Origin of the sequence: Agromyces sp. NPDC058136 (assembly GCF_042884375.1) — a bacterium.
Lineage (GTDB): Bacteria > Actinomycetota > Actinomycetes > Actinomycetales > Microbacteriaceae > Agromyces.
The window spans coordinates 169,812-225,681 of sequence record NZ_JBHVUA010000005.1; the positions used below are offsets into that span (position 1 = coordinate 169,812).

Consider the following 55,870-nt stretch of genomic DNA (forward strand, 5'->3'; position numbering starts at 1 on the left):
CCGCGCAGGAACAGCCGCTGGAACACCAGGAACAGGGCCACAGGGATGAGCGTCGAGATCGCGAGCGCCGCGAGGAACACGTCGAGCTCGGTCTGCGACTGCACGGCAGGCAGGCGCACCGAGAGCGGCTGCACCGCGGGGTCGGGCAGTACGAGCAGCGGCCAGAGGAAGTCCTTCCAGGCGGCGATCACGGCGAACACCGAGACGACGCCGAGGATGGGCTTCGACATCGGCAGCACGATCGACCAGAACACCCGGAAGGGCCCTGCGCCGTCGGTGCGGGCGGCCTCGAACACCTCGCGCGGCAGCCCGTCGAAGAACCGCTTCACGAGCAGGATGTTGAACGCGTTCGCCGCCGCCGGCAGCCACACCGCCCAGTAGGTGTTGAGGAGCGAGGTGTCGATGAGCGGCGGGTGCAGGATCGTGAGGTAGAGCGGCACGAGCAGCACGACCGCCGGGATGAACAGCGTCGCGAGCACGAGGGCGTTCAGCACGGGCGCGTACTTCGGCCGCAGGATCGACAGCGCGTACCCGGCAGTCGTCGCGATCAGCAGCTGGAAGAACCACGAGCCGGCCGCGACCCAGATCGTGTTCAGGAAGTACTGGTCGATGTGGATGTCGTTCCACGCCTGCTCGAGGTTCGCCCAGTCGATGCCGTTCGGCCAGAGCGCGAACGGCTGGGAGAGCGTGTCCTGCGTCGGCGTGACCGCCGCCTTGGCGAGCCACAGGAGCGGCCCGAGTCCCGCGACGACGAGCCCGACGAAGAGGAACACGTGGATCGCACCCATCGAGGCACGGACTCCGCCGCCCTTCCGATCGTGGTCGGAGACGATGCCCCGGTCGTTGCCGTCATCGGGGGCGCCCGGCGTGCGCCGCGTCATCCGCGACAGCCGTGCGCGCAGCGTGATGGAGTCCGCCGTCGTGGCGGGGGCGGTGCCCTGCGCGGTGGTCAATTCGTGCTCCAACGGTCGGTCAGCTTGAAGTAGAGCCAGCTCAGGAGGCCCAGGAAGATCGCGAGCATGAGACTCAGCGCGGTCGCCTCGCCGTAGTCGCCGCCGAGGCTGTTCTGGAACGCGTAGCGGTAGATCAGCAGCAGCACGGTGAGGGTCGAGTTGTTCGGCCCGCCGCCGGTGAAGAGGTACGGCTCGAGGAAGACCTGCGCGGTGCCGATGACCTGCAGGATCAGCATGATGAAGAGGATGCCGCGCAGCTGCGGCAGCGTGACGTGCCAGATCTTGCGCCAGATGCCGGCGCCGTCGACCTCGGCGGCGTCGTAGAGCTCGGGCGGCACCGCGATGAGCGCCGCGAGGTAGATGATGATCGACCCGCCGGCGGCGGCCCACGTCGCCTCGATGACGAGCGACGGCATCGCCGTCGCCGACGACTGCAGCCACGGTTGCGGCGGGATCCCGACCCAGCCGAGCACGGTGTTGAAGACGCCGTCGGGGCTCGCGTTGTAGAACACCTTCCAAAGCAGCACCGCGACGACGGGCGGCACGACGACCGGCAGGTAGGCCAGTGCGCTGTAGAGGCCCTTGCCGCGGCGGACCTCGCTCATCAGCACCGCCATGAGGATCGGCAGCGGGAACCCGAACACGAGCGCGAGGCCCGCGAAGTACAGGGTGTTGAGCACCGCGGTGCCGAGGTTCGGGTCGCTCAGCACGCGGGCGAAGTTGTCGAGCCCGACCCAGACGGGCGGCGTGATCAGGTTCGTCTTCTGGAAGCTCATGACGACCGCCTGCGCGATCGGCCCCCAGCTGAAGACCCCGAACACGATGAGCATGGGCGCGAGGAACACGAGGTTCCAGAGCCCGCCGCCGCGCACCCAGGTCACGGGGCTTCGGCGACGCCGGCGGTCCGCCGTCGGTGCGGGCGGCGAGGGATGCCGCGGGGCGACGTCGGTCGCGGCATCCGGGTCGATGGTGGTGGTCATGATGGCCCTTCAGGTGGTCCGCTGGTTGAGGAGCGACCGACGAAGGAGGACGCGTCTCGAAACCGGGGGCGGGTTTCGAGACGGTCGCTTCGCTCCCTCCTCAACCAGCGAGAGTGGGACTACTCGTCGAGCAGGGCCTGCGCGTCGACGTCGATCTGCTTCAGCAGCGCGTCGATGTCGGCGTTCTCATCGGTCAGCACGGCCTGCACGAGGTTGTCCATGAGGGCGTAGATCGGCTGCGTCTGCCCCTTGAACTCGCCCACCGGCGTCTGCTCGAAGATGCCCTCGGTGAAACCCGCCATCTGATCGAGCGGCACGTTGACGTAGGGGGCGATCCACTCCTGCGACTCGAGGTAGGTCTCCTTGTCGAGCACCGGCAGCACGGGGGTGCCGACGGCCTGGTCGGAGGCGGCGAGGGCCTTCGCGTCGGCGACGGCGGCGTCCTCGTTCAGGAGCTTCTGCATGTAGTACCAGTCGATCCACTTCACCGCGGCCGCCTTGGTGTCGTCGTCGAGCGTCGGCGGCATGACCGCGATGTCGCCGCCGCCGAGCACGCCGCCGCCGTCCTCCGTCGGGATGACTGTGAGGCCGTAGATGTCGGGGCTCATGCCGAAGTCGCGCACGAGCGCGGTGTAGACGTCGGAGCCCGAGGTGTACATGCCGAGGTTGCCCGCGGCGAACTCCTGGTTGATGCTGCCCCAGTCGAGGTCGAAGGTCGCCCCCATCGAGTCGTCCTCCCAGCGGAGGTCGTGCAGGTACTCGAGCGTCGCCTTCGTCGCGTCGTTGTCGATCGTCGAGGTGTAGCTGCCGTCGTCGTTCGCCTGCTGCAGCGACGCCCCGCGCGAGTCGGCCTGCACCGAGAGCTGCCAGCCGCCGGTGTTGCCGGCCGCCATCGTCGCGTACCCGGCCTTGCCGGTCTTCTCGGCGATGGTCTTCGCGGCCGCGCGCACCTCGTCCCACGTGGCCGGCGGCGTGTCGGGGTCGAGGCCGGCCTGCTCGAACAGGTCGCGGTTGTAGTGCAGGCCGTTCGCGTACGCCTGCCGCGGGAAGCCGTAGACCTGGCCGTCGCTGCCCGTGACCTCGTCGAGGATGATCGGGTTGAACTTGTCGGAGTATCCGAGCTCCTTCAGCTCGTCGGTCACGTCCATCAGCTGACCGTTCTCGAGCAGCGTCTTCGTGTCGGTGAACGGCACCGTGAAGACGTCGGGCAGGCTGCCGCCGGCCAGCTGGGCGGCGAACGTCGGCGCCGTCCATTCGTACTCGAGACCGACGACGTCGATGTCGGGGTTGGCCTTCTCGAACTGCTTCTCCTGCTCGGCGAAGGCGTCGTAGGCGGCCTGGTCGGCGCCGGGCGGGAAGGTCGCGACGCGCAGTTCGAGCTTGCCGTCGGCGCCGCCCGAGTCGGCGCTGCAGGCGGCGAGCGAGCCGGCGACCACGAGCGCGGTGAGCCCCGCGATCGCGATGCTGCGTGATGACTTCATTGTCCTGTTCCTTTCGGTGCTGTGCTGGGTGGTGCGGTTGGTGCGGTTCAGGGATGCCTCGGCGCCGGCGCGATGCGCAGCCAGGCCGTCGCATCGCTCGGGAGCAGGCCGGCCTCGAGCGGGGCGCTCGCGAGCAGGATGCTCTCGTGCTCGGGCAGGGCGATCGGCGCCCCTCCGAGGTTCGTGATCGAGACGAGGTCGTCGCCGCGGCGGAAGCAGAGCACGTCGGCGCCGGCGTCGATCCAGCTCATGGGCCCGTCGCCGAGGGCGGCCTCGCGCCTGCGCAGGCGCAGGGCCTGTCGGTACAGCCAGAGCATCGACGAGGGGTCGGCCTGCTGGGCCTGCACGGTGAGCGCCGCCCACTCGGCGGGCTGCGGCAGCCACGGGGGCGTGGCGTCGGGGCCGAACCCGAACGGGGCAGTGGTGCCCCGCCACGGCAGCGGCACCCGGCAGCCGTCACGGCCGGGGTCGACGCCGCCCGAACGGAAGTGCATCGGGTCCTCGAGCACCTCGCGCGGCAGCTCGACCTCGGGCAGGCCGAGCTCGTCGCCCTGGTAGAGGTAGAGCGAGCCGGGCAGGGCGGCGGTGAGCAGCGCCGCCGCGCGGGCCCGCCGGCCGCCGAGTGCGAGGTCGCTCGGCGTGCCGAAGCGCTTCTTCGCGAACGCGAACGACGAGTCGTCGCGGCCGTAGCGGGTGACCGGCCTCGTGACGTCGTGGTTCGACAGCACCCAGGTGCTCGGCGCCCCGACGGGCGCATGCGCGGCGAGCATGAGGTCGATCGAGGCGCGGAGCTCGTCGGCCCGCCAGGGTCGCGACATGAAGTCGAAGTTGAACGCGGTGTGCATCTCGTCGGGGCGCAGGTAGGCCGCGAAGCGGGAGGCATCCGGCACCCAGACCTCGCCGACCAGCACGCGCGTGCCGTCGTACGAGTCGGCGATGCGCCGCCATGCGCGGTAGACCTCGTGCACCTCGTCGCGGTCCTCGGTGGGGTGCTGCCCCGGCGCGACCGTCGTCGGCACCTCGCCGAACTCCGGATCCTTGATGAGCAGGCCGGCCGAGTCGATGCGCACACCCGCGACGCCGCGGTCGAACCAGAACCGCAGGATGTCCTCGTGCTCGGCGCGCACCTCGGGGTGGTTCCAGTTGAGGTCGGGCTGCTCGGGCGTGAAGAGGTGCAGGTACCACTCCCCCGGCGTGCCGTCGGGGTTCACCGTGCGGGTCCACGTGTCGCCCTGGAAGTTCGACACCCAGTGCGTCGGCATCTCGTCGCCGTTCGGCCCCTTGCCCGGGTGGAACCAGAAGCGCTCGCGCTCGGGACTGCCGGGGCCTGCGGCGAGCGCCTCGCGGAACCACGGGTGCTCGGAGCTGACATGGTTCGGGACGATGTCGATGATGGTGCGGATGCCACGCGCCGCCGCCTCGGCGATGAGCTCCTCGGCGTCGGCGAGGGTGCCGAAGGCCGGGTGGATTTCGCGGTAGTCGGCGACGTCGTACCCGCCGTCGGCGAGCGGGGAGGGGTACCAGGGGTTGAACCAGAGCGCGTCGACGCCCAGGTCGGCGAGGTAGTCGAGGCGGCTCCGCACACCACGCAGGTCGCCCGTGCCGTCGCCGTCGGAGTCGGCGAAGCTGCGCACGTACACCTGGTAGATCACGGCGCTGCGCCACCAGAGCGGGTCGCGGGTGAACGCGGCCGGCGCGGCGGCGGGGGTGTCGGTGAGCGGCATGGTCACGCGGTCGCTTCTCCTCGAGTCGGGCGGGCTTCGCGCCGGTCCGTTCGAGACACCGGCGTCGATGCGGCTCAACGTAATGAGAGCAACAGAATGATGCAACTATTCAACAATCCGACACAGATTTGCGACACCTTGCGTCGGTTTGCGGCAGCCGCTTGCGGAAACCCGTCTGCTGGTTGAGGAGCGCGCGACGGAGGAGCACGCGTCTCGAAACCCGGTGGCCGGGTCTCGAGAACGGCTCACCGGGCTTCGAGACGCGTCGCCGCTCCGCGTCGGCGCTCCTCAACCAGCGGAGACGTCGTCAGCGCACCGCCGGGGCCGTCGACCCTCGCACGACGAGCTCGGGTGCGAAGAACACCTCGTCGCCGATCGCGCGCTCGCTCGACATCTGGCGCATGAGCAGTTCGATGATCATCTTGCCCATCGACTCGATCGGCTGCCGGACCGTCGTGAGCGGAGGTTCGGTGCAGTTCATGAGGGCGGAGTCGTCGAAGCCGATCACCGACACGTCCTCAGGCACGCGGAGCCCTGCCCGCCGGGCCGCGCGCACGGCACCGAGCGCCATCGGGTCGCTCGCGCAGACGATGCCGGTGACGCCCGCGGCCAGGAGCTTCGACGCCGCGGTCTGCCCCGACTCGAGCGAGTAGAACGAGTGCACGACGCGCTCGTCGGGGAGCTCGAGCCCGAGCCGCGCCGCCATGGCGATCGCGGCCGCGTGCTTGCGCCGCGACGGGACGTGGTCGCTCGGCCCGAGCAGGATCCCGATCCGCTCGTGCCCGAGCTGCAGGAGGTGCCCGAGCGACTGCTCCATCGACATGGCGTCGTCGCAGGAGACGGTCGCGAAGTCGAGGCCGTCGATGGGCGCATTGACGAGCACGGTCGGCAGCTTCAGCTCACGGAGGCGCTCGTAGTGATCGTGGTTGACGTCGGCCTGCGCGTACGCCCCGCCGGCGAAGATCACTCCCGAGACCTGCTGGTGCAGCAGGAGCTCGACGTAGTCGGACTCCGAGATCCCGCCCGCGGTCTGGATGCAGAGCACCGGCGTGAAGCCGTTCTGGGCGAGGCCGCCGCCGATGACCTCGGCGAGCGCGGGGAAGATCGGGTTCTGCAGCTCTGGCATCACGAGCCCCACGAGGCGGGCCCGCTCACCGCGGAGCTTCGTCGGCCGCTCGTAGCCGAGCACGTCGAGCGCGGTCAGCACGGCGTCGCGGGTCGAGGCCGAGACCCCTGGCTTGCCGTTGAGCACCCGACTGACGGTCGCTTCGCTCACTCCGACCTTGCGCGCGACATCCGCCAGCCTTCTCGACATGGCCGCAATCGTACGCGAGGCCACGCAAGAACTCGACAATCGCCCGATCATCCTGGTGCGACGTCGAGACCGTGCCTCCCGCCCGCCTCGCGATCGAGGTGAGCCCGGCATCCCCGCGGTCTAGAGTGCAGTCATGGGGAAACTGATCTACAACTCCTCGACGCGGGAGCTCGACATCGATGACCGTGTCCTCGCCCACCTGCGGGTCGCGATCCTCAACAAGCTCCGCCGGTCCGAGAGCTTCGCGCTGACGTGGGAGCACGGCGTCGCGAACGGCAGCGGGCGCACCACGCTCTGGCTCAACGAGTCGATTCCGCTGCAGTTCGTGTTCAGCGGCAATCGCCCGCCCACGCTCAACCGGCTCTGGATCGAGCAGCTGCTCCTCACCGCGAACAGCACGAGCGGTCTGCACTACGTGCCCGAGCCGGCCGAGACCGAGGAGTTCGAGAGCGACTGAGCGCCTGCGCACGCCTCAGTCGACGGGTTCGATCTGCGTGAGCACGAAGCGGCGTTCGTCGAGCGAGAGCAGGTCGGGTGCGTGCGCGCCCGAGATGCGTTCGATCTCGGCGGCGACCTCGGCATGGATCGGCGCCTCGAGGTCTTCGAGCATGCGGTGTTTCGAGCGGATCGAGAGTCTCGGCCACCAGTCCTCGATCGACGGCGCGGTCGCCTTCGCATCAGCGTCCACCGGTCATCACCTCCCCGAACCGGGGAGCCCCTGCGCTCCCCACTCCCGTCTCTCAGTCGCGGCGGCCGGCAAGACCCGGCTCAGGCCGACTTCGCGTCGTCTGCCGCCTTCGTCTTGGCCTCTTCGACCTCCTGCACGTCGACGCCAACCTGCACTGGCTGCTCCTCGAGCGTCGGGATCGGGTCGGTGTCGAGCTGCTCGGGCACGAGCTGCACACCCCCGGTGCTGTTGGCCGACCGCATGAGGTCCTCGATCCACTTCCGGCTGAGCTCGGGCGTCTCGGGTTCGTCGAAGACGAAGCGCAGCGGAATCGACTGGTGCACCCAGAGGGTGCTGCGCCCGCGCGCCTGATCGTCGGTATGCCGCCACGAGAGGGTGAAGCTCTCGCCGCGACGCAGCTTCGTGATGATCGCCACCTTGAGGTGGGCGAGGGCACGGTCCTCGATCCCGATCGGCGTGCCGGAGTCACCGTAGTAGAGGGTTCCCACGTTCAGAGCCTATGCCCCTCCGGCGCACGCGGCGCCTCGGTCGGGACATGCGGTACCCCACGCGCGCCGGACGGTCGACGCACCGCGCACGAGCGGGAGACCCGGGTGGGCCCCCCGCTCGGCGCAGGCGTGCTCGCGGGTCTCATACCGTGCGGTTCCCGCCGATGTAGCGCACCAGGAACACGATGACGGCGATCACGGCGAGCGCGAGCCCGACCCAGAGCAGGAAGTTCAGTGTGGGCACGATCCCGCCCGTGATGAGCAGCGCGACGGCGGCGATGGCGATGATGACAACGAGGATGTTCATGATTCCTCCTTCCCCTCCGACGTTACGGTCGCACCACCCCGGGTGCGAGGGGTTGACCCGGTGCCGCCCCGTGTGCAATCCGGGCGCAGGGTGCCACGGGACTCCGCCCGGCGGCCCTGTCAATCCCCTGCCGGGCCGGGCGGCCGCCGCGTACCGTGGCTCGCGATCGAGGGGGCGAGATGTTCAACGAGCGACTGATCGATCCGACCACGAAGCACACCACCGACCGGTTTCCGCGCCAGGAACAGGCGCCGCCCGGTCTCACCGAGGCGATGTCGCCCCTGCCCGACCACGGCGAGCAGAGCTACCGCGGCAGTGGGCGACTCGAGGGCCTGCGCACCCTCATCACCGGCGGCGACTCGGGGATCGGCCGTGCCGTGTCGATCGCGTTCGCCCGTGAGGGCGCCCGGGTCGCGATCTCGTACCTGCCCGAGGAGCAGCCCGACGCCGACGAGACCGCCGGCTGGATCCGCGACGCGGGCGACGAGCCGCTGCTGCTGCCGGGCGACCTGCGCGACGAAGCGCACTGCACGGCCCTCGTCGGACGCACCGAAGGGGAGTTCGGCGGCCTCGACGTGCTCGTGCTGAACGCGGCGCACCAGCGCGACCGCGGCGGCATCGAGCACGTGCCGAGCGACGACTTCGAGTCGGTGATGCGGGTGAACCTCTTCGCGCCCGTGTTCCTCGCCCGTGCGGCGGTGCCGCTCATGGAGCCCGGTTCGAGCATCATCACCACGGCATCGATCCAGGCGTCGGCGCCCTCGCCGGCGCTCGTCGACTACGCCATGACCAAGGCCGCCCTCGTCGCCTTCACCAAGGCGCTCGCCGAAGAACTCGGGCCCCGTGGCATCCGGGTCAACGCCGTCGCCCCCGGCCCCATCTGGACCCCGCTCATCCCCGCGACGGGCTGGCCCGACAAGATCACCGACTTCGGCAAGGACACACCGCTCGGGCGGGCCGGCCAACCGGCCGAGGTCGCACCGGCCTACGTCTACCTCGCCTCCGACGACGCCTCCTACGTGTCGGGGGCGGTGCTGCCGGTCACCGGCGGCCGGCCGTTCTGAGCGCCGCGGCACCGACCGAGAACCGAAGAAGCGGAGGAGCACACCATGCCCGGACGAAGGAACGCCTCGCTGAAGGACCCCGAGCTCTACGAGGAGCTGCGCGCCGACGGCGCCTCGAAGGAGAAGGCGGCGCGCATCTCGAACGCGGCCGCGAAGGAGGGACGCGCCACGATCGGCCGCCGGGGCGGCGAGCACGGCGACTACGAGGGGTGGACCGTCGACGAGCTCAGGCACCGCGCGAAGGAGCTGGGCCTCCACGGCTACAGCGGCAAGCGCAAGGCCGAGCTGATCTCGGCGCTGCGCCACCACTGAGCCGGCACAGGGACGCGCCCGATGCGGTTGAAACGGGTCGTGCCCTACGTCTCGCCCGGATACACCCGGGTGCGGCGGGGCCGCGGCTTCGGGTACGTGCACCGCGACGGCGGCACGGCCGGGCGGGCGGAGCGCGCTCGCATCGACGGGCTCGCCGTGCCGCCCGCCTGGCAGGAGGTCTGGATCTCGGACGCACCCAACGCCCACCTGCTCGCGGTGGGCGTCGATGCCGCCGGGCGGCGCCAGTACGTCTACCACCCCGTCTGGCGGGAACGGCAGGACGCCGAGAAGTTCCAGCGGATGGCGGAGCTCGCGCAGGCGCTCCCAGCGGCGAGGCGAAGCGCTCGCCGCGACCTCGGGCTCGACGGGATGCCGCGTGCCCGCGTGCTGGCGGCCGCCTTCGCGACGCTCGACCTCGCCGCGATCCGGATCGGTTCGGAGGAGTCGCTCGCCGGCTTCCGCAACCGCGGGCTGACGACCCTGCTCGTGCGCAATGCGAGCCTCGAGGACCGCGAGACCGTGCGCTTCCGGTTCCGCGCGAAGGGCGGCGTCACCCAGGAGCTGCGCATCGCGGACACCGGCTTGGTCGGTTACGTCGAGGGCGCGGCCGAACGGTCGCGAGCCGCCCGGCTCTACGCCTGGGCCGATGGCCGGGGCTTCCGCGCCGCGGCCCCCGTCGACGTCAACGACGACATCCGCGAGCGCACGGGCGGCGAGTTCACCGCGAAGGACTTCCGCACCCTCCGGGGCACGCTCGTCGCCGCCGAGCACCTGGCGCTGATCGGCCCCTCGGGAACGGCGCGGGCCCGAGCGGCAGCGGTGCGCGAGGCGGTCGAGGCGACCGCCCAGGCGCTCGGCAACACCCCCGCAGTCGCCAGGGGCAGCTACATTGACCCCCGGGTGGTCGCGGCGTACGAGCGGGGCGTCGTCGTGGCATCCGGTGCCGACCGCGAAGGCCGCCTGCTCGAACTGCTCGCGTCCGACGAGGCGTGAGCACGGGCCTCACCCGCCGAAGCCGCCCGCGATCGTCTGCACGAGGCCGATCACGCTCGCGATGCTCATCACGGCGGCCGCGATCCACCCGAACGTCATTGCGGCCGCACCGACACGATGGCGACCCATCAGCGAGCGGTTCCGCGCGATGATCATCACGATGACGAGGAACGGCGCCGCGACGATGCCGTTGATGAGCGCACTGAAGACAAGCAGTGCGACCGCATCCGTCGAGACCGTCGCGAGCACCACCCCGCCGATCGTGCCGATGCCGACGAGGGTGTAGAAGAACGGGTCGCGGCGCGGGCTCGCCGCGAGGCTCCAGTCCTTGCCGAGTGCCGCGGCGAGCGCGGCCGAGCCGGCGACGATGAGCACGGGCACCGCGAGCAGCCCCGAGCCGATGAAGCCGAGCGCGAACAGCACGGATGCCGCGGGGCCGGCGATGGGCTCGAGTGCCGCCGCCGCGTCGGCCGCGCTCTGCACCGGCTTGCCCTCCGCCCCGAGCGTCGCCGCGGTCGCGACGATGATCGCGAACATGACGAGCACCGAGAACACCATGCCGACGACGACGTCGACGCGGGTGTCGACCAGCTGCCGCTTCGCGGCCTGGCGCCGCCGGCGCTCGAGCGGCACCGGCTGGTCTCCCCCCTCGGGCGCCTGGCGCAGCTCCTCGAGGCGATCCTCGCTCTGCCAGAAGAACAGGTACGGCGAGAGGCTCGTGCCGAGGATGGCGACGATCATGCCGAGATACGCGGGCGACAGGCTGAACCCGAATCCCGCGAGCCCGCGCAGCACGGCCGCCCAGTCGACCTGGGCCACGACGAGCACGCCGACGTAGGCGAAGAGGGTGAGGCACAGCCAGCGGATGATCCTCGCCACCATCGCGAACGACCCGAAGAAGAGCACGACGCCGATCGCGAGCCCGGCGACGGCGCTCCAGAGTTGCGCGGGGCCCGCGTGCAGCAGCTCTATGCCCTCGCCGACGGCGAGCAGGTCGGCCGCGACGTTCAGCCCGTTCGCGGCGAACAGCGCGACGAGGAGGATGAGCACGACGAACCGCGAGGCGCCCGTGAACCGGCTGCGGGCGAGCGCACCGAGGCTCTTGCCCGTCGCGGAAGCGGTGCGGTCGCAGATCTCCTGCACGGCGATCATGAGCGGCAGCACGAACGGCACGGTCCAGAGCGTGCCGAAGCCGAAGGTCGCGCCGGCCTGCGCGTACGTCGCGATGCCCGAGGGATCGTCGTCGGAGGCGCCCGTGACGAGACCCGGGCCGAGTGCGCGGAGGAACCGCTTCGGCCCGTGCGGCTGCGGGTCCTGGGCACCGTCGTCGCGCTTCGCGGGCGCGTCGGGCCCCGAGGCATCCTCGTCGTGCGTGCGCGTGCCCACCGCTCCTCCCGTCGCCGGCTCGCTGCCCACGCTAGGTCGGGCCGCCGGGCCGCTTCAACGGGTTGACGCGGCCGCTTCACCGGTCTCAGCGCGCCCGGACGTGCGCTCGAGTCGCCGGCGTCACTCCTCGCGGCGCAGTTCGTCGGGCGACTTGTCGGGCCGCAGGCCCCGCCAGCGCGGGTGGCGCGCCGCACCCGTGGCCGTCCATTCGCCGAACTCGATCTCACCGACGAGCTCGGGGCGCACCCACACCGCGTCGGACGCATCGGCCTCGGGCACCCCGACGAACGGCGGGTCTGGCTGCACCATCGCGTCCAGGCGTTCGCGCAGCCGTTCGAGCTCGCGTTCGCCGAACCCGGAGCCCACGCGCCCCGCGTACTCGAGCCCCGCTTCGATCCCCGCCTCGCCCGGCACTCCGACGAGCAGCGAGCGGATGCGCCCCGTGCGGCTCCCGACCCCGCGCCGGTAGCCGCCGATCACGACCTCCTGCGTGCGGGTGAGCTTGAGCTTCAGCCAGTCGTCGGAGCGCATCCCCGAGCGGTACGGCGAGGCCGCACGCTTCGCGACGAGCCCCTCGAGGCCGAGCAGCCGGCTCTCCTCGAGCGCCGCCTCGGGGTCGCCCGAGGCGGCCGCGGGCACTTCGACGGGCACCCCGCGCCGCGGGCGCACGAGCGCCGCGAGGCGCGCCCGCCGCACCCGGTACGGTTCGTCGACGAGGGCCTCGCCGCCCGCCTCGAGCACGTCGAAGAGCAGCAGGCGCACCGGCACGGATGCCGCGACGGCGGCGATCTCGCGCGGCTTCGTCAGTGACATCCGCTGCTGGAGCACGCCGAAGCTCGGGCGCCCCGCCTCGTCGAGCGCGACGATCTCGCCGTCGAGCACGGCGTCGCCGTCGACGAGCTCGGGCAGCCGATGCAGTTCGGGGTAGCGCTCGGTGACGTCGATGCCGTTGCGGGAGCGCAGCGTCACCCGGCCGCCCTCGACGCGTGCGAGGGCGCGGATGCCGTCCCATTTCCACTCGAGGTCCCAGTCGCCGTCACGCAGCAGACCGATCGTGCCGGGCGTCGCGAGCATCGGCGCGTACGCGTCCCCTCCCGCTGGTCGAGGAGCGAGCGACGAAGGAGCACGCGTCTCGAGACCAGGCCTCGCGACCCCCTGCTCCTTCATGCGGTGCAGCAGCCACTGGCTCTTCTCGCCGCGGCCGTTCGTGCGGATGAGCGCGAGCCGCACCCGCCCGCCGGGGCCCCCCGGCTGTCCGTCGAGGGTGAAGATCACCTCGTCGTCGCGCCACTTCTCGAGCTCGTAGACCCCCGTGTCCCACACGGTCATCGACCCGGCACCGTACTCCCCCGCCGGGATCGTTCCCGCGAAGTCGAGGTACTCGAGCGGGTGGTCCTCGGTCTGCACGGCGAGATGGTTGGTGCCGGTCGACTCGGGCACCCCCTTCGGGACCGCCCAGCTCTTCAGCACCCCGTCCCGTTCGAGCCGCAGATCGAAATGCAGACGGCGGGCATGGTGCTCCTGGATGACGAAGCGGGCCTCCGGCGGTCGAGGAGCGAGCGACGAAGGAGCACGCGTCTCGAGACCTGGTGACGAGGTCTCGAGACGCTCCTCCGTCACTCCTCGACCGGCGGTGGCGGGCATCGGCTCAGGCGTGCGCCCTGCCCGTCGCATCGACCGGTACGTCGCGAGCGGGTCGGGCCCCGCGGCCTCCGCGAGCCCGACGCCGGGGTCGTCGCCCGCGCCGACCCGCGCGAGCACCTCATGCGCCTCCAGCTGCGCGAGCCCCGGGTCGTCGAGCTCGGCCCAGCTGCGCGGGGCGGCGACCGTCGGCCGCGCCCGCCCGCGCAGCGAGTACGGCGCGATCGTGGTCTTCTTGCCGTTGTTCTGGCTCCAGTCGATGAGCACCCGCCCGGTGCGGAGCGTCTTGCGCATGCTCGACACGATGAGCTCGGGGTGGTCGGCCTCGAGCGCCCGGGCGAGTTCGTGCGCGACCGCCGACACCTGCTCCGAGCTCTGCCGCCCGTCGAGCGCGACGTAGAGGTGCAGCCCCTTGCTGCCGCTCGTGACGGGCATCGCGTCGAGCCCCATGCCGGCGAGGAGGTCGCGCACGAGCCGGGCGACCTCGGCGCACTCGACGAGGCCCGTGCCCTCGCCCGGGTCGAGGTCGAACACCATGCGGTCGGGATGCTGCGGGGTGCCGTCGGGCGCGAAGCGCCACTGCGGCACGTGCAGCTCGAGGGCCGCCTGCTGGGCGAGCCACACGAGCGTCGCCCGGTCGCCCGCGATCGGGTACGTCTTCGGCCCGTCGGAGTGCTCGATCACGCCGCGCCTGATCCACTCGGGGGCGTGGTCGGCGAGCTGCTTCTCGAAGAAGGGGGCCTCAGGGGCATCCGCCGTGCCGACCCCGTGCACCCACCGCTTGCGCGTGACCGGCCGCCCGATGACGTGGGGCAGCATGGCGTCGGCGATCTCGGCGTAGTACGAGATCACCTCGCCCTTCGTCATTCCCGTCTCGGGATACATGACCTTGTCGAGGTTCGTCAGCCGGAGCCGCCGGCCGTCGACCTCCACGAGTTGCCGCTCCCCATCGGCCATGTCCCCATCCTGCCGGATGCCGCGGGCTTCCGTCCGAGGCATCCGCGGGTGTCTACTGGGGGTATGCGAGCCGTCTGGAAGGGGGCGGTCACATTCGGCCTCGTCAATGTGCCCGTCAAGCTGTACAGCGCCACCGAAGACCACGACGTGTCCCTGCACCAGGTGCACGACGAGGACGGTGGGCGCATCAGGTACCAGCGCAAGTGCGAGGTGTGCGGCAAGGTCGTCGCCTACCAGAACATCGACAAGGCCTACGATGACGGCGAACGAACCGTCGTCATCACCGACGAGGACCTCAAGGCGCTGCCCGCCGAGCGCAGCCGAGAGATCGAGGTGCTCGAGTTCGTGCCGAGCGAGCAGATCGACCCGATCATGCTCGACAAGAGCTACTACCTCGAACCCGACTCCGCCTCGAACAAGGCGTACGTGCTGCTGCGCGAGACCCTCGAGTCGACCGACCGAACCGCGATCGTGCAGATGGCGCTACGGCAGAAGACCCGGCTCGCGGCGCTGCGCGTGCACGGCGACGTGCTCGTCGCGCAGACCCTGCTCTGGAGCGACGAGGTGCGCGACGCCGCGTTCCCCTCGCTCGACGAGCCCGTGAAGATCTCGGAGAAGGAGCTCGCCCTCTCGAAGCAGCTCGTCGAGAGCCTCGTCGCCGACTTCGAGCCCGAGCAGTACGTCGACGAGTACCAGCAGGAGCTCCGCACCCTCATCGAGGCGAAGCTCGAGCAGGGCGACGCCCTCGACACCGCCGCGACCTTCGGCGAAGAGCCAGAGGAGGAGACCGGCGGCGAGGTCATCGACCTCATGGAGGCCCTGCGGCAGTCGCTCGCCGCCAAGCGCGGGGGCGGAGGGAAGACGGCGAAGCCCGCGAAGGCGGCATCGAAGCCGGATGCCGCGCCGAAGGCGAAGTCCTCCACGAAGGGGAAGCCGGCGAAATCGGCCGACGCCGACAAGGCGAAGCGGTCGAAGACCGCCTGAGCGGCATCGGTCCCCGCCGAGACGAGAGCGCGCGGCATCCGATGACCGGATGCCGCGCGCTCGCGTGCTGGGGGTGCCCCGACTACTTGGCCGCGCACACCTCGGTGACGGTGACCGCAGCGGCCTGGATGTCGCCGGTCGCCGTGGCCTGCGCGTCGGCGTCGGCCTCGAAGTCCTCGGTCTCGGTGGTGGGCAGGGTCGCCGCGTACGTCTCGGCGGCCTCGATCTTCGCCTGCAGCCCGTCGAGCGCCTCGGCGAGCTTCGAGTCGTCTGCAGCCTGCTCGTCGAGCTCGTCGACGCGCTCCTCGTAGGCGTCGAGACGCTCGAGGAGGGCGGCCTGCTCGGTCGCGGTGAGGATGGCGTTCTGCGCGCCGTTCGCGATGTCGCGCACGGCGACGCGAACGACCTCGCAGCTGTCGCCGCCCTGGGCCGCAGTGGTGTCGTCGGTGCTCGAGGCGCAGCCGGTGAACAGCAGTGCGCCGGCGAAGACGAGCGCGGTGGACGTGATGATTCGTTGCATGGTGCAATTCCCCCTGAATTCGGTAACCACAAGAGCTTAGTCGCGGGCGCTGTCGGCTGCCCGAAACCCCGGTGCTACCCCTCGCGACGGCGGCTGCGCAGCTCGCGGATACGCCGCCCCAGCAGCTGCGCGAAGACGAACACGAGGAAGATCGAGAACACCACGTTCGACCAGAACGGGTCGATGCCCGTCGCGATCAGCACGCCCACCGGTGACATCACGCTCGCCGCGACGCCCACGATCGCCGCCGTGCGCAGGTCGACGTTCTTGCGGCGCCAGTTGGCGAGCGTGCCCGAGATCGATCCAGGGATCATCATCGTGAGCGAGGTGCCCTTCGCGACGAGGTCACTCGCACCGAAGAAGAACATCAGCACGGGCACGACGATGATGCCGCCCCCGACCCCGAGCACCCCCGAGAGCACGCCCGTCACGAATCCGGTGACCACGAGGAGCGGGCCGGAGATCCACGTCATGCCGATCTCGCTGTCGCGCTGCGGCACGACGAACCACAGGCTCACGATGACGACGAGCACGAACACGAGGAAGATCCAGTGCAGGGTCCGGATCGGGAGCTTCGCGAGCAGTGCGCTGCCGAGCTGCGACCCCACGATGATGCCCGCCGCGAGCAACAGCGCGGCCACCCAGTCGACCTGCCCCTGCACGGCGTAGCTCACCGCGCCGACGACGGCCGCCGGCAGGATCGCCGCGACCGAGGTGCCCGCTGCGAGCCGCTGCGGCATGCCGAGGATGAGCACGAGTGCGGGCACGATGACGAGCCCGCCGCCGACGCCGAAGAGTCCGGAGAGGAGCCCCGCGAAGATGCCGATGAGCACGAGCGGGAGGGCGGCGGGGCGTTGTTCAGTCATCGATGCGCATTTCTCCGTGATCGTCGTGGCGGACGTGCGACGCCATCGTACGACGCCGTGAAACGGGAAAAGCCCCCGCGAATCGCGGGGGCTTCTCAAGTCAGTGCGGAGACGAGGGGATTTGAACCCCTGGTCCCCTTACGGGGACTCCACCTTAGCAGGGTGGTGCACTCGACCGGACTATGCGACGTCTCCTTGCGGTGCGCACGCGCACACGCGACTGTCATCATAACCCGACGACCGGCAGAATGACGATTCGAGCCGGAACGGTCGGGTTGCGAGACCCCGCTACTGGTCGTCGAGCGTACGACCGGCCGAGCATCGCGTCTCGGCGGCGGTCTGCCCCGTCACGTCGCTCGGCAGCGCACCCGTCGTCGGTGCGGGCACCTCCTCGGCGGGCACCTCTTCAGCGGGCACCTCTTCTGAGGGCACCGCCTCGACCGTCACCGTGTTCGGGTCGCCGGCCGACGCGAACGAGGCGTCGTCGGCGGTCGGGTCGAAGACGACCGGGGTGTCGTTCTGGAGGGCGAGGTTCACGATCTCGGCCGAGTCGCTCGGCTTGACGCCGCCCTCGGTCGTGCCCGTCGGGTACTGGATGAAGGCGATCTTGTCGAGGTCGACGTCCTTCATCGCCTTCGCGATCGAGACCATCGTCGTCGGGTTCGCGAGCGAGTCGGAGAGCTCCATGTTCGCGAGCGCGGCCTTGGCGATCGAGTAGAGCGCGACCGGGTCGCCGAGCGTGCCGCTGTCCTGCAGCTTCCGGGCGAGGGACGACATGAACACCTGCTGGTTCGAGATGCGCCCGAGGTCGGACCCGTCGCCGACGCCGTGCCTCGTGCGGAGGAACTGCAGAGCCGGCATTCCGGAGAGCTCGTGCATGCCGGCCTCGAGGAACAGGCCGGTGTACTCGTCTTCGATGGGCTCGGCCACGCAGACCTCGACACCGCCGACGGCCTCGCTCATCGCGGCGACGCCATTGAACTGCACCGTGCCGGCGAACGGGATCGTCACGCCGGTGAGCTCTTCGACCGTCTTCACGACGCAGCCGAGTCCGCCGTGGCTGAGCACCGAGTTGATCTTGACGCCGTACAGCTCGTCCAACGGATCACCCGCAGGATCTTCGGGGTCGGTGCACGCCGGCACGTCGATGAACATGTCACGGGGGAAGCTGATGACCTCGACGTGCGAATGGTCCTGCGAGATGTGCATGAGCATCGTGACGTCGTTGAGCACGGCGGTCTCTTCTTCGGGGTCGCCGAAGGCCATCCCCTGCCCCTGGCGGCTGTCGCTGCCGACGAGCAGGAGGTTCACGCCGCCTTCCATCGCACCGACGTCGGGCACTCCCTCGAGCACCTTCTCGTTGCCGAGCGAGACGGTCGGCTTCACGGTGCTCGCGAGATCCCACGCCGCATACGCCGCGACGGCGCCGCCCGAGACGAGCGCGACGGACAGGCCGATGCCGAGCACCTTCGCGAGGGTGCGGCCGATCGACCGCTTGCGGAGCTTGCCGTGATGCGCCACCGCGGGGTTCTTCGCGGCGCGCCGCGAACTGGGTCGCAACGCTTCGTTCACCGGGATCCTCTCGAGTGTGGTGGTCGCGCGGAGGGCGTGGGATTCGAACCCACGAGACATTTCTGCCCACTGGTTTTCAAGACCAGCTCCATCGGCCGCTCGGACAGCCCTCCTCGCCTGCGCGTCGCCCGTCGAGCGGGTCATGTCGTGCAGGCAGGCCCCGATTCTAGCCGAATCGCTTTCGGTTCAGCCTGCCAGCCGCTCCTGAGAGAGCCCTGAAGCGAAGGCGGATGCCTCGTTCAGCCCTCGTTGGCGGTGGTGCAGCGCACCTCGTCGCCCGCGAGGCCGGTGACGTCGCCCGGCAATTGCCCTGCGGGCGGCGGCGGCACCGTGGCATCCGGTGCCGGTTCGGCGGCGGGCGCCTCGGCGGCCTGCTCGGCGGGGTCGCCCGGCGCGGTGCCGAACGCTGCGTTCGCGTTCGCGTTCGGATCGATCACGACCGGCACGTCCTGCTGGAGGGCGAGGTTCACCGCCTCGGCCGAGTCGGCTGGCTCGACGTGCTGGCCGTCGCCGTACTCGACGGTCGGGTACTGGACGAACACGATCTTCGACAGGTCGACGTCCTGGATGGTGCGCGCGATCGACATCAGCATGGTCGGGCTCTGCAGCTTGCTCGAGAGCTCCATGTTCGAGAGCACCGCCTTGGCGATGGAGTAGAGCTTCACCGGGTCGCTCAGCGTGCCGCTCGACTGCAGGGTGCGCGCGAGCGAGGCCATGAACGCCTGCTGGTTCGAGATGCGGCCGAGATCGCTGCCGTCGCCGACCGCCTTGCGCGTCCGCAGGAACGCGAGCGCGTCGTACCCTTCGACCGTGCTCATGCCTGCCGGCAGGTTCAACCCCGAGGAGGGGTCGACGATCGGATCGGCGAGGCAGACCTCGACTCCGCCGACTGCGGAGGAGAGCGCCGCGACGCCGTCGAACTTGACGATCCCGCCGACGGGGATCGTGATGCCCGTCAGCTGTTCGATCGTCATCGCGACGCAGCCGAGGCCGCCGTGGTGCAGCACGCTGTTGAGCGGCACACCCGACATCGCCGAGAGCGGGCCGCTCTCGGGGTCGACGGGGTCGGGGCACTCGGGCACGGGCACGATCATGTCGCGCGGGAAGCTCACGACCTCGACGTGCGAGTGGTCCTGCGAGATGTGCAGCAGCATGTTGACGTCGTTGAGGACGCCCGACTCCTCTTCGGGGTCGCCGAACGCACCGCTCGGAGGGCGCTCGTCGCTGCCGACGAGCAGGAAGTTGAGCCCGCCGTCCATCGCGCCGATGTCGGGAACGCCCTCGAGGATCTCCTCACCGGCGAGCGTCACGCCACCACCGTCACCGCCGCCACCGACCGAGCCGACGAGGTCGACGGCGGCGTAGGCGACCACGGCGGTCGCGCTCACGAGCAGCACGGCGAGGGCGGATGCGGCGAGTTTCACCGCGGTGCGCGGCCCCGAGTGGCGGGGCAGGCGCCCGTGACGGGTGGGCACGACCGCCCCCTCGGGCGTCTCGTGATCCCCCTGCTCGGGTACGAGCTCCGCGTTCTGCGTCATGCGACCCCTCCCGTCGGCACGATTCTATGCAGGCCGCGCCCGTGCCGCTGCTGTGAGGTGCTACGGGAGCGAGTCGAGGGCGGCGGCGAGACCGGCCTCGCCGACCGAGCCGGTGACCTCGCCCGCCGCGGCCCGCACCTCGTCGGGCGCCTGGCCCATCGCGACGGCGCGGCCTGCGGCCCCCGCCCACGCGAACATCTCGAGGTCGTTGCGGCCGTCGCCCGCGGCGAACACCCGTGCCGCATCGAGGTCGAGCCACCCGCGCACCCGCTCGAGCGCGGTCGCCTTGTTCACCCCGTCGGGGGCGATGTCGAGCCACGCCGTCCAGCCGATGGCGTAGCTCACGTGGTGCAGGCCCATCTGGTCGACGATCGCGAAGAACTCGTCGAGCCCGTGGTCGAGGCTCGTGACGACGACACGCGTGGCGCGGTGGTCGAGCAACTCCTCGAAGACGACCTCGCGGGCGTTCTCGAGGTTCCACTCCGTCATGCCCGCGGTGTAGAGGCGGTACCCGTCGGGCAGTTCGACCATGAACTTGCCCGAGGGCAGGAAGCTGCGGATGCGTTCGAGCACCGCCGTCGGGTCGAAGGTCTCGACGTGCTCGCGCACGTAGCCGTCGGGCGAGGTGTCGTCGCGACGCATCGTGATCGCGCCGTTCGCGCACACCACATATTCGGGGGTGAGGCCGAGCTCCTCGATGACGGGGCGCGTCGTCGACCAGGAGCGGCCGGTCGCGAGGGTCACGAGGTGGCCGCGTTCGACGGCCGCCGCCACGGCGCGGGAGACCTCGGCGTCGATCGTGCCGTCTTCGTGCATGACCGTGCCGTCGACGTCGAGCGCGACGAACCAGCGACCGTCGACGCTCATCGGGCGACGGGTTCGAGCTTCTCGAGCCCGCCGAGGTAGCCGCGCAGCGCCTCGGGCACCACGACCGAGCCGTCGGCCTGCTGGTGCGTCTCGAGGATGGCGACGAGCCAGCGGGTCGTCGCGAGCGTGCCGTTGAGCGTCGCGACGGGCGCCGTCTTGCCGCTCTCGGTTCGGTGGCGGATGTCGAGTCGACGGGCCTGGAACGTCGTGCAGTTCGAGGTGGAGGTGAGCTCGCGGTACGCGCCCTGCGTCGGCACCCACGCCTCGACGTCGTACTTGCGGGCCGCGCTCGACCCGAGGTCGCCTGCCGCGGTGTCGATGACCCGGTACGTCAGCCCCAGGTCCTGCAGCATGCCCTCCTGCCAGGCGAGCAGACGCGCGTGCTCGGCCTCGGCGTCGGCCGGGTCGATGTAGGTGAACATCTCGAGCTTGTTGAACTGGTGCACGCGGATGATGCCGCGCGTGTCCTTGCCGTGCGAGCCGGCCTCGCTGCGGTAGCAGGTCGACCAGCCGGCGTAGCGGATCGGCCCGTTCGACACGTCGATGATCTCGTCGGCGTGGTAGCCGGCGAGCGCGACCTCGCTCGTGCCGGTGAGGTACAGCTCCTGTTCGGGCAGGTAGTAGACCTCGTCGGAGTGCGCGCCGAGGAACCCGGTGCCGTTCATGATCTCGGGGCGCACGAGCGTCGGCGTGATGAGCGGGGTGAAGCCCGCCGCGATCGCCCGGTCGAGACCCATGTTCATGAGTGCGAGCTCGAGGCGGGCGCCGACGCCCTTGAGGTAGTGGAAACGGGCTCCGGACACCTTCGCGCCGCGCTGCATGTCGATCGCGTCGAGCATCTCGCCGATCTCGAGGTGGTCGCGCGGCTCGAACGGGAAGCTCGGGATCTCGCCGACCTCGCGCAACACGATGTAGTCGTCTTCGCCACCGGCGGGCACGCCGTCGATGACGATGTTGCCGAGCTTCTGCACGGCGAGCGTGAACTCGGCCTCGGCGTCGCCGACGGCCTGGTTCGCGGCCTTGACCTTGCCCGCCAGTTCTTGCGCTTGCGCGACGAGGGCCGCCTTCGCCTCCTTCGGCGCCTGGGCGACCTGCTTGCCGAACGCGTTCTGCTCGGCGCGGAGCGCCTCGAACACGGTGATCGCGGTGCGGCGCGCGGAATCGGCGGCCACGGCCTCGTCGACGAGCTCCGAGGGCTCGCCGCGGAGCTCCTGCGAACGCTTGATCAGGTCGGGGTTCTCGCGGAGAAGTACGGGATCGATCACCCGAGCAAGTCTAGCCCGCGGATTCCCGCGGTTCTCGGGGTCGCGACGCGCCTTCCCGCTCGGTTCCCGGGTGGATGCAATACGGTGGCACCGTGTCGAGCGATCGGAACGAAGGGCAGGCGGATGCCGCGCACCCGCGCCTGCGCGCGGCCGTGATCTTCAACCCGAGCAAGCAGGGCGTCGACGCCCTACGTGCAGCAGTGGGGCGCGCAGAGGCCCGGCAGTCGTTCGCGCCGACGCTCTGGCTCGAGACCACCGAGGCCGACCCCGGCAAGGGCGGTGCCCACGAGGCGGTCGACGCGGGCGTCGACCTCGTGATCGCCGCGGGCGGCGACGGCACCGTGCGCTCGGTCGCCGCAGGTCTCCGCGGATCGGGCATGCCGATGGGCATCGTGCCGCTCGGCACCGGCAACCTCTTCGCCCGGAACCTCGACATCCCGGTGAACGACATCGACGACGCCGTCGTGCTCGCGTTCTCGGGGGCCGACCGCGTCGTCGACGTCATCGTCGCCGAAGTCACCCGCCCGAACGGCGACGACGAGGCGCACCTGTCGCTCGTGATGGCCGGCATCGGCATCGACGCCGAGATGATCCAGAACACGAACCCCGAACTGAAGAAGCGGGTCGGGTGGCTCGCGTACGTCGACGCCGGCCTGCGGGCGCTGCCCGCCTCCAAGCCGTTCCCGGCCCAGTACCGCCTCGAGAACCGGCGCCACCACCGCGCACGGGTGGCGAGCATCCTCGTCGCGAACCTCGGCTACCTGCCGGGCAACATCGAGCTCATCCCCGACGCCGAGATCGACGACGGGCACCTCGACGTCGTCGTCCTGCAGCCGCGGAACCTCCTCGGCTGGCTGTTCATCTGGCGCACCGTCTTCTGGGAGAACCGCGTGCTCCGGAAGTCGGCCCTCGGTCGGCAGTTCATCGACCTCACGAGCGGCAACCGCCGCCAGCAGATCGTGTACCGGCGCGGCCGCTCGGTCGAGCTCGAGTTCGAAGGCGGCCCCCAGGAGTTCGAGATCGACGGCGACGAGTTCGGCAGCGTGGTGTCGGCGAGGTTCAGGGTCGACCCTGCGGCGCTCGTGGTGCGCGTCCCGCGCTGACCCCCGGCGGTCGAGGAGCGAAGCGTCTCGAGACCCGTCAGCCGAGCATGGTCCCCTCGGCGGCCTCCGACGGCTTCGGATCGGGCAGTCGCCGCATCCGCACGGCGTTCAAGACCCCGAGCAGTCCCGCGAGGATCGGGACGAGCAGCGCGACCTGGAGGGCGATGAACCGGGAGTCGGTGTTGATGCGCAGGACCTCCTCCTGCACCTCCGGCGTCTCATCGGCGAGGAGCTCCTCGAGGCCGGTGTTCGTCATGATCTGGGCGTCCTCTTCGAGCACGGTCGCCACCTGCTCCTGCTGGTCGGTGCTCAGCACGGTGCTCGACGAGGCGCTCGCCGTGAAGGTGAAGGCGAGCGTGGCGAGCATGATCGCCCCGGCGAAGGCCAGACCGAACGAGAGGCCGAACGACCCGGCGGCCGAGTTGACGCCCGCCGCTTCGCTGACCCGCTCGTCGGAGATGGGCGAGAGCGTGTAGTTGTTGAGCTGCGAGACGAGGAGGCCGAGACCGCAGCCCGCGACGATGAGCGGCAGCGTGAGGTACCACCCCGAGTCGGCGATCGGCACGATCGGCACGAGCACCCCGACGCCGATCACGACGAGGGCGAAGCCCCACAGGATGATCGTGGCCGGCCGCCGTTTCAGCCCGCGGCCGGCGAGCAGTGCGACGACGAACATGCTGAGCGACAGCGGCGCGATCGAGAGGCCGGCCTGGAGGGCGTTGTACTCGAACACCATCTGCAGATAGATCGGGAGCACGATCATCGTGCCGCCGAGGGCGATCTGCTGCAGCAGCTGCCCGCTCGCCCCGGTGCGGAACATCTTCGACTCGAAGAGCGCCGGGTCGAGCAGCGTCGGCTTGCCCCGGCGCTTGCGGTTGCGCAGCCAGAAGACGAGGAGCCCGAGCCCGACCACCCCGATGCCGATGATGAGGCCGACGTAGCCGCCGCCCTCCTGCCACACGAGGATGCCGGTGACCACGCCGCCCATGCCCACGATCGACAGCAGCGCCCCCACGAGGTCGATCGAGCGATCGCCGTGGTACGGCACGTCCTTCACGAGTCCGATGCCCGCGAGCACGACGGCGATGATGACGGCCTCGAGCGCGAAGCCGACCCGCCACGAGAGGAACGTCGTGATGAACCCGCCGAGCAGCGGCCCGACGGCGGCGGCGATCGCGGCCGACGCCCCGACGAGCGCGTACACCCGCTTCTGATGCGCGCCCTCAAAGTTGCCGTGGATGAGCGACTGCATCGCCGGCAGCAGCAGCGAGGCGCCGATGCCGCCGATGAACGCCCAGAACACGATGATCGCCGTGAGGTCCTGGGCGAAGACCATCGCGATCGCACCCACGGCGTAGCCGAGGAGGCCGAGGATGTACGCGAGCTTCCGGCCGATCAGGTCGCCCGTCTTGCCGCCGATGAGGATGAACGCCGCAGAGACGAGCGCCTCCAGCGCGATCGCCCCCTGCACGCCGCTCACCGTGGTGCCGAGATCGTGCACGACGGCCGAGATCGACACGTTCATGAGCGACGTATCGACGACCAGCACGAACATCGCCATCGCCAGCAGAATGGCGAGCCGCCCGTTGAACTTCACTTCCCCGCCACCGCGTGAGCTCATAGCTCACTCAAGCACACCGCGGCGCCGGGCGGAAGAGCCCCCGTCCGGGGCGATCAGCCCTGCGGCCGGGCCGGAACCCGAGACTGGCGCACCGCTCGACGCACCTCGAGGACCACGACGGCCACGACGGCCCCGACGACCGCCGAAGCGGCCGGACCGATCAGCGTCTGGGCGACCTGCCCCAGCACCATCGCCTCGAACATCTCCCGCTGCCCGTCCGAGAGCTCGGCGCCCGGGCTGAACGACATGTTCGAGGAAGCGGCGTTGCCCGCGACGGCGAGCGCGACGGCCCAGGCGATCAACGCGACGCCGACCACCGCGATCGCCGGCAGCACCCACCACGCCGGCGGCCGCCGGAACCGGGCGTCGCCCTTCGTGCCGGGCCCGGCCTCGACGGCGATGCCCGCGGCGAGACCGGTCACGATGACGGCACCGACCGCGCCGGCGAGCACGAGCGACGGCGCGAGCGCCCACCCGAGGATGCGCAGGCGTTCGCCGTCGGGATCGACGACTCCGCCGTAGTAGTACGCGTAGTCGCCGTTGAGGCTCCAGAGCATCCAGATGCCGAGCGCGATCGCACCCCCGGTCGCGGCCCAGCCGGCGATCAGCCAGGCCCGCGCGGTCGGCGCGGTCACGGCGTCGTCGGCGCCGTCGGCGGCTCCGATCGGCCCGGGTTCGTCGCTCGGATACTGGAGACCGAGCATCGCGACGGGATCGGCGGCGCCGTCGCCGGCAGGCGCACCCGCATCGGGCGCGGCGTCGGCGGGCTCCCGACCCGGCGGCGGAGGGATCCGGGCGGGCGGAGGTTCGCGCAGTTCGGGCGTCTCGCGCGGGACGGCGGCCGCGCGGGCACCGCGCTCGGCGACCGCGGACCCGGGCGAGACCGCCGCACCGGTCCACCCCGTGGCATCCGCATGCTGCGACGGATCGTAGCCGCGCTGGAACCGCGGGTCGTACCGCGGGTCGATGCCCTGCTCGGTGTCGGTCATCGTCGACCTCCTCGCTCGCGCCGCGTCGCCGTCAGGCGCCGTCGGGTTCGCCGCTCAGGAGCCCGCGCAGCCAGTCGCGGGCCTCGATGAAGATCTCGTCATCGTACTTCGAGTGCACCTCGACCTCACGCCGGTCCGCGCGCGGGTACGAGCCGAGGAAGATCACCTTCGGCGAGTAGCGGCGGAGGCCGAGGAGCGCGTCGGCGACCCGCTCGTCCTCGACGTGGCCCTCGAGGTCGATGACGAAGCGGTATCGGCCGAGCGCGTCGCCGATGGGCCGCGACTGGATGAGCGAGAGGTTGACCCCCCGCGTCGAGAACTGCTCGAGCATGTCGAGCAGCGCGCCGGGCTCGTCGTCGGGCAGTTCGACGATGAGGCTCGTCTTGTCGGCCCCCGTCGGTGCGGGCAGTGCGCGCGAACGGCTCACGAGCACGAAGCGGGTCACCGCGTTCGGGTTGTCGCCGAGGTCGCGGGCGAGCACCTCGACGTCGAGGTGCTCGGTGATGCCGGGCGGCGCGACGGCCGCGTCGGCCTGCGACCCTTCGAAGAGGGATGCCGCGGCCGCGACATTGCTCGTCGCCGGAATGTGCCCGTGGCCAGGGAGTTCACGCTCGAGCCAGCCACGCGACTGGGCATAGGCGACGGGGTGCGCGTTGACGACCTCGACGTCGGCGAGGGTCGTGCCGGGCCGGGCGACGAGCACGAAGTTCACCGGCACGAGGTACTCGCCCAGGATGCGGAGTCCGGGTACTGTCGCCAGGGCGTCCTGGGTCGCGGTCACGCCTCCGTCGATCGAGTTCTCGATCGCGATCATCGCCGCGGTCGATCGGCCGCCGACGACGTCGGCGAGCGCTTCGCCGACGTTGTTGACCGGCCGCCAGTGCCGGCCGTGCGCCTCGGGAACCTGCTTGAGTGCGGCCTCGGTGAAGGTGCCGGCCGGCCCGAGGTACGAGTACGTCTCGTCAGGGGGTGTCGGCGTGGCATCCGTGGTCATGCGCCCAGCCTAACGAGCGCCGATGGCCTAGCGTCGAGTCATGACGGCGACCCCGGTGCCCACCGACATCGAACGCATGCACGCCCTGCGGCGCATGAAACGGGTCGCGACGAGCCTGCTCGTCATCGCCGCCGCGGTCTTCGCGGTGTCGTTCGCCCTGCAGGACGACATCGCCTGGCTCGGCTACGTCCGCGCCGCAGCCGAAGGCGCGATGGTCGGTGCGATCGCCGACTGGTTCGCGGTGACGGCGCTGTTCCGCCACCCGCTCGGCATCCCCATCCCCCACACGGCGATCATCCCCCGCCGGAAGGACGAGATCGGGGCGAGCCTCGGCGCCTTCGTCGAGCACGAGTTCCTCTCCGACGAGGTGGTGCTCGGCAAGCTCCGCTCGGTCGGCCTCTCGCGCCGCGTCGGCGGGTGGCTCGCCGAGCCGGCCAACGCCGAACGGCTCACCGCCGAGGGCGCGGTCGCGGCACGCGGCATCCTCACCCTGCTCGGCGACGACGACGTCGAAGCCCTCATCGAGCGCCTCGCCCGCCGCCACCTCTTCGAGCCCGAGTGGGGGCCCGCGATCGGCCGCGTCGGCGGGCGGCTCGTCGCCGCGGACCAGCAGCGCGCCGCCGTCGACGCCGTGCTCGAGAAGGCCGAGGCGTGGCTCGCCGCCCACCCCGAGGCGTTCGGCCGCATGGTCTCCGACCGGCTCCCCCGCTGGCTGCCCGGCTTCGTCGACCGCGTCATCGACGACCGCGCCCACCGCGAGGTGCTCGCCTTCGTCCGCGCGGTCCGCGCCGACCGCGCCCACCCGCTGCGGCTCGCGATCGACCGGTACCTCGCCGAGCTCGCCGACGACCTGCAGCACGACCCCGCGATGATCGCCCGCGTCGAACGCCTCAAGGCCGACCTCCTCGAGAGCCCGCGCGTGCGCGAGTTCGCGGGCGAGACCTGGGCCGCGGTGAAGTCGACCCTCCTCGACGCGCTCGCCGACCCGGCGAGCGAGCTGCGCACGGGCCTTCGCTCGGCGGTCGTCGAGCTCGGCACCCGGCTCGCGACCGACGAGGCGCTCGCGGCGAAGGTCGACGCCTGGCTCACGGATGCCGCCGCCTACGTCGTGCGGAACTACCGGCACGAGATCGCCGGGGTCATCACCGAGACCGTCGAGCGGTGGGACCCTCGCGAGACCACCGAGAAGCTCGAGCTGCAGGTGGGGCGCGACCTGCAGTTCATCCGCATCAACGGCACCGTCGTCGGCGCGCTCGCCGGGCTCGCGATCTACTCGATCGCGACGGCGCTGCACGCGCTCGCGGGTTGACCTCCGGCGGCCCCCGAGCGCCTGACGAAGGAGGCCGCGTCTCGAGACCGATCTGGTCGCACGGTCTCGATCAGGGCAGACTTGTCGGCATGCACGAGCGAGCAGGCACCCCGGCGACCGAATCCGACCTCATCGACGTGGAGGCCCTCGTCAGGGCCTACTACGAGAAGAAGCCGGATGCCTCGGTGCCCGAGCAGCGCGTCGTGTTCGGAACCTCGGGCCACCGCGGGTCATCCCTCTCGACGAGCTTCAACGAGGACCACATCCTCGCGACGACGCAGGCGATCGTCGAGTACCGGGCCGCGCAGGGCATCACCGGGCCGCTCTTCATCGGCGCCGACACGCACGCCCTCAGCGCGCCCGCGCAGACGACGGCGCTCGACGTGCTCGTCGCCAACCGGGTGCGCGTGCTCGCCGACGAGTTCGACGACTACGTGCCGACGCCCGCGCTCTCGCACGCGATCCTGAAGTGGAACAACGACCCCGCCAAGCGCGCGGAGGGCGAGGCCGACGGCATCGTCATCACGCCCTCGCACAACCCGCCGCAGGACGGCGGCTTCAAGTACAACCCGCCGCACGGCGGGCCCGCCGACAGCGACGCGACCTCGTGGATCGCGGCGCGCGCGAACGAGCTCATCGCCGGCGGGCTGCGCGAGGTGCTGCAGGCCGAGCCGAGCGGGGTCGAGACCTACGACTTCCGCGGCGAGTACGTCGCCGACCTCGCGAACGTCATCGACTTCGACGCGATCCGCCGCTCGGGCATCCGCATCGGCGCCGACCCGCTCGGCGGGGCATCCGTCTCGTACTGGAGCGCGATCCGCGACGCCTACGACCTCGACCTCACCGTCGTCAACGAGCGCGTCGACCCGCGCTGGTCGTTCATGACGCTCGACTGGGACGGCAAGATCCGCATGGACCCGTCGAGCCGCAACGCGATGGCCTCGGTGGTCGCGCAGTCGGGCGCGTACGACATCCTCACGGGCAACGACGCCGACGCCGACCGGCACGGCATCGTCACCCCCGACGGCGGGCTCATGAACCCGAACCACTACCTCGCGGTCGCGATCGAGTACCTCTTCGCGCACCGCCCGGGCTGGCGCGCCGACGCGGCGATCGGCAAGACGCTCGTGTCGTCGTCGATGATCGACCGGGTCGCCGCCGCGCTCGGCCGACGCCTCTGGGAGGTGCCGGTCGGCTTCAAGTGGTTCGTGCCCGGACTCGTCGACGGCTCCGTCGGCTTCGGCGGGGAAGAGAGCGCGGGCGCGTCGTTCCTGCGCTTCGACGGCACCGTGTGGACGACCGACAAGGACGGCATCCTGCTGTGCCTCCTCGCCTCCGAGATCCGCGCGGTCACCGGCAAGTCGCCCTCGCAGCTGTACGCCGAACTCGTCGAACGGTTCGGCGACCCCGCGTACGAGCGGGTGGATGCCCCGGCGAACGCCGCGCAGAAGGCGGCCCTCGGCAAGCTCGACGGTGCCGCGATCGCGGCGACGGAGCTCGCGGGCGACCCCGTCACGGCGAAGCTGTCGGCCGCACCGGGCAACGGGGCGGCGATCGGCGGGGTGAAGGTCGAGACGGCCGACGCCTGGTTCGCGGCACGGCCGAGCGGAACCGAGGACGTCTACAAGATCTACGCCGAGTCGTTCAAGGGCGCGGAGCACCTGCGCCTCGTGCAGGCGCAGGCGAAGGACATCGTCGACGCGGCGCTCGGCGGCTGACACTCATCCGCTGGTTGAGGAGCGCCGACGCGGCGCTCGGCGGCTGACACCCACTCGCTGGTTGAGGAGCGCCGACGCGGAGCGGTGACGCGTCTCGAAACCGTGTGGGGCGTGGTGCGGTTTCGAGACGCGTCCGACTTCGTCGGGCGCTCCTCGGGATGGGATCAGCTGAGCGAGAAGTAGCTGACGCTGCCGCCGCCGTTCGCGAGCGCCTCGTCGACGTCCCAGTAGTCGGCGTCCTTCGTGTGGCCGCCGACCCAGATGCGGGTGCCGTTCGCGGTGTGCTCGACGCGGGTGACGACGGCGGTGTGGTCGCGGTCGCCCGAGCCGTCCCAGTCGAACTGGGCGATGTCGCCGACCTTCACGAGGCCGCGCTGCGAGTCGTCGAGCGCGGTCGCGAGGTCGGGGCGGGTGCTCAGCCAGTCGCGCATCGCGGTCGAGCTCGACCAGCTCGGCGACATGGCGCCGGTCGCGCGGTCGTAGTACCAGCCGGCGTCCATCGCCCAACCGCGGGCGATGAGCGACTGGCTCGTGAAGTTGGCGCAGTCGACGCCGCCGAGCACGGTGTACTCGGCGGTGTTGTAGTTGTTCCAGTGCGCGAGCACGTAGCCGAGCTGTGCGTCGATCGTGGGGTCGCTCGTGTAGGTGAGGGTGAGCGCGTCGAGCTCGGCGGTCGGTTCGACGGTCGTCTCGGAGAGGGCGACGCCCGTCGACGCGATCGAGGCGACGGGCTGCTCGACGGGCACCGGCTGCCCGGTGAGGTCGGTGAACGCGACCGCGACGCCGCCGAGCGCCGCGGCGTCGGTGGCGGGGACGGCGAAGGTGACGGCGCTCTCGTCGGCCGCGACGATCGTCGCGGGCATCCCGGCGACGCTCACCGCGCCGACCTGGTCGAGCGACTCGCCCGTGACGGTCACCTGCGTGCCGCCGGTGAACGGCGCCGAGGTCGTCGAGAGCTCGCTCGTGATGGTGGGGCCGTCGTCGACGGCGACATCCTTCGCGACGATCTGGTCGCCCGCGCCCGACGCGATCGCGTCGTGCGAGGCCTGCGCGAGGTCCGCGCTCGGCTTCGATCCGTCGTCCGCGGCCGCGGCGATCGCACCGAAGGCAGTCACCCCGATGATCGCGGTGGTGCAGGAGAGCGCCACGAGGCGGCGCGCGCCGCCGGAGGGGCGCCGGTTGCGCACGTGGTCGGCACGGTGGCGCGGCTGGTGCGGGGGCACGGCCGGTTCGTCGTCGGATGCCTCGGCGGTGGTGTGTGCGGTCGGCCGGGCGCTCGTGGCATCCGCATCGTCGAGCGACTCGAGCGACTCGAGCGACTCGACTGACTCGACCGACTCGGTCGCGACGGTGGGCGCCTCGGACACGGGCTTCGCCGCGCGGAATCCGCTGCGGCGGCGCACGGGGAGCGCCTCCACGGCTTCGGCGGCGTCGGCGACGAGCGCCGCGACCGCCTGGTCGGCGGACTCGGCGGCGGCCGTCTCCTCGGGCGTCGCGCCCTCGGCGAGGAGCGTCTCATCGAGCTTGCCGGGCGCGCGGAAGGTCGCACGGCGGCGTTCGGGCATGGGGGAAGGCAGGGTTTTACTGAGGCGTTTGAACACGAAAAGAAAGTTCCGGTCGGAATTGGGGGATGCACAACTTCATCACCCGTTTTTGTGAGGAACCCTCTTGATGTCTGGGAGAGCGGTGAGAGCGCGTTCTCGGGACGGACGCCGCGCCGGATTCGACGAACCGTCTCCAACTGTTCTAGTATTCATAGAACAGTTATCAAAGGAGCACGCATGTTGATCCGGGTCGATCCCGCGAGCGAGACACCGATCTTCGCCCAGGTCGCGGGCTCGGTGCGCGCCGACGCCGCAGCGGGCCGCCTGCGTCCGGGCGATCGCCTGCCCTCGGCCCGCGAGGTCGCCGGCGCCCTCGGCGTGAACCTGCACACCGTGCTGCGCGCCTACCAGCTGCTGCGCGACGAAGGGCTCGTCGACATGCGCCGCGGTCGCGGCGCCGTCGCCACCGACGCGGTCGAACCGCTCGCGCAGCTGCACCACGACATCGAGGCCCTCGTCGCCCGCGCGCGCACGCTCGGCCTCGCCCCCGACACCCTCGCCGCCCTCGTGAAGGAGACGTACCGATGACCCGGCCCGACCCCTCGACCCGCTCCGCCGAATTCCGCACCGCCCGGCAGCGCTACCTGCTCGTCGCCACGCTCGCGCCGGCCGTCGTCACCCTCGTCGGCGTCGTGCTCGCGCTCGCCTGGCTGCCCGAGGTGCCCGCGACCGTCGCCACGCACTGGAGCGGCGGCGGAACCCCCGACGGGTTCTCCCCCGCGTGGACGGTGCCGCTCGGCATCGCGGGCCTCGGCCTCGGCCTCGTCGCCCTGTTCACCGGCATCATGCTCGCCGGCACCCGCGACGGCCGCTGGGGCCCGATGCTGCGACTGCTCGGGGCGTTCTCGCTCGGCACGACCGTGCTGCTCGTCGTCGCGCTCACCTGGTCGCTCGGCATGCAGCGCGGGCTCGCCGACCCGGCCGATGCACCCGGCATGGGCGTGCCGCTCCTCGTCGGCGCCGGCCTCGGTGCGCTCGCCGGCGTCGCCGCGTGGTTCGTGCAGCCTCGCACGACGATCGCGGGACCGCACCGGAACGAGGCCGTCGCCCCCCTCGAACTCGCCCCCGGCGAGCGCGCCGTCTGGGTGCGCACGACCACGATGTCCCGCGCGGCGATGATCGCGATCGGGGCGGCCGTCGTCGCACTCGCGCTCGGCACCGTCGCGATGGCGCTCGCGGGCACGCCCATGTGGTGGGTGATGTTCGGCACCACCCTGCTCGTCGTCGTGCTCGCCGGCACGACCTTCGTGTTCCGCGTACGCGTCGACGCGCGCGGCCTCGAGGTGCGTTCGGCGCTCGGCGCCCCCTGGTTCAGGGTGCCGCTCGCCGAGGTGCGTCAGGTGTCGGTGACCGAGGTGAACCCGACGGCGGAGTTCGGCGGCTGGGGCGTGCGACTCGCGCCCGACGGCGCCTTCGGCATCGTGCTGCGGAGCGGCGAGGCGCTGCAGGTCGAGCGCGAGAACGGACGGCGCTTCGTCGTCACCGTGCGCGACGCGGCGACCGCGGCGGCCCTCCTCGAGGCGCTCAGCGAGCGGGTGCGCTCGGCTCGAGGCTGAGCCCGGCGCGGCTCGATCGCACCGCGGCCACCCCCGCGATGACGAGCGGAACCAGCACGAACACCGCCACGATGTTGACCGCGGCGAACCCGCCCCACCCGAGCAGGAACCCCGACATCGCCGCGGCGATCGCGGCGGCGAGGTTCATCGCAGCGTCGGTCGCTCCCTGCAGCGGCACGCGGATCGACGGGTCGACCGAGCGCGTCACGAGGGTCGACCCGCCGATGAGCCCGCACGACCAGCCGAGGCCGAGCAGGCCGAGCGCGAGCGGCACGAGCAGCATGTCGTCGGCCGGCGCGAGGATCCCGATGAGGGTCGCCGAGAGCAGGATCGCGACGCCGATGAAGATCACGCGCGGCGAGCCGATGCGGTCGGCGAGCCACCCGACGAGGGGGCTCGCGCCGTACATGCCGATGATGTGGATGCTGATCACCACGCCGACGAGCGTCAGCGAGAGCCCGTGGTGCGTCATGTGCACGGGCGTCATGACCATGACGCCGACCATGACGGTGTGCGAGCACACGATCGCGAGGATCGCGAAGAGCGCCCGCGGGCTGCGCACCGCGATCCGGAGTGCGTCCCATGAGCTCACCGAGGGCGGGGGCGCGGATGCCACGGCCGGGCCAGGCTCGGCGGCGACCGCGCCGCTCGTGTCGACGGCGTCCGTCGCCTCGGCCGGGCCGGCGTCCTCGCCGACCGCCGGGCCCTCCGCGTCGGCCGCCAACTGCCCGGCCTTCGGCAAGCGCAGCAGCGTCGCCACGAGCAGGGTCGACAGCCCGAACGCGACCCCCGAGAACACGAACGGACCGACGAGCGGCGGCAGCCCGAGCGCCTGCCCGACCTGGTTGCCGGCGTCGGCGAGCAGGGGGCCCGCGACCGAGCCGAGCGTCGTCGCCCAGAGCACGAGCGACATCGAGCGCGCCTCGAAGCCGGGCGCGGCGACCTCGGTCGCGGCGAAGCGGGCCTGGAGGCCCGCCGCGGCGCCGGCACCGAAGGCGGCGAGCCCGAGGAACACGAGCGGCACCCAGCCGCTCGCGGCCGCAGTGACGATGAGGATCGCGCCGACCATCGCGAGCGCGTAGCCCGTCGCGAGCGCGACGTGCCGCCCGCGGCGCACCGCGAGCCGGGCGAGCGGGATCGCGGTCAGCGCGGCGCCGAGCACGCTCGCGGACTGCGCGAGGCCGCCGAGCTGGTCGGCGCCGGTGAGCTCGCCGACGAGCAGGGCCGCGACGGCGATGCCGGACGCGACGCCGACGCCCGCGAGCAGCTGGTTGACGATGAGCACCGCGAGCGAGAGGCCGCGATGCGGCACGGCGTTCGCCCGCGGCATCCGGCTCATTGCGCGGCGCCGCCCGGAACGCCGAAGAACTCCTCGAGCGTGGTGACCCCGCGGTCGTGCATCTCGGTGGCGAGGTCGACGCCGACGTAGCGGAAGTGCCACGACTCGTGCGGGTACCCGGTGATCTCGACCTTGTCGGCGGGGTAGCGCAGGATGAAGCCGAAGCGGTACGCGTTCGCCCGCAGCCACTCGCCTTCCTCACTGTCATCCATGCACTCGAAGGTGCAGCCGCCCTCGGTGCCGATGTCCATCGCGAGGCCGGTCTGGTGCTCGGAGTGCCCCGGCGGCGCGGTCGACGGGTCGTCGCCGTCGCCGTAGAGCTCGACCTGCGTGTCGTAGTCGCGGTAGGCGCTGTTCGAGGCCAGGTAGTAGTCGGCCTCTTCGGCCGCGGCAGCGAACATCGCGACGACGGCGTCGGCGGCCTCCTGACGGAGCTCGGGCGCCCAGGTGTGCTCGACGGGCACCTCGACGAGGTCCTCGGGCACGTAGTCCTGCGGGTTCAGCGGGCGCACCTGGTTGACGACGACCCAGATGCTCGCGGGGTCGTCGAGCGAGTGGGCGGCCATGTCGAAGGTGTCGACGACGGCGGGCGCGGGGGGTGCTGCGGGTGCCGGGCGCGGGGTCGCGCTGCCGGACGCCTCGCCTCCGGTGCCGCCGCTCGCGCCGCCCCCGGCGCCGACGACCGCGCCGACGACGACGACGGCGATCGCGACGAGCGCCGCGATGAGCGAGAGGGCGATGGTCATGCGTCGGCGCTGCGTCGCCTCGTCGATGGGGGGCTGTTCAGACATCGCCCCCAGTGTACGAGGGAACCCTGAGCGTCGATCGGACACAACCGTGAGAGCGCTCTCTTGACATCCGTCGAAATCACTCGTAGAGTCACCTCCCGACAGCGTGAGAGCGCTCTCACGTTTATGTGAGAGAGCGCTCTCAGCCATGCATCGCAACACCTCCTGCACCACCTCCCCGCAACACACGACCACGCACACAAAGGAGTGACCGTGAAGCTCTCACGACGCACCCGCGGTGCCGTCGCCCTCGCCGGCGCGGCATCCATCGCCCTCCTCGCGACCGCCTGCTCCACCGGCGGCGACCAGGGCTCCGATGGCGAGGACATCACCCTCACCATCACCACCTTCGGCACCCAGGGGCTCGACGGCCTCTACGAGCAGTTCGAGGCCGACCACCCGGGCATCACCATCAAGGCCACCAACATCGACACGGGCGGCAACGCGCTCACCGACTGGCAGACCAAGCAGGCCGCCGGCGCCGGGCTGCCCGACGTGCAGGCCGTCGAAGAGGGCTGGCTCTCGAAGGTCATGCAGGTGAGCGACTCGTTCACCGACCTCCGCGACTACGGCGCCGACGACACCAGCGCCGAATGGGTCGACTGGAAGGTGAAGCAGGCCACCGACGCCGACGGCCGCATCATCGGCTACGGCACCGACATCGGCCCCGAGGGCCTCTGCTACAACGGCGCCCTCCTCGAGGCCGCAGGGCTGCCGAGCGACCGCGAAGGCGTCGCCGAGCTGTTCGGCGGCGAGGATGCCACGTGGGAGCAGTTCTTCGAGGTGGGCAAGCAGTACCACGCCGCCACCGGCAAGGCCTTCTACGACCAGTCGGGCTTCGTCTGGAACTCGATGGTGAACCAGCTCCCCGAGGGCTACTACACCGCCGACGGCGAGCTCAACGTCGACGGCAACGCCGAGCTCGAGGAGCGCTGGGCGCTGCTCGCGCAGGGCGCGGCCGACGGCCTCTCCTCGAACCAGACCCAGTGGGACTGGGGCGGGGGCAAGGCCTTCACCGACGGCTCCTTCGCGACCTTCGTCTGCCCGGGCTGGATGCTCGGCGTGGTCAAGGGCCAGGTCGAGGCCGGAGGCGGCGACGCCACCACCGGTTGGGACTTCGCCGACGTCTTCCCCGGCGGCGCGGCCAACTGGGGCGGCGCGTTCCTGACGGTGCCCACCACCTCGAAGCACCCGAAGGAGGCGGCCGAGCTCGCCGCGTTCCTCACGAGCGCGCAGTCGCAGGTCGCCTCGTTCCAGGCCGCCGGCGCCTTCCCCTCGAACCTCGAGGCGCAGGCCGACTCGGGCGTCACCGGTGAGAGCGAGCTCACGGCGTTCTTCAACGACGCGCCGATCGGCGAGATCCTCGGCTCGCGCGCCGAGGGCGTCGTCGCCCAGTACAAGGGCCCTGACGACTCGGTGATCCAGGAGCAGGTCTTCGGCCCCTCCATCCAGGAGCTCGACTCGGGCAAGGCCGACGGCCCGACCGCGTGGCAGCACGCGCTCGACCTGCTCGACGAGCTCGTCGAGCAGTAGCCGACCGGACGCAGTGACCGCGGGCCCTTCGGAGCGATCCGTTCCGAAGGGCCCGTCTCACGAGAGGAACCCCGCATGACCTCCACCATCACGCCGCCGAAGGAGGCGGCCCCGCCCGCACGGGCGGGACGCGGCATCCGCCCCCCGCGCGCCGATCTCACCCCGCGACAGCGACTGAACCGCTGGGACGTGAAGTACTCCCCCTACCTCTACGTCGCGCCCTTCTTCGTGCTCTTCGGGCTCATCGGGCTGTTCCCGCTCGTCTACACCTTCGTCGTCTCCCTCAACGACTGGAACCTGCTCACCGGCCCCGGCGAGTGGATCGGCCTCCAGAACTTCACCGACGAGCTCCAGTCGCCGCTGTTCTGGAACTCGCTGTTCAACACCTTCAGCATCTTCCTGCTCTCGGCGGTGCCGCAGCTCATCGCGGCCATCGTGATCGCGGCGGTGCTCGACCAGAACATCCGCTCCAAGACCTTCTGGCGACTCTCCGTCATCCTCCCGTACGTCGTCACGCCGGTCGCCGTCACCCTCATCTTCAGCAACGTCTTCGGCGAGAAGTACGGCCTCATCAACAACCTGCTCACGACCATCGGCGCCGACCCCGTCATGTGGAAGACCGAGACCCTGCCGAGCCACCTCGCCATTGCGACGATGGTCAACTGGCGGTGGACGGGCTACAACGCCCTCATCCTCCTCGCCGCGATGCAGGCCGTGCCGCGCGACGTGCACGAGGCCGCCGCGATCGACGGCGCCGGCGCGGTGCGCCGATTCTTCTCGGTGACCATCCCGAGCATCCGCCCGACGATCATCTTCGTCATCATCACCGCCACGATCGGCGGCCTGCAGATCTTCACCGAGCCGAAGCTGTTCAACGCGACGAGCTCGATCCCCGGCGGCCCCCAACGGCAGTACCAGACGACCGTGCTCTACCTGTGGGACCTCGCGTTCAACCGGCAGGACTTCGGCAGGGCCGCCGCCGTCGCCTGGATGCTGTTCCTCATCGTGGTCGCCGTCGGCCTCATCAATTTCTGGCTCTCGCGGCGCATCGCAGGGGTCGAGGCGCGCGTCGCGCGTCGCGGCGCACGAAGCACCCGCAGCACCCGCAGCGCCCGCAGCGCCCGCACCGCCCGCACCGCCCGCAAGGAGGCCAGCTCATGACCGCGACCAAGGCCGTCGTGACCGACGGAGGCCGGAACCGAGCCGATCGGGCCGCCCGCACCGCCGCCCGCCGCTCGGGCGGCCACGGCATCGAACGCCGCCCCGGCTGGCTCACCTACACGCTCCTCGCCGTGTTCCTCGTCGCCGGCGCCTACCCGCTCTACTGGTCGTTCATCATCGGCTCGAGCGACTCGAGCGCACTCACGAGCACCTGGCCGCCGCTCCTGCCGGGCGGGCAGTTCTGGACGAACGTGGCCGAGGTGTTCGACACCGTGCCGTTCTGGCTCGCGCTCGGCAACTCGATCATCGTCGCGAGCGTCATCACCGCCTCGGTCGTCGCCTTCTCGACGCTCGCGGGCTACGCGTTCGCGAAGCTCCGGTTCCGCGGCCGCGAGGGCCTCATGGTGTTCGTGATCGCGACGCTCGCGGTGCCGACGCAGCTCGGCATCATCCCGCTGTTCATGCTCATGAAGCAGTTCGGCTGGACGGGCACGCTCGGCGCGGTGATCGTGCCGACCCTCGTCACCGCGTTCGGCGTGTTCTTCATGCGCCAGTACCTCGTCGACGTCATCCCCGACGAGCTCATCGAGGCGGCCCGCGTCGACGGGGCGTCGATGATCAGCACCTTCTGGCACGTCGGCGTGCCGGCCGCGCGACCGGCGATGGCCATCCTCGGCCTCTTCACCTTCATGACGGCATGGACGGACTACCTCTGGCCCCTCCTCGTCGCCCCGCAGAACCCGACCCTGCAGGTCGCCCTCAGCCAGCTGCAGTCGGCCCGCTACGTCGACTACTCGGTGGTGCTCGCGGGCGCGGTGCTCGCGACCCTGCCGCTGCTGATCCTGTTCGTCATCGCCGGAAAACAGCTGATCTCGGGGATCATGGCAGGAGCAGTGAAGGGATGACCGTCGAACTTGGAGAGGAACTCCGAATGACCGAGATGACGGATGCCACGGGCCGCCGGTTCCCCGACGGGTTCCTGTTCGGCGCGGCGACGGCCGCCTACCAGATCGAGGGGGCCGCGTTCGAGGACGGGCGCCGCGCCTCCATCTGGGATGCCTTCACGCGCGTCCCCGGCGCGGTGATCGGCGCCGAGAACGGCGACGTCGCCTGCGACCACTACCACCGCATGCCGCAGGACGTGGCGCTCATGCGCGAGCTCGGCCTGCAGACCTACCGCTTCTCGACCTCGTGGGCGCGGGTGCGCCCCGACGGCGGCGCGGTGAACCCGGCGGGCGTCGACTTCTACTCGCGCCTCGTCGACGAACTGCTCGACGCCGGCATCAAGCCGTGGCTGACGCTCTACCACTGGGACCTGCCGCAGGCCCTCGAGGAGCTCGGCGGCTGGACTGCGCGCGACACGAGCGAGCGCTTCACCGAGTACGCGCTGTCGCTGCACGACGTGCTCGGCGACCGGGTCACGACGTGGACGACCCTCAACGAGCCGTGGTGCGCTTCGTTCCTCTCGTACACGGGCGGCGAGCACGCCCCAGGCCACCAGAGCGTCGCCGAGGGGCTCCTCGCCGCGCACCACCTGCTGCTCGGCCACGGGCAGACCGTGCGCGAACTGCGGGCGCGCGACGCCTCGCTCGACCTCGGCCTCACCCTGAACCACACCGTCGCCGACCCGGCCGACCCGCAGAACCCGGCCGACGTCGATGCGGCCAGACGCCTCGACGGGCAGTTCAACCGCTGGTTCCTCGACCCGGTGTTCCGGGGCTCGTACCCGGCGGACATCATCGAGGACGTTCGCGCCGTCGACGCGGCCGCCGTCGAGCGCTTCGAGGCGGCCGTGCAGGAGGGCGACCTCGACGTGATCGCCACCCCGATCGACACCCTCGGCGTGAACTACTACCACGGCGACCTCGTCTCGGCGGAGCCGCCCGCGACGCCGCCGGTGTCGGGCGCCCCCGCGAACGCGCGCCCGACGCGCAGCCCCTATCCCGCGCCCGACGGCCTGCACTCGGTCGAGCGGGGCCTCCCCCGAACGGCGCAGAACTGGGAGGTGCAGCCCGAGGGACTCACCCGCCTGCTCCAGCGCATCTGGAACGACTACGCGGCGGCGGCCGGCACGGTGCTCGCCGTGACCGAGAACGGCGCCGCGTACGACGATGCCGTGACGGTCGTCGACGCAGCGGGCGGCGGCGGTGTCCGCATCGACGACGCCGACCGGGCCGAGTTCCTGCGCGCCCACCTCGCGGCGACGCTCGACGCGGCCGACGCCGGCGTCGACGTGCGCGGCTTCTTCTACTGGTCGCTGCTCGACAACTTCGAGTGGGCCTGGGGCTACGACAAGCGCTTCGGCATCGTGCACGTCGACTACGACACGCAGGTCCGCACGGTGAAGACGAGCGGGCACGAGTACGCGCGGATCATCCGCGACCGGGCGCTGTGACCGTCGGTCGAGGAGCGCGAAGCGCGTATCGCGACCACGTGCCGGCTGCGCGACGCGACCTAGACTGACGACATGGCGAAGGATGCCGCGGGGTCGCTCCCGACCCTCGAGATGGTGGCCCGCGTGGCCGGGGTGTCGCGCGCGACCGTCAGCCGCGTGGTGAACGGTTCGCCGAAGGTCAGCCCCGACATCGTGGAGGCGGTGAACGCGGCCGTCGCCGAGCTGCGCTACGTGCCGAACCGCGCCGCCCGCTCGCTCGCGCGCCGATCGTCGAATGCGATCGCGCTCGTCGTGCCCGAGGACGTGACCTGGTTCTTCAGCGACCCGTACTTCGCGACGATCGTGAAGGGCATCACGAGCCGGGTCGACGACAGCGAGTTCGTGCTGAACCTGCTGGTCGCGTCGAACGACCCGCACCACAAGACGCTGCGGTACCTGAACTCGGGCGTCGTCGACGGCGCGATCGTCATCTCGCACCACGTCGGCGACGCGATCCTCGCCGACACCCGGCCGGCGGTGCCGCTCGTCTTCGGCGGCCGGCCGGCGCTCGAGTCGGGGCCCGACGACTACTTCGTCGACGTCGACAACCGGGCCGCCGCGGCAGCCGGAACCCGCTACCTCATCGAGCGGGGGCACCGCCGGATCGGCTCGATCACCGGTCCCGTCGATATGCCCGCCGGCATCGACCGCCTCGACGGCTACCTCGACGCGGTGCGCGGTGCCGGGCTCGGCGACGAGCTGTTCGAGACGGCCGACTTCACCGCGGCCGGGGCGGCGCTCGCCGCCCGGCGCCTCCTCGACCGGGTCGGTGCGGGGCCCGACGGAGCGCTCGAGCTCGACGCCCTGTTCGTCGCGAGCGACCTCATGGCGACCGGCGTCATCACCGAGCTGCGCGAGCGGGGCCTCCGGGTGCCCGACGACATCGCGGTCGTCGGTTTCGACGACAGCCCCGCAGCGCTGGCCGGGCCGGTGCCGTTGACGACGGTGGCGCAGCCCTCCGAGGCGGCGGGCGCGGCCATGGCCGACGTGCTGCTGCGGCTCATCGCGGGCGACGACGAGGTGCCGCGGGCGACGATCCTGCCGACCGAGCTCGTGGTCCGCGAGTCGGCTTAGCCTCAGTCCGCCGCGGCGAGCGGCCCTTCCGAGAACTCCACCCCCGCGACCTCCGCGAAGCGTCCGCGCATGACGGCGATCGCGTCGGGGTGCTCGTCGACGAGCACGAAGCGGCGCCCGAGGGTCGCGGCGACGGCGCCGGTCGTGCCCGAGCCGGCGAAGAAGTCGAGCACCCAGTCGCCCTCGCGGGTGGAGGCCTGCACGATGCGACGCAGGATCCCCTCGGGTTTCTGGGTCGGGTAGCCGGTCTTCTCACGGCCGGTCGGCGAGACGATCGTGTGCCACCAGACGTCGGTCGGCAGCTTGCCGAGCTCGGCCTTCTCGGGCGTGACGAGCCCGGGCGCCATGTACGGCTCGCGGTCGACGGCGCTCGAGTCGAACCAGTACGCGTCGGGGTTCTTCACGTACACGAGGATCGTGTCGTGCTTCGTCGGCCAGCGCCGCTTCGACTTCGCCCCGTAGTCGTACGCCCAGATCAGTTCGTTGAGGAAGCACTCGCGCCCGAACAACGCGTCGAGCAGCACCTTCGCGTAGTGCGCCTCGCGGTAGTCGAGGTGCAGGTAGAGGGTGCCGTCGTCGGCGAGCAGCCGCCAGGCCTCGACGAGGCGCGGTTCGAGGAACGCCCAGTAGTCGTCGAAGCGGTCGTCGTAGCGCAGCAGGTCGCCGCGGATGCGTTCGTACCGTTTGCCCGCGAAGCCGGTGATCGCGGTACCGCGGGCGTTCGCTGCACCCGGCTCGGGCCCCGGGCCATCCGGCTGCTTCTGCCAGACGTGCCGCAGCGACTGCCGGGTCTGCACCCGACCCGTGTTGAAGGGCGGATCGAGGTAGATGAGGGTGAAGTGCCCGTCGGGCAGGGTCGGCAGCACGGCGAGGTTGTCCGCATGGATGATGCGGTCGGGTTCGTCGGGCGCCACCGCTCCAGTCTGCCAGTGGGTGCCGTCAACGTCAGACGTCGAGGCGGATGGAGCCCTTGAATCGGTCGGCGCGCGCCGCAGGCGCCCCCGCGGCATCCGCATCGTCGTCGTCGGCGGCGAACGCGATGCCCTTGTCACCGTCGGGCGTCGGAGCCGGCGTGGGCAGTCGCTTCTGCCGCTCCATCTCGACCTGGGCCTCGTACTTGCGCGGTGCGAAGACCTCGTCGCCGATCATCATGACGGCGCTGCCCGAGGGCCGGCCCTTCTTCGTCTTGTCCGAGAGGTCGACCCAACCCTGCCGCACGGCGATGCCGAGCACGGCGACGGCGACGAGCGCGCCGATGAGCCAGATCCACCAATCCACCCGGCGAGTCTAGCGGGGCGACCCTGAGACTTCCTCGCCAGCCCCGTGGAGCGATCAACTGGTGGGTGCACTCTGACATTGACCCGCCAGGCGGATCAGTGTCAGAGTGCAGCGATCAGGGCACCCGGTAGAGCCACTCGCGGGTCGCGAACTTGGTCTCGACGAGCGCCTCGGCCTCGGCGAGCTCGTCGGCCGAGACGGTGCCCTCGGTCGCGCCGGTGAGCGAGGCGAAGGTCTGCTTGAGGCTCTCGATGATCGCCGCGCGACTGAGGCCGGTCTGCGAACGCAGCGGGTCGACCCGCTTCGCGGCGCTCGCGATGCCCTTGTCGCTGATCTTCTCGCGGCCGATCCGCAGCACCTCGAGCATCTTCTCGTTGTCGAGGTCGTACGCCATCGTGACGTGGTGCAGCACGCCGCCCGAGCCGAGGCGCTTCTGCGCGGCGCCGCCGATCTTGCCGGCCGGGCTCGCGATGTCGTTGAGCGGTTGGTACGTCGCCTCGATGCCGACGTTGCGGAGCCCCTGGAGCACCCAGTCGTCGAGGAACGCGTACGAGTCGGCGAAGCTCATGCCCTGCACGAGCTCGCCGGGCACGTAGAGCGAGTAGGTGACGACGTTGCCGCGCTCCATCATCATCGCGCCGCCGCCCGAGATGCGCCGCACCACCTCGAAGCCGTGCTTCTCGGCGCCCTCGGGGTCGACCTCGTTCTTCACCGACTGGAACGAGCCGATCACGACGGCCGACTCGTCCCACTCCCAGAAGCGCAGCGTCGGCTTGCGGCGCCCCTCCCCCACGCGCGAGGCGAGCACCTCGTCGAGCGCGAGGTGCGTGCGCGGCGGCACGGCCGCATCGTGCACGATCTCCCACTCGTAGTCGGCCCAGCTCGTCGCCTCGGTCAGGGCGCGGCGCACCGCCACGGCGACCGCCTCGGCCGAGAAGCCGAGCATCACGGCGTCGCTGCGGAGGCCCGCGGTGATCGCCGCCGCGATCTGCTTCGCATCGGATGCCGCGGGCAGACCTTCGAGCGCGGCGTTGAGGTCGTCGAGCGCCTCGTCGGGCTCCAGGAAGAAGTCGCCCGCGACGCGGACGTTGCGGAGCAGCCCCGCCTCGACGTCGAAGTCGACGACCACGAGCTTGCCACCGGGCACCTTGTATTCACCGTGCATGGGGTCAAGCCTACGGATCAGAGCCGTCGGTCGAGTAGCGCCGGCGCGAAGCGACGACGCACACCCCGCCGGTCGAGTAGCGCCGGAGCGAAGCGACGACGCGTATCGAGACCACCAGCCCGCTCGTATGGTCTCGATACGGCGCTGCGCGCCTACTCGACCGACGGGCCTAGCCCCTTGCCCTCCGTCGCCGTGACGGTCCACTCGGCGTGCTCGCGGACGCGCACGTCCTCGGCGAGCGCGCGCTTCGCCGCCCGGTACCAGCCATACGGGACGGCGACGCCCGCGACCAGGGCACCGCTCGCGACCACGCCGATGGCGTCGAGTCCCATGACCGTTCCCGCAAGCCAGGACATCAGTGCGCCGACCACGAGTCCGAGGAGCCCGAACGCCAGAAGATGCACCCTCAGCGACCGCACCCGGCGGAGGGCCAGTCCGAGCAGCCACGCGCAGGGGCCGCCGACGAGCGCCAGTCCCGCCAGCGTCCACGGGATCTCCCAGATGTAGCCGAAGAAGAGGATGTAGACCGACCCCACGATCGAGTTCGCCCACCACTGGGAATCGGTCGTGAACAGCGCACCCGCGAGGTTCGCCAGCGAGAATGCGATCGGGAACACCCAGGAGAACGTCCACCAGGCGCGCCAGGCTCCGCCGGCGAACTCGCCGAAGGTGAACGCCATCGGCAGCTCGGCCGTCCGCACCCGCGTGCCGTAGCGCCCGGCGATGCCCGGCGCCGGCACGGTCATGCCCGCACCTCGCCGATCAGCTCGACGAGCTCCCGCAGGGGCTTGCGCAGGAGCGGCAGCTTCACGAGCGGCAGCACGAGTGCGAGCAGCTTGAGCCCACGGTCGAGCAGTCGCAGCGTGCGCTCCTGCCCGGGTGAGGAGTCGTACACCCAGAAGAGCGCGAGCAGCAGGTAGCCGAGCCAGAACACCTCGGGCAGCGACCGCGCGAGGTCGTCGGGCAGTGAGTGACGGGCACCGGCGACCGCCTCGTCGAACAAGCCGACCGCGAGCTCGCGCGCCTCGGCCGAGTCGGCGGCGAGGGGGTTGATCGGCGACTTCGGCGAAACGGCGGCGCTCAGGAACCCCGGGGCGAAGCGGTGGAACGGCTCGAGGGTCGCGAGCCCCGTCCGGTAGACGACGCCGAGTCGATCGATGAGGTCGTCGCTGTCGGCGAGCAGCGGTTCGGCGGCGGCCCGGTGCTCGCGCTGCACGTCGACGTACAGCTCCTGCACGAGGTGGTTCTTCGTGGGGAAGTAGTAGTACGCGTTGCCGAGCGAGACGCCGGCCTCCTGTGCGATCAGCCGCACCGTCGTGTCGTCGAACCCGCGCTCGCGGAAGGACGACACCGCGGTGTCGCGAATGAGGGCCCGCGTGCGTTCGGCCTTGCTCCGCGGCATCCCCGATTCATTTTCGAACATGTTCAAAACATACGACGCCCCTGCCGCGATGTCGACCCCTTGCGTACGCTGGCGGCATGACGACGTTCTTCCTGGCCCGGCACGGCGAGACCGTCTGGCACGCCGACCACCGCTACGCGGGCAACTCCGACGTCGGGCTCACCCGGCGCGGTCTCGGCCAGGCCGCCGCCCTCGGCGCGTGGGCCGTGGGCGCCGAACTCGACGCGATCGTCGCCTCGCCGCTCAGCCGCGCGCAGCGCAGCGCCGCACCCGCGGTCGAGACGACGGGCCTCGAACTGCGCACCGATCCGCGGCTCGTCGAGATCGACTTCGGCGTCGCCGAAGGGCTCACCCCCGACGAGATCGGCGAGCGATACCCCGCCGAGTGGGCGGCGTTCACCGAGGCCCCGGCGAGCGCGCCCCTCCCCGGCGGAGAGAGCGGGCGGGCGGGCATCGCCCGTGCCATCCCGGCGCTCGACGACCTCGTGCGCGAGTTCCCCGACGGGCGCGTGCTGGTGGTCGCGCATGCGACCCTCATCCGGCTGCTGTTCTGCGAGCTCGCCGGCATGGACCCCGACGGCTACCGCGACCTGCTGCCCGTGCTCGGCAACTGCAACGTCACGACGATCGTCTACCCGTGGGCGACCGAGTCGCGGGCCGAGCACCACCCGCGCATCCGCCTGCTCGGGTTCGACGTGCCCGCGGTGCGCGCCGCGGTCTGAACCCGAGGCGTACACTGCGGTCATGGACGAGCAGCGAAGCCCGACCGAACCGGCGCGCGCACCGACGCCGAAGGCCGCCGCCGAGCCGCCGTATCAAGCGGTCGCACCGAACCTCGACCGGCTCTCGCGCGACTCGCTGAAGCCCGGTTCGGTCAGCCGGCGGCGCATCGGGCGTGCCGCGATCGGGCTCCTCATCGTCGTCGTCGTGGTCGCCGGCCTCATCATCGGCACGCTGCTCGGCTGAGCAGCGCAGCCGCCGCCCCGCTCCTGCGCTCAGTCGACCGCGAAGCGTTCGTCGAGCCAGCGCACGAGGTCGGCCCGAACCTCTTCGCGGTTCGTCTCGTTGAAGATCTCGTGGCGGGCGCCCTCGTAGACGATGACCTCGACGTCGGTGAGACCCGAGTGCCGCACGTAGCGTTCTGCGAGGCGCCGCACGCTGCCCTCGCCGCCGAGCGGGTCGTCGGAGCCGACCATCATGAGCAGCGGCAGCTCGGGCGGCAACTCCTTCACCGGTCGGCCGAGCAGGCGCACCGAGTCGGCGAGGCCGAAGAGCTTCCGCAGCGGTTCTGCGGTCGTGTAGGGGTCGGCCATGAAGGCTGGCGCGACCGCGGGGTCGCGGCTCAACCACTCCACCGGGGTCGGGCCGAGGTGCTTGTGGCGGGCGTTGAGGTCGCCGCCGTTCATGTGGAGGAGCGTGCGATACGCCGTGCCCGTGAGCACGAATGCGTCGTAGTTCGCGGCCGATCGGTTCATGATCATCTGCCCCATGAGCGAGCCCCACGAGTGCCCGAGGTAGACGAGCGGCAGCTCGGGGTCCTCGGCGGCCCGGATCACCCCGGTGAACTGCTCGACGGCGTCGACCGTCGCGCGGAGACCCCCGGGGCCGAGGCGCCCCATGCGGCCGAGGTCGCCGCCGTGCTGCTCGTAGCCGGTCTGCCCGTGCCCGCGGTGGTCGTCGGCCCAGACCGAGTACCCGGCGGCGTTCAGCGCCTCGATGAGCTCGGCATACCGGCCGATGTGCTCGCCGACCCCGTGCGCGAGCTGGATGACCGCGTGCGGCTCGGCGACGCGCCACGACTCGTAGTGGATGTGCACCCCGTGCCCGTCGGTGAAGGTCGCCATGGGGTCATTGTGTCAGGCCATTCGTCCGTATCGAAGCATCGATGCTTGACGCGAATGATTGCAGACTGCTCGAATGTGACTGTTTGAAGGCAATCAACGTCATAAAACATCAATCCGAGAATGCGAGCAATGATGCAGCAACCTGGACCACGCGCCGCGGGACGATCCCGGCGCACGACCGCCCTCGGCCTCGCGGCACTCGTCGCGATGACCGGCCTCAGCGCGATCACCTTCACGATCGGCGCCCCGACCGAATCGGCCGCGGCGGCCCCCTCCGAGCCGACGCCGATCACCCCCAAGAAGGTGAACCCCGAGGTCGCGGTCGACGCTGACGGCGAGCACCTCGGCGCGGTGACCGAGGTCAGCGAGAGCGGAACGAGCGTCACCCTCGACGCCGAGCACGGCGCACTCCGCGCGACCTTCCTCGACGAGCGGACCCTCCGACTCGAGGCGACCCCGACCGGCGAGTTCACCGACCCGGCGAACACCCCGCAGAACGACCCGACCCGCACGGCGAACATCGTCGTCGGCGGCGAGGACTTCGACGGGGCATCCATCAGCGTGACCGACGGCGACACGATCACCATCGCGACCGCGAAGGTCTCGCTCGAGGTCGACCGCGACACCGGTGCGACGACGTTGAAGCGTGCCGACGGCTCGGTCGTCTGGGCCGAGTCCGAACCGCTGAGCTTCGGTGACGCCTCCACGACGCAGCACCTGGCGGCGGTCGACGGCGAGCAGTTCCTCGGCGGCGGCATGCAGAACGGCCGCTCGATCCACACCGGCGCGACCATCAACGTCGCCCGCAACTTCGACTGGGACGACGAGGGCTACCCGAACGCGGTGCCCTATTACATGTCGTCGAACGGCTACGGGGTGCTGCGCAACACCTTCGCCCCCGGCAGCTACGACTTCGCCGCCGGCACCGCGACGCATGCCGAGCAGCGTTTCGACGCGTACTACTTCGTCGGCGACTACGCCGACGCGCTCGACGGATACACCAAGCTCACGGGCCGCCCGATGATGCCGCCCGTGTACGCGCTCGAGTACGGCGATGCCGACTGCTACAACCGATCGAGCCCGACCTACACGGCATACCGCGACCCGGCGAAGCTGCGCACCCCGCAGGCGCTCGAGATCGCGAAGGACTTCGTCGAGCACGACATGCCCGCCGGCTGGATGCTCGTCAACGACGGCTACGGCTGCGAGTACCAGGAGCTGCCCGAGACCGCCGACGCGATCAAGGCGGAGACGAACCTCGAGACCGGACTCTGGACGCAGCGCTCGCTCACGAACCAGGAGTACGAGGTCGGCGAAGCGGGCGTGCGCCTCCGCAAGCTCGACGTCGCCTGGGTCGGCTCGGGCTACCGCCTCGCCCTCACCGGTTGCGAGGCCGCGCACAACGGCATCGAGCAGTACTCAGACGCCCGCGGCACCTCGCTCATGGTCGAGGGCTGGGCGGGTTCGCAGCGCTGCGGCATGCAGTGGACGGGCGACCACACCGGCAACCTCGACGCCGTGCGCTGGCAGATCTCGGCGCTCACCGGCGCCGGCAACTCGGGTATGCCGTTCTCGACGGGCGACGTCGACGGCATCTTCGGCGGCTCCGCCGAGAGCTACGTGCGCGACCTGCAGTGGAAGGCGTTCGCGCCTGCGCTCTACTCGATGAGCGGCTGGGCTTCGGTCGACAAGCGGCCGTGGCTCTACGGCGACGAGGCCACCGCGATCAACCGCTCGTACCTTCAGCTGCGCCAGCAGCTCATGCCGTACATCTACTCGCTCGCGGCCGAGTCGCACGACAGCGGCCTGCCGATGATGCGGTCGCTCGCGATCGAATTCCCGGACGACGCGGGTTCGTACAGCGTCGAGGCGAACAACGAGTTCCTGCTCGGCAGCGACTACCTGGTCGCTCCCGTGTTCACGAAGTCGACCGTACGCAACGGCATCTACCTCCCGGCGGGCGAGCAGTGGGTCGACTACTGGACGGGCACCGTCCACGAGGGCGGCCAGGTGCTGAACGGCCACCCCGCTCCGCTCGACCGGCTGCCGATCTTCGTGCGAGCCGGAGCCGTCGTGCCGCAGGGCATCGTCGCGCGCAACGCCTCGCTCGTGCCCGAGGACTCGGCCATCACCCTCTCGGTGTACCCGCAGGGCGAGAGCGAGTTCGAGCTCTACGAGGACGACAAGGTCACCCGTGCCTACGCCGACGGCGCGGCGAGCACCCAGCGCTTCACCGTCGACGCGCCGAAGGCGGGCAAGAAGGGCACGATCCGCATCGAGATCGGCGAGCGCGACGGCGACTACGACGGCAAGGCCGAGTCGCGCCCGTACCGCATCGAGGCGCACACCGGTTCGGCGCCGAAGGTCGTGAAGCTCGGCTCGACGACGCTGCCGCGCGTCGACGACGTCGCCGCCCTCGACAACGCGCCCGGGTGGGCGTTCGTCGCCGACCGCACCGGCGGGGTCGTCGTGATCTCGACCGGCGCGATCGCCTCGGACCAGTCGAAGCGGCTGACCCTCACCGACACGAGCGGCGTCGGCGGCCAGGACGCGGAGGTCTCCGCGGCATCCGTCGCCGTCGACCTCGTCGACCGCGTATTCCAGGGCGACGAGACCACCGTCGCCGCGACCTTCACGAACACGGGCAACCAGGCGAAGGACGGCGTCGAGCTGACCCCCGTCGCGCCCGAGGGCTGGACGCTCGTCTCGGCGAGCGGCGAGCGACCGGGCACCGTGAAGAAGGGCGCCTCGGCGAGCGCAGAGTTCGTCTTCGAGGTCACGGATGCCGCGGCCGCAGACCTGCAGACCGTCGCCGTCCAGGCGTCGTACACCTCGAAGGGCACCCCGAAGACCGTGACCGGAGCGAACCAGCTCTACGTCGCGTACGGCTCGCTCGCCGGCGCGTACAACGCCGACGCGATCAGCGAGATCGCGACGGCGAAGGCGGCGAACTTCGACGGCGGCGGCGCGAGCTTCTCCGCCGAGGCGCTCGCCCGCGCGGGCGTCACGCCGGGCTCGACGGTCACCGTCGGCACGGGCGACGCGGCGATCGAGTACACGTGGCCCGCACCCTCGGGCGCGGCCGACTCGGTCTCGCCGGCAGGGCAGACGATCGCGCTCTCGGGCAAGGGCACGCACCTCGCGCTGCTCGCGTCGGCGGCGACGGGCGGCGGGGTGAACCCCGAGCTCGAGCTGCACTACGCCGACGGCAGCGTCGCGAAGCAGGGCGTGTACTTCCCGAACTGGCTGCTGCAGGCCTCCGGCCTGCAGGGGTCGTCGGTCGCGATCACCTCGCTCGGGCGCAACAGCGCGACGAACCCGAACGTGTACGAGTACCCGACGGGCAAGTACCAGGTGTACTCGAACGTGCTGCGGCTGAACCCGTCGAAGGAGCTCGCCTACGTGGTGCTGCCGACCGAGTCGAGGATGAAGATCTTCGACTGGAAGGTCGTCGACCAGCCGCTGCCGACGCCGCCGAGCGGCACCGTGCAGGCCTCCGAGCTGCAATGGCTGAGCGCCACGAACGGCTGGGGCGTCATCGGGAAGAACGTCGCGAACAAGGACTCCGCGACCTCGCCCGATCTGCCGCTCGCGATCAACTACGTCGACCCCGCCACGGGTGAGCGGCCGACGTACGCGACCGGCCTCGGCGTGCACGCGAACTCGAAGATCACCTACTACGTGGGCGGGGCGTGCAGCGCCTTCACCTCGTCGGTCGGGTTGGAGGCGGACTTCGCCGGCAACGTGATCTTCAAGGTCGACGCCGACGGGGCGAATCGCTACCAGTCGCGCACCTTCACGCCCGGGTTCGCGCCCGAGCAGGTGAGCGTCGATCTGACCGGCGTGCAGTACGTCGACCTGATCGTCGAGGCGCCCGGCAGCATCAACGGCGCCCACGGCGTCTGGGGCGACGCGAAGTTCGTCTGCGACTGAGGCGTCCCGCCTCCGACTGAGGTCTCGGGCCTCCGAGGGGTCCGCGCGGTGATCGCGCGGGCCCTTCGTCGTGCTCGGGACGCGCCACGGCCGCACTCGGGTCGCGCCCGGTCGCTGCGGACCCGAAATACTTAGCCACACTAATTTGTTACACTAAGCAAATGACCGATGCCCTCAGTACGCCTGCGCCCGCGCGGCCCTCCTCCGCGGCATCCCCCCGACGCCTCACGCTCGCCGAGCAGTCGACCGAACTGCGCATCGCGATCATGCGGCTCTCGCGGCGGCTGCGACAGCAGCGCAGCGACACCGAGATCAGCGGGTCGCAGTTCTCGACGCTCGGGTGGATCCACGCCGAAGGCCCCCTCACGATCGGCCGGCTCGCCGAGCTCGAGCGGGTCACCGCGCCGAGCATGAACCGCACGGTCAACTGCCTCGTCGACGCGGGCTACGTCACCCGCCGCACCGACGACGACGACCGCCGCAAGGTGCTCGTCGAGGTGACCCCGGCCGGCGACGCCACGGTCAAGGAGACCCGCAGGCGCCGCGACGCGTGGATCGCCAAGCGGTACGCCGCCCTCAGCCCAGAAGACCGCGAAGTCCTCGCGCGCGCCACCACGATCCTCGGGAGGCTCAACGACCAGTGAGTGCCATGTTCCGCTCCCTCAGCCACGTCAACTATCGAATCTGGTTCATCGGCGCCCTCGTCTCGAACGTGGGCGCCTGGATGCAGGCGACCGCCCAGAACTGGGTCGTCCTCACCGAGCTCACCGACAACGACGCCCTCGCCGTCGGCGTCACGATGGCCCTGCAGTTCGCCCCGCAGCTCCTGCTCGTGCCGATCACGGGCCTCATCGCCGACCGCTTCGACCGCCGCAAGATCCTCATGTGCACCCAGACGGCGCTCATGCTGCTCGGCCTCGCCCTCGGCCTCCTGCTCATCTTCGGGCACGCCGAGCTGTGGCACCTCTACGTCTTCGCCGGCCTGCTCGGCATCGTGAACGCGATCGACAACCCGGCGCGCCAGACCTTCGTCACCGACCTCGTGTCGAGCTCCGACATGTCGAACGCGGTCGCCCTGAACTCGGCCTCGTTCAACACCGCCCGCCTCATCGGCCCCGCCGTCGCGGGTGTGCTCATCGTGCTCGTCGGCTCGGGCTGGGTGTTCATCATCAACGCCGTCACCTTCCTCGCGGTGCTCGGCGCCCTCGCGATGCTCAAGGGCAAGAAGCTCAAGCGGATGCCTCGGGCCAGCCGCGAACGCGGGGCCTTCGTCGCGGGCTTCCGCTACGTGTGGAGCCGGCCCGACCTCGTCGTGGTCTTCGTCATCGTGTTCCTCGTGGGCGCGTTCGGCATGAACTTCCCGATCTTCTCCTCGACGATGGCGGTCGAGTTCGGGCGGGGTGCCGGCGAGTACGGCCTGCTCAACTCGATCCTCGCGATCGGCTCCCTCGCGGGCGCGCTGCTGGCCGCCCGTCGTGAGCGGGCGCGCCTGCGCGTCGTCATCCTCGCCGCCGCCGGATTCGGCGTCGCCGCGGGGATCTCGGCCGTGATGCCGAGCTTCGTGCTCTTCGCCGCCTCGACGGTGCTGATCGGCTTCGCGGCGGTGACGATGCTCACGACGGCGAACGGCTACGTGCAGACGACGACCGACCCTGCACTGCGCGGGCGCGTGCTCGCGCTGTACTTCGCGATCCTGTCGGGCGGCACGCCGATCGGTGCGCCGATCGTGGGTGCGGTCGCGAACAGCTGGGGTCCGCGCTGGGGCCTTGGCGTCGCCGCGATCGCCGCCGGAATGGCGGCGCTGATCGGCGCGATCTGGCTCGTCGTCTCGCGCGGCATGCGCGTGACGAGGCATCCCGAGCGCCGCTGGGCCGCCGCCGTTCGCTTCGACGCGCCGCCGACGGCCGCGATCGCCGTCGTGCCGACCTCGGCCATCGCGGTGCCGACCGAGGCGCTGCAGGTGCCGACCGAGGCGACCCCGATCGTCGCGGCCGAGGCTCTCCGGGTGCCGAGCACCGCGAAGGGCTGAGGCGCACGAGCCGTGCTCAGACCTGCGGCACCTCCGCGCGTGCGGCGAGGAGGCCGGCGAGCCAGCGCCCGCTGTCCTTCACGAGCCGTTGCTGCGTGTCGTAGTCGACGCGCACGATGCCGAACCGCTTGGAGTAGCCGTAGCCCCACTCGAAGTTGTCGAGCAGCGACCAGACGAGGTACCCGCGCAGGTCGACCCCGCGGTCCATGGCCCGGCGGGCGGCGGCGAAGTGCCGGCGCAGGTAGTCGACCCGCTCGACGTCGTGCACACGGGCGCCGTCGGGCGTCGGCGTGACCACGTCGGCGAACGCCGCGCCGTTCTCGGTGATCATGAGCGGCTGCCCGGGGAACTGCTCGCCGAGCGAGACCAGCAGCTCCTCGAGGCCGTCGGGCGCGATGTTCCAGCCCATGTCGGTGTACGGCCCGGCCTGCGGCAGGAACTCCACATGCTCGCTGCCGGGCCACGGCGTGCCGCCGACGTCCTTGTGGCCGTCGTTGCGGCTGCGCTCGCTCGCGCCGTCCCACATCGCGACGGTCACAGTCGAGTAGTAGTTGACGCCGAGCACGTCGATCGGCTGGTGCACGAGGGCGAGGTCGCCGTCGCGCACGAAGGACCAGTCGGTCACGCCCGCGGTGTCGGCGATGAGGTCGTCGTCGTAGCGGCCGAGCAGCATCGGGCTCGTGAAGGCACGGTTGGCGAGCGCGTCGATGCGGCGCGTCGCCTCGGCGTCGCCGCCGCGGATGACGTGGAAGTTCAGGGTGGCCGAGACATCCGGGCTGTTCGTCGCACGACGCCGGATCTCGGGCACCGCAAGCCCGTGCGCGAGGTTCAGGTGGTGCACCGCGGCGAGCGCGGCGGCGCCGTCGGTGCGGCCCGGCGCGTGGGCGCCCGAGCCGTAGCCGAGGTAGGCCGAGCACCACGGCTCGTTGAGCGTGGTCCAGGTGTGCACCCGGTCGCCGAGTGCGTCGACGGCGTGCCCCGCGTAGTCGGCGAAGCGCAGCGCCGTGTCGCGGTTCGTCCAGCCGCCGGCGTCCTCGAGCTCCTGCGGAAGGTCCCAGTGGTAGAGCGTCACGATGGGGCGGATGCCACGCGCGAGGAGCCCGTCGACGAGGCGCGAGTAGAAGTCGACGCCTGCGGGGTTCGGCCGGTCGCCGGCGCCGGGCAGCAGCCGCGACCACGAGAGCGAGAAGCGGTACGCCTCGAGGCCGAGCGAGGCCATCAGGTCGAGGTCGGACTCGAGCCGGTGGTAATGGTCGCAGGCGACGTCGCCGGTGTCGCCGTTCCAAGTGCGTCCGGGTGTGCGGCTGAACGTGTCCCAGATCGAGGGCGTGCGGCCGTCTTCGTCGGCGGCACCCTCGATCTGGTACGACGCGGTCGCCGAGCCGATCACGAAGCCAGGGGGGAACTCGAGCGGGCCGACGTCACTGGAGGCTGCACTGGTCACGGCGCTCATCCTCGCACCTTCCGCACGCTGCTGACGCGTGATCGTCACGATTCGTCAGCCGAACGCCGCGAGCGCGAACACCGCGCCCGCGACGGTCAACGGCGCCACGGCCAGCCCGAGCGCGGCGAACTTCGGCCACGAGATCTGCACCCCCATCGAGACGAGGCGATGGTGCCAGAGGAGGGTCGCGAGCGACGCCCACGGGGTGACGAGGGCCCCGGCGTTCACCCCGATGAGCAGGGCGGCGGTCCGCAGCGGGGTCGACGCGAACGGTTCGAGGGCGAGATACGCGGGGAGGTTGTCGAACGCGTTCGCGCTGACCGCGGCGACGCCGGCCAGCCGCAGGAGCTCGAGCGGGTCCTCCCCCTCACCGGCGATCGATGCGAGCACCTCGGTCAGGCGGAGCTCGTGGGCGGCCTCCATCACGAGGAAGAGCCCCGCGACGAACACGACCAGCTGCCACGGCACGAGCGCCGGTCGGAGCACCGAGGGCCGGCGCACGAGGAAGACGATGAACAGCACCGCGGCACCGGCCGTCGCGGGGATCCACACCTCGATCCCCGACACGAGCAGCGGGACGAGCAGGACGAGCACTGCCGACCCGATCACGAGGAGCACGCGGTCCTCGGCCGGCACGGGCTCATCGGGCTCGAACCGGGCCCCGAGCTGCCGCCACCGGGTCGCAAGCAGGAATAGGACGGGCACCAGCACGCCGACGATCGCCGGGGCCCACATGACTGCGGCGAACTCGACCGGGTGCGCGTCGAGCCGCTCGGCCGCGAGCAGGTTCGTGAGGTTCGAGACGGGAAGCAGCAGCGACCCCGTGTTCGCGAGCCAGACCGTCGTCAGGGCGAAGGGGATCGGCGAGATGCGCGCGTGGGCGGCGACCGAGACGACGACCGGCGTGAGCAGGACCGCGGTGGTATCGAGCGAGAGGAACACCGTCGACGCCGTCGCCAGCACGACGACGAGCAGCCACAGCACCATCGCGCGCCCCCGTGCGAAGCGGGCGAGGTGCTGCGCGATCGACCGGAAGACCCCGGCCTCGGCGGCCAGTTCGGCGACGATCGTCATGGCGACGACGAAGCCCAGCACGGGCGCCGACCGTGCGGCGAGCGCGCCGACCGCCTCGATCGGGAGCACACCGCCCGCCACCGCGATGATTCCGAGCGCGACCAGCACGCTCCCGACGACTGCGATCCGCACCCAGCGAGGCTAGCCGAACCCGAGGGCTCGGCCGCGCCTCAGATCACGCCGAGCGCGAGCATCGCGTCGGCCGCGCGCACGAAGCCGGCGATGTTCGCACCGACCACGTAGTCGCCGGGTGCGCCGTACTCCTCGGCGGTCGTCGCGCAGCGCTCGTGGATCGACTCCATGATGTGGGCGAGGCGCTGCTCGGTGTGCTCGAAGGTCCACGAGTCGCGCGACGCGTTCTGCTGCATCTCGAGGGCGCTCGTCGCGACGCCGCCCGCGTTCGCCGCCTTGCCCGGGCCGAACAGCACGCCCGCTTCACGGAGCACGGTGATCGCCTCGGGGGTCGTCGGCATGTTGGCGCCCTCGGCGACGGCGACGACCCCGGCGGCGACGAGCGCCCGCGCATGCGCCTCGCCGAGTTCGTTCTGCGTCGCGCACGGCAGGGCGACGTCGAGCG

51 protein-coding genes and 2 tRNA genes (2 of these 53 only partly in view) are annotated in these 55,870 nt (G+C 71.1%); 20 read left to right on the forward strand and 33 right to left on the reverse strand.

The features are described 5' to 3' along the window. The 5 genes from ACFVTX_RS14955 to ACFVTX_RS14975 form a co-directional block, all read right to left on the reverse strand. Positions 1-881, reverse strand: the 5' portion of a protein-coding gene (locus tag ACFVTX_RS14955) for a carbohydrate ABC transporter permease (RefSeq protein ID WP_386901767.1). It extends 31 nt beyond the left edge of the window; only the first 881 of its 912 coding nucleotides appear in the window; its start codon is at positions 879-881; its stop codon lies beyond the left edge, outside the window. A 68-nt stretch (positions 882-949) separates the two neighbouring features. Beyond that, positions 950-1,933 carry a carbohydrate ABC transporter permease gene (locus ACFVTX_RS14960; RefSeq protein WP_386901439.1) on the reverse strand — a complete coding sequence of 328 codons (984 nt, stop codon included), beginning with the start codon at positions 1,931-1,933 and terminating at the stop codon, positions 950-952. Positions 1,934-2,052: 119 nt separating this feature from the next. Further along, entirely contained in the window at positions 2,053-3,414 is a 1,362-nt protein-coding gene (locus ACFVTX_RS14965; protein WP_386901441.1) for an ABC transporter substrate-binding protein, read from the reverse strand. A gap of 47 nt (positions 3,415-3,461) precedes the next feature. Further along, positions 3,462-5,138, reverse strand: a complete 1,677-nt coding sequence (locus ACFVTX_RS14970; RefSeq protein ID WP_386901769.1) for a glycoside hydrolase family 13 protein — start codon at positions 5,136-5,138, stop codon at positions 3,462-3,464. Positions 5,139-5,445: 307 nt separating this feature from the next. After that, entirely contained in the window at positions 5,446-6,453 is a 1,008-nt protein-coding gene (locus ACFVTX_RS14975) for a LacI family DNA-binding transcriptional regulator (protein ID WP_386901443.1), read from the reverse strand. Positions 6,454-6,586: 133 nt separating this feature from the next. On the opposite strand from ACFVTX_RS14975, the gene ACFVTX_RS14980 reads away from it, so the two are divergent. Continuing rightward, on the forward strand, positions 6,587-6,910 hold the full coding sequence (locus ACFVTX_RS14980) for an ATP-dependent DNA ligase (protein ID WP_386901445.1): 324 nt from the start codon (positions 6,587-6,589) through the stop codon (positions 6,908-6,910). Between the two features lie 15 nt (positions 6,911-6,925). Here the strand turns inward: ACFVTX_RS14980 and ACFVTX_RS14985 are convergent, their stop codons facing one another. From ACFVTX_RS14985 to ACFVTX_RS14995, 3 genes are all read right to left on the reverse strand, one after another. After that, positions 6,926-7,141, reverse strand: coding sequence for a hypothetical protein (locus ACFVTX_RS14985; protein WP_386901447.1), 216 nt, complete (start codon positions 7,139-7,141; stop codon positions 6,926-6,928). Positions 7,142-7,221: 80 nt separating this feature from the next. Further along, positions 7,222-7,629: a hypothetical protein gene (locus ACFVTX_RS14990; RefSeq protein ID WP_386901448.1), complete on the reverse strand. Its 408-nt coding sequence runs from the start codon at positions 7,627-7,629 to the stop codon at positions 7,222-7,224. Between the two features lie 142 nt (positions 7,630-7,771). Next, positions 7,772-7,936 carry a hypothetical protein gene (locus ACFVTX_RS14995; RefSeq protein ID WP_386901450.1) on the reverse strand — a complete coding sequence of 55 codons (165 nt, stop codon included), beginning with the start codon at positions 7,934-7,936 and terminating at the stop codon, positions 7,772-7,774. A 179-nt stretch (positions 7,937-8,115) separates the two neighbouring features. Here ACFVTX_RS14995 and ACFVTX_RS15000 point away from each other — a divergent pair, with 179 nt between their 5' ends. From ACFVTX_RS15000 to ACFVTX_RS15010, 3 genes are read left to right on the forward strand one after another with little or no spacing between them, the layout of a single operon-like run. Then, entirely contained in the window at positions 8,116-9,000 is an 885-nt protein-coding gene (locus ACFVTX_RS15000) for an SDR family oxidoreductase (RefSeq protein ID WP_386901452.1), read from the forward strand. Positions 9,001-9,045: 45 nt separating this feature from the next. Then, entirely contained in the window at positions 9,046-9,312 is a 267-nt protein-coding gene (locus tag ACFVTX_RS15005; RefSeq protein WP_386901454.1) for a Rho termination factor N-terminal domain-containing protein, read from the forward strand. 21 nt (positions 9,313-9,333) lie between these two features. Next, the gene (locus tag ACFVTX_RS15010; RefSeq protein WP_386901456.1) at positions 9,334-10,305 is read left to right on the forward strand and encodes a DNA topoisomerase IB; all 972 of its coding nucleotides are present in this window, start codon (positions 9,334-9,336) and stop codon (positions 10,303-10,305) included. 9 nt (positions 10,306-10,314) lie between these two features. On the opposite strand, the gene ACFVTX_RS15015 is transcribed toward ACFVTX_RS15010, so the two are convergent. Together ACFVTX_RS15015 and ACFVTX_RS15020 are read right to left on the reverse strand one after the other, a co-directional pair. Next, positions 10,315-11,691: an Nramp family divalent metal transporter gene (locus ACFVTX_RS15015; protein ID WP_386901458.1), complete on the reverse strand. Its 1,377-nt coding sequence runs from the start codon at positions 11,689-11,691 to the stop codon at positions 10,315-10,317. 120 nt (positions 11,692-11,811) lie between these two features. Next, complete coding sequence (locus tag ACFVTX_RS15020; protein WP_386901460.1) at positions 11,812-14,289, reverse strand: ATP-dependent DNA ligase; 2,478 nt, start codon at positions 14,287-14,289, stop codon at positions 11,812-11,814. Positions 14,290-14,352: 63 nt separating this feature from the next. Here ACFVTX_RS15020 and ACFVTX_RS15025 point away from each other — a divergent pair, with 63 nt between their 5' ends. Continuing rightward, positions 14,353-15,273: a Ku protein gene (locus ACFVTX_RS15025; RefSeq protein WP_386901462.1), complete on the forward strand. Its 921-nt coding sequence runs from the start codon at positions 14,353-14,355 to the stop codon at positions 15,271-15,273. A gap of 82 nt (positions 15,274-15,355) precedes the next feature. Here ACFVTX_RS15025 and ACFVTX_RS15030 read toward each other — a convergent pair whose 3' ends face one another. From ACFVTX_RS15030 to serS, 8 genes are all read right to left on the reverse strand, one after another. Next, positions 15,356-15,793 carry a hypothetical protein gene (locus ACFVTX_RS15030; RefSeq protein ID WP_386901464.1) on the reverse strand — a complete coding sequence of 146 codons (438 nt, stop codon included), beginning with the start codon at positions 15,791-15,793 and terminating at the stop codon, positions 15,356-15,358. A gap of 74 nt (positions 15,794-15,867) precedes the next feature. Next, positions 15,868-16,659: a sulfite exporter TauE/SafE family protein gene (locus ACFVTX_RS15035; RefSeq protein ID WP_386901466.1), complete on the reverse strand. Its 792-nt coding sequence runs from the start codon at positions 16,657-16,659 to the stop codon at positions 15,868-15,870. Between the two features lie 106 nt (positions 16,660-16,765). Further along, a tRNA-Ser gene (locus ACFVTX_RS15040) sits at positions 16,766-16,854 on the reverse strand. 93 nt (positions 16,855-16,947) lie between these two features. Beyond that, positions 16,948-18,231 (reverse strand): LCP family protein, encoded by a 1,284-nt coding sequence (locus ACFVTX_RS15045; protein ID WP_386901467.1) that lies wholly within the window; start codon positions 18,229-18,231, stop codon positions 16,948-16,950. A gap of 28 nt (positions 18,232-18,259) precedes the next feature. After that, positions 18,260-18,344 (reverse strand) — tRNA-Ser (locus tag ACFVTX_RS15050). 126 nt (positions 18,345-18,470) lie between these two features. Then, positions 18,471-19,769: an LCP family protein gene (locus ACFVTX_RS15055; RefSeq protein WP_386901469.1), complete on the reverse strand. Its 1,299-nt coding sequence runs from the start codon at positions 19,767-19,769 to the stop codon at positions 18,471-18,473. A 60-nt stretch (positions 19,770-19,829) separates the two neighbouring features. After that, positions 19,830-20,636, reverse strand: coding sequence for an HAD family hydrolase (locus tag ACFVTX_RS15060; RefSeq protein ID WP_386901471.1), 807 nt, complete (start codon positions 20,634-20,636; stop codon positions 19,830-19,832). Beyond that, positions 20,633-21,901 (reverse strand): serine--tRNA ligase, encoded by a 1,269-nt coding sequence (gene serS, locus ACFVTX_RS15065; protein WP_386901473.1) that lies wholly within the window; start codon positions 21,899-21,901, stop codon positions 20,633-20,635. Before serS ends, ACFVTX_RS15060 begins: the two co-directional genes overlap by 4 nt. Positions 21,902-21,993: 92 nt before the next feature. Here serS and ACFVTX_RS15070 point away from each other — a divergent pair, with 92 nt between their 5' ends. Beyond that, on the forward strand, positions 21,994-23,004 hold the full coding sequence (locus tag ACFVTX_RS15070) for a diacylglycerol/lipid kinase family protein (protein ID WP_386901475.1): 1,011 nt from the start codon (positions 21,994-21,996) through the stop codon (positions 23,002-23,004). Between the two features lie 37 nt (positions 23,005-23,041). Here ACFVTX_RS15070 and ACFVTX_RS15075 read toward each other — a convergent pair whose 3' ends face one another. The 3 genes from ACFVTX_RS15075 to pheA are packed head-to-tail and all read right to left on the reverse strand — an operon-like array spanning position 23,042 to position 26,608. Then, positions 23,042-24,625, reverse strand: coding sequence for an MFS transporter (locus ACFVTX_RS15075; protein WP_386901477.1), 1,584 nt, complete (start codon positions 24,623-24,625; stop codon positions 23,042-23,044). 53 nt (positions 24,626-24,678) lie between these two features. After that, a complete protein-coding gene (locus tag ACFVTX_RS15080) occupies positions 24,679-25,614 on the reverse strand; it encodes a hypothetical protein (RefSeq protein ID WP_386901479.1) in 936 nt (311 codons plus the stop codon). 31 nt (positions 25,615-25,645) lie between these two features. Next, complete coding sequence (gene pheA, locus ACFVTX_RS15085; RefSeq protein ID WP_386901480.1) at positions 25,646-26,608, reverse strand: prephenate dehydratase; 963 nt, start codon at positions 26,606-26,608, stop codon at positions 25,646-25,648. A 40-nt stretch (positions 26,609-26,648) separates the two neighbouring features. Here pheA and ACFVTX_RS15090 point away from each other — a divergent pair, with 40 nt between their 5' ends. Together ACFVTX_RS15090 and pgm are read left to right on the forward strand one after the other, a co-directional pair. Then, on the forward strand, positions 26,649-27,917 hold the full coding sequence (locus ACFVTX_RS15090; RefSeq protein ID WP_386901482.1) for a DUF445 domain-containing protein: 1,269 nt from the start codon (positions 26,649-26,651) through the stop codon (positions 27,915-27,917). An 89-nt stretch (positions 27,918-28,006) separates the two neighbouring features. Continuing rightward, the gene (pgm, locus tag ACFVTX_RS15095) at positions 28,007-29,635 is read left to right on the forward strand and encodes a phosphoglucomutase (alpha-D-glucose-1,6-bisphosphate-dependent) (RefSeq protein WP_386901484.1); all 1,629 of its coding nucleotides are present in this window, start codon (positions 28,007-28,009) and stop codon (positions 29,633-29,635) included. Between the two features lie 164 nt (positions 29,636-29,799). Here pgm and ACFVTX_RS15100 read toward each other — a convergent pair whose 3' ends face one another. Further along, the gene (locus ACFVTX_RS15100) at positions 29,800-31,200 is read right to left on the reverse strand and encodes an amidase domain-containing protein (protein WP_386901486.1); all 1,401 of its coding nucleotides are present in this window, start codon (positions 31,198-31,200) and stop codon (positions 29,800-29,802) included. A 216-nt stretch (positions 31,201-31,416) separates the two neighbouring features. Here ACFVTX_RS15100 and ACFVTX_RS15105 point away from each other — a divergent pair, with 216 nt between their 5' ends. Both ACFVTX_RS15105 and ACFVTX_RS15110 read left to right on the forward strand, forming a co-directional pair. Continuing rightward, positions 31,417-31,767 (forward strand): GntR family transcriptional regulator, encoded by a 351-nt coding sequence (locus ACFVTX_RS15105; RefSeq protein ID WP_386901488.1) that lies wholly within the window; start codon positions 31,417-31,419, stop codon positions 31,765-31,767. After that, positions 31,764-32,795, forward strand: coding sequence for a DUF1648 domain-containing protein (locus ACFVTX_RS15110; RefSeq protein WP_386901490.1), 1,032 nt, complete (start codon positions 31,764-31,766; stop codon positions 32,793-32,795). The genes ACFVTX_RS15105 and ACFVTX_RS15110 overlap by 4 nt, the downstream gene beginning before the upstream one ends. On the opposite strand, the gene ACFVTX_RS15115 is transcribed toward ACFVTX_RS15110, so the two are convergent. After that, a complete protein-coding gene (locus ACFVTX_RS15115) occupies positions 32,764-34,125 on the reverse strand; it encodes an MFS transporter (protein ID WP_386901492.1) in 1,362 nt (453 codons plus the stop codon). The two genes, ACFVTX_RS15110 and ACFVTX_RS15115, sit on opposite strands and share 32 nt — an antisense overlap. 5 nt (positions 34,126-34,130) lie before the next feature. Beyond that, entirely contained in the window at positions 34,131-34,925 is a 795-nt protein-coding gene (locus tag ACFVTX_RS15120) for a M15 family metallopeptidase (protein WP_386901494.1), read from the reverse strand. 210 nt (positions 34,926-35,135) lie between these two features. Between ACFVTX_RS15120 and ACFVTX_RS15125 the strand changes: the two genes are divergently transcribed. The 5 genes from ACFVTX_RS15125 to ACFVTX_RS15145 all read left to right on the forward strand — a co-directional run bounded on the left by ACFVTX_RS15125 (position 35,136) and on the right by ACFVTX_RS15145 (position 41,124). Further along, the gene (locus ACFVTX_RS15125) at positions 35,136-36,455 is read left to right on the forward strand and encodes an extracellular solute-binding protein (protein ID WP_386901495.1); all 1,320 of its coding nucleotides are present in this window, start codon (positions 35,136-35,138) and stop codon (positions 36,453-36,455) included. Positions 36,456-36,530: 75 nt separating this feature from the next. Then, the gene (locus ACFVTX_RS15130) at positions 36,531-37,616 is read left to right on the forward strand and encodes a carbohydrate ABC transporter permease (protein WP_386901497.1); all 1,086 of its coding nucleotides are present in this window, start codon (positions 36,531-36,533) and stop codon (positions 37,614-37,616) included. Further along, positions 37,613-38,521, forward strand: a complete 909-nt coding sequence (locus ACFVTX_RS15135; protein WP_386901498.1) for a carbohydrate ABC transporter permease — start codon at positions 37,613-37,615, stop codon at positions 38,519-38,521. The genes ACFVTX_RS15130 and ACFVTX_RS15135 overlap by 4 nt, the downstream gene beginning before the upstream one ends. A 26-nt stretch (positions 38,522-38,547) precedes the next feature. Further along, positions 38,548-40,011, forward strand: a complete 1,464-nt coding sequence (locus ACFVTX_RS15140; RefSeq protein WP_386901499.1) for a GH1 family beta-glucosidase — start codon at positions 38,548-38,550, stop codon at positions 40,009-40,011. A 72-nt stretch (positions 40,012-40,083) separates the two neighbouring features. Continuing rightward, on the forward strand, positions 40,084-41,124 hold the full coding sequence (locus tag ACFVTX_RS15145) for a LacI family DNA-binding transcriptional regulator (protein WP_386901501.1): 1,041 nt from the start codon (positions 40,084-40,086) through the stop codon (positions 41,122-41,124). A gap of 2 nt (positions 41,125-41,126) precedes the next feature. Here the strand turns inward: ACFVTX_RS15145 and ACFVTX_RS15150 are convergent, their stop codons facing one another. From ACFVTX_RS15150 to ACFVTX_RS15170, 5 genes are all read right to left on the reverse strand, one after another. Continuing rightward, positions 41,127-42,038: a DNA-methyltransferase gene (locus tag ACFVTX_RS15150; protein ID WP_386901503.1), complete on the reverse strand. Its 912-nt coding sequence runs from the start codon at positions 42,036-42,038 to the stop codon at positions 41,127-41,129. A 31-nt stretch (positions 42,039-42,069) separates the two neighbouring features. Beyond that, positions 42,070-42,402 (reverse strand): hypothetical protein, encoded by a 333-nt coding sequence (locus tag ACFVTX_RS15155; protein WP_386901505.1) that lies wholly within the window; start codon positions 42,400-42,402, stop codon positions 42,070-42,072. Positions 42,403-42,517: 115 nt separating this feature from the next. Continuing rightward, positions 42,518-43,567: a biotin/lipoate A/B protein ligase family protein gene (locus ACFVTX_RS15160; RefSeq protein WP_386901507.1), complete on the reverse strand. Its 1,050-nt coding sequence runs from the start codon at positions 43,565-43,567 to the stop codon at positions 42,518-42,520. A gap of 152 nt (positions 43,568-43,719) precedes the next feature. After that, positions 43,720-44,313, reverse strand: coding sequence for a hypothetical protein (locus tag ACFVTX_RS15165; protein ID WP_386901509.1), 594 nt, complete (start codon positions 44,311-44,313; stop codon positions 43,720-43,722). Beyond that, complete coding sequence (locus ACFVTX_RS15170; RefSeq protein ID WP_386901511.1) at positions 44,310-44,990, reverse strand: TetR family transcriptional regulator; 681 nt, start codon at positions 44,988-44,990, stop codon at positions 44,310-44,312. Before ACFVTX_RS15170 ends, ACFVTX_RS15165 begins: the two co-directional genes overlap by 4 nt. A gap of 56 nt (positions 44,991-45,046) precedes the next feature. Between ACFVTX_RS15170 and ACFVTX_RS15175 the strand changes: the two genes are divergently transcribed. Both ACFVTX_RS15175 and ACFVTX_RS15180 read left to right on the forward strand, forming a co-directional pair. Further along, the gene (locus tag ACFVTX_RS15175; protein ID WP_386901512.1) at positions 45,047-45,691 is read left to right on the forward strand and encodes a histidine phosphatase family protein; all 645 of its coding nucleotides are present in this window, start codon (positions 45,047-45,049) and stop codon (positions 45,689-45,691) included. A gap of 22 nt (positions 45,692-45,713) precedes the next feature. Beyond that, positions 45,714-45,935 carry a hypothetical protein gene (locus ACFVTX_RS15180; RefSeq protein ID WP_386901514.1) on the forward strand — a complete coding sequence of 74 codons (222 nt, stop codon included), beginning with the start codon at positions 45,714-45,716 and terminating at the stop codon, positions 45,933-45,935. Between the two features lie 29 nt (positions 45,936-45,964). Here ACFVTX_RS15180 and ACFVTX_RS15185 read toward each other — a convergent pair whose 3' ends face one another. Continuing rightward, entirely contained in the window at positions 45,965-46,813 is an 849-nt protein-coding gene (locus ACFVTX_RS15185; RefSeq protein ID WP_386901516.1) for an alpha/beta hydrolase, read from the reverse strand. Between the two features lie 129 nt (positions 46,814-46,942). Between ACFVTX_RS15185 and ACFVTX_RS15190 the strand changes: the two genes are divergently transcribed. The 3 genes from ACFVTX_RS15190 to ACFVTX_RS15200 all read left to right on the forward strand — a co-directional run bounded on the left by ACFVTX_RS15190 (position 46,943) and on the right by ACFVTX_RS15200 (position 52,775). Then, the gene (locus ACFVTX_RS15190) at positions 46,943-50,746 is read left to right on the forward strand and encodes an NPCBM/NEW2 domain-containing protein (protein ID WP_386901518.1); all 3,804 of its coding nucleotides are present in this window, start codon (positions 46,943-46,945) and stop codon (positions 50,744-50,746) included. A 161-nt stretch (positions 50,747-50,907) separates the two neighbouring features. Next, positions 50,908-51,390, forward strand: a complete 483-nt coding sequence (locus ACFVTX_RS15195) for a MarR family winged helix-turn-helix transcriptional regulator (RefSeq protein WP_386901520.1) — start codon at positions 50,908-50,910, stop codon at positions 51,388-51,390. 5 nt (positions 51,391-51,395) lie between these two features. Beyond that, on the forward strand, positions 51,396-52,775 hold the full coding sequence (locus ACFVTX_RS15200; RefSeq protein WP_386901522.1) for an MFS transporter: 1,380 nt from the start codon (positions 51,396-51,398) through the stop codon (positions 52,773-52,775). Positions 52,776-52,791: 16 nt separating this feature from the next. Here the strand turns inward: ACFVTX_RS15200 and ACFVTX_RS15205 are convergent, their stop codons facing one another. The 3 genes in view from ACFVTX_RS15205 to gdhA are tightly spaced (at most 45 nt apart) and all read right to left on the reverse strand, a layout consistent with a single transcriptional unit that may run on beyond the window. After that, positions 52,792-54,228 (reverse strand): GH1 family beta-glucosidase, encoded by a 1,437-nt coding sequence (locus ACFVTX_RS15205; protein WP_386901524.1) that lies wholly within the window; start codon positions 54,226-54,228, stop codon positions 52,792-52,794. 45 nt (positions 54,229-54,273) lie between these two features. Beyond that, positions 54,274-55,425: an SLC13 family permease gene (locus ACFVTX_RS15210; protein WP_386901526.1), complete on the reverse strand. Its 1,152-nt coding sequence runs from the start codon at positions 55,423-55,425 to the stop codon at positions 54,274-54,276. Positions 55,426-55,463: 38 nt separating this feature from the next. Continuing rightward, a protein-coding gene (gene gdhA / locus ACFVTX_RS15215; protein WP_386901528.1) for an NADP-specific glutamate dehydrogenase crosses the window boundary here: on the reverse strand, positions 55,464-55,870 show its final stretch. The gene runs 955 nt beyond the window's last position; the window shows 407 of its 1,362 coding nt (coding positions 956-1,362); the start codon falls outside the window, past its right edge; it ends in the stop codon at positions 55,464-55,466.

Excerpts from the sequence above, each read along its gene's own strand:
- ACFVTX_RS14960 (WP_386901439.1), bottom strand. The coding sequence starts at position 1,933 with ATGACCACCACCATCGACCCGGATGCCGCGACCGACGTCGCCCCGCGG.
- ACFVTX_RS14965 (WP_386901441.1), bottom strand. The coding sequence starts at position 3,414 with ATGAAGTCATCACGCAGCATCGCGATCGCGGGGCTCACCGCGCTCGTG.
- ACFVTX_RS14970 (WP_386901769.1), bottom strand. The coding sequence starts at position 5,138 with ATGCCGCTCACCGACACCCCCGCCGCCGCGCCGGCCGCGTTCACCCGC.
- ACFVTX_RS14975 (WP_386901443.1), bottom strand. The coding sequence starts at position 6,453 with ATGTCGAGAAGGCTGGCGGATGTCGCGCGCAAGGTCGGAGTGAGCGAA.
- ACFVTX_RS14980 (WP_386901445.1), top strand. The coding sequence starts at position 6,587 with ATGGGGAAACTGATCTACAACTCCTCGACGCGGGAGCTCGACATCGAT.
- ACFVTX_RS14995 (WP_386901450.1), bottom strand. The coding sequence starts at position 7,936 with ATGAACATCCTCGTTGTCATCATCGCCATCGCCGCCGTCGCGCTGCTC.
- ACFVTX_RS15000 (WP_386901452.1), top strand. The coding sequence starts at position 8,116 with ATGTTCAACGAGCGACTGATCGATCCGACCACGAAGCACACCACCGAC.
- ACFVTX_RS15005 (WP_386901454.1), top strand. The coding sequence starts at position 9,046 with ATGCCCGGACGAAGGAACGCCTCGCTGAAGGACCCCGAGCTCTACGAG.
- ACFVTX_RS15010 (WP_386901456.1), top strand. The coding sequence starts at position 9,334 with ATGCGGTTGAAACGGGTCGTGCCCTACGTCTCGCCCGGATACACCCGG.
- ACFVTX_RS15020 (WP_386901460.1), bottom strand. The coding sequence starts at position 14,289 with ATGGCCGATGGGGAGCGGCAACTCGTGGAGGTCGACGGCCGGCGGCTC.
- ACFVTX_RS15025 (WP_386901462.1), top strand. The coding sequence starts at position 14,353 with ATGCGAGCCGTCTGGAAGGGGGCGGTCACATTCGGCCTCGTCAATGTG.
- ACFVTX_RS15030 (WP_386901464.1), bottom strand. The coding sequence starts at position 15,793 with ATGCAACGAATCATCACGTCCACCGCGCTCGTCTTCGCCGGCGCACTG.
- ACFVTX_RS15035 (WP_386901466.1), bottom strand. The coding sequence starts at position 16,659 with ATGACTGAACAACGCCCCGCCGCCCTCCCGCTCGTGCTCATCGGCATC.
- ACFVTX_RS15055 (WP_386901469.1), bottom strand. The coding sequence starts at position 19,769 with ATGACGCAGAACGCGGAGCTCGTACCCGAGCAGGGGGATCACGAGACG.
- ACFVTX_RS15060 (WP_386901471.1), bottom strand. The coding sequence starts at position 20,636 with ATGAGCGTCGACGGTCGCTGGTTCGTCGCGCTCGACGTCGACGGCACG.
- ACFVTX_RS15075 (WP_386901477.1), bottom strand. The coding sequence starts at position 24,625 with ATGAGCTCACGCGGTGGCGGGGAAGTGAAGTTCAACGGGCGGCTCGCC.
- ACFVTX_RS15080 (WP_386901479.1), bottom strand. The coding sequence starts at position 25,614 with ATGACCGACACCGAGCAGGGCATCGACCCGCGGTACGACCCGCGGTTC.
- pheA (WP_386901480.1), bottom strand. The coding sequence starts at position 26,608 with ATGACCACGGATGCCACGCCGACACCCCCTGACGAGACGTACTCGTAC.
- ACFVTX_RS15090 (WP_386901482.1), top strand. The coding sequence starts at position 26,649 with ATGACGGCGACCCCGGTGCCCACCGACATCGAACGCATGCACGCCCTG.
- pgm (WP_386901484.1), top strand. The coding sequence starts at position 28,007 with ATGCACGAGCGAGCAGGCACCCCGGCGACCGAATCCGACCTCATCGAC.
- ACFVTX_RS15100 (WP_386901486.1), bottom strand. The coding sequence starts at position 31,200 with ATGCCCGAACGCCGCCGTGCGACCTTCCGCGCGCCCGGCAAGCTCGAT.
- ACFVTX_RS15105 (WP_386901488.1), top strand. The coding sequence starts at position 31,417 with ATGTTGATCCGGGTCGATCCCGCGAGCGAGACACCGATCTTCGCCCAG.
- ACFVTX_RS15110 (WP_386901490.1), top strand. The coding sequence starts at position 31,764 with ATGACCCGGCCCGACCCCTCGACCCGCTCCGCCGAATTCCGCACCGCC.
- ACFVTX_RS15115 (WP_386901492.1), bottom strand. The coding sequence starts at position 34,125 with ATGCCGCGGGCGAACGCCGTGCCGCATCGCGGCCTCTCGCTCGCGGTG.
- ACFVTX_RS15120 (WP_386901494.1), bottom strand. The coding sequence starts at position 34,925 with ATGTCTGAACAGCCCCCCATCGACGAGGCGACGCAGCGCCGACGCATG.
- ACFVTX_RS15130 (WP_386901497.1), top strand. The coding sequence starts at position 36,531 with ATGACCTCCACCATCACGCCGCCGAAGGAGGCGGCCCCGCCCGCACGG.
- ACFVTX_RS15135 (WP_386901498.1), top strand. The coding sequence starts at position 37,613 with ATGACCGCGACCAAGGCCGTCGTGACCGACGGAGGCCGGAACCGAGCC.
- ACFVTX_RS15140 (WP_386901499.1), top strand. The coding sequence starts at position 38,548 with ATGACCGAGATGACGGATGCCACGGGCCGCCGGTTCCCCGACGGGTTC.
- ACFVTX_RS15145 (WP_386901501.1), top strand. The coding sequence starts at position 40,084 with ATGGCGAAGGATGCCGCGGGGTCGCTCCCGACCCTCGAGATGGTGGCC.
- ACFVTX_RS15160 (WP_386901507.1), bottom strand. The coding sequence starts at position 43,567 with ATGCACGGTGAATACAAGGTGCCCGGTGGCAAGCTCGTGGTCGTCGAC.
- ACFVTX_RS15165 (WP_386901509.1), bottom strand. The coding sequence starts at position 44,313 with ATGACCGTGCCGGCGCCGGGCATCGCCGGGCGCTACGGCACGCGGGTG.
- ACFVTX_RS15170 (WP_386901511.1), bottom strand. The coding sequence starts at position 44,990 with ATGTTCGAAAATGAATCGGGGATGCCGCGGAGCAAGGCCGAACGCACG.
- ACFVTX_RS15175 (WP_386901512.1), top strand. The coding sequence starts at position 45,047 with ATGACGACGTTCTTCCTGGCCCGGCACGGCGAGACCGTCTGGCACGCC.
- ACFVTX_RS15180 (WP_386901514.1), top strand. The coding sequence starts at position 45,714 with ATGGACGAGCAGCGAAGCCCGACCGAACCGGCGCGCGCACCGACGCCG.
- ACFVTX_RS15185 (WP_386901516.1), bottom strand. The coding sequence starts at position 46,813 with ATGGCGACCTTCACCGACGGGCACGGGGTGCACATCCACTACGAGTCG.
- ACFVTX_RS15190 (WP_386901518.1), top strand. The coding sequence starts at position 46,943 with ATGATGCAGCAACCTGGACCACGCGCCGCGGGACGATCCCGGCGCACG.
- ACFVTX_RS15195 (WP_386901520.1), top strand. The coding sequence starts at position 50,908 with ATGACCGATGCCCTCAGTACGCCTGCGCCCGCGCGGCCCTCCTCCGCG.
- ACFVTX_RS15200 (WP_386901522.1), top strand. The coding sequence starts at position 51,396 with ATGTTCCGCTCCCTCAGCCACGTCAACTATCGAATCTGGTTCATCGGC.
- ACFVTX_RS15205 (WP_386901524.1), bottom strand. The coding sequence starts at position 54,228 with ATGAGCGCCGTGACCAGTGCAGCCTCCAGTGACGTCGGCCCGCTCGAG.